Source organism: Bradyrhizobium sp. UFLA06-24, from assembly GCF_054967145.1.
The window spans coordinates 1-47,700 of sequence record NZ_JADFUE010000050.1; the positions used below are offsets into that span (position 1 = coordinate 1).

Here is a 47,700-nt window from a genome sequence, read left to right on the forward strand (position 1 = left end):
GACAGCGGGCGGTAGATGTCGCCCATCACCTTGCGGCCGCGCTCGTCGGAGGTGCCGACCACGACGCGGTCGGGGAATTTGAAATCGCGGATCGCGGCGCCCTCGCGCAGGAACTCGGGATTCGAGGCGACGACGACGTCCGCCTTGGGGTTGGTCTCGCGGATGATGCGCTCGACCTCGTCGCCGGTGCCGACAGGCACGGTCGACTTCGTCACCACGACGGTGAAGCCGGTCAGCGACTGCGCGATCTCCTTCGCGGCGGCGTAGACATAGGAAAGATCGGCATGGCCGTCGCCGCGACGCGAGGGCGTGCCGACCGCGATGAACACCGCGTCGGCGTCAGCAACCGGCTTGGAGAGATCGGTGGTGAAGTCGAGCCGCTTCGCCTTGACGTTGGTGGCGACCAGCTCGTCGAGGCCCGGCTCGTAGATCGGAATCTCGCCGCGATGGAGCGCAGCGATCTTCTTCTCGTCCTTGTCGACGCAGGTGACGTCGTGACCGAAATCCGCAAAGCAGGCTCCGGACACCAGTCCGACATAGCCCGTTCCGATCATCGCGATTCGCATGAAAATCCCTGTTTGGCTTGGTTAACGAAGCCCCAACTCGGGGCGGTTTAGCATTTTCCCGTCGGGAAGGAAGAGCCCGCGATCGGAAACCGGCATGCGATTTGAACCGGTAAAGAAGTCGGAAACCACTGGGCGCCACACTGCGCCACGCCCGCACAGGATCGGGCGGAACCCGCCTCGAAAAGGGACACATGGCACGATCAGGCACATCAGCTGCGGGCAGCGCGCTTCCCAAAGCCTCCGCTGCCGCGCGTGTCGACTGGGTCGATTATGCCAAGGGCATCTGCATCATCATGGTCGTGATGATGCATTCGGTGCTGGGGGTCGAGCTCGCGGCCGGAAAAACCGGTTTCATGCATGTCGTGGTGGCCTTCGCAAAACCGTTCCGGATGCCTGACTTCTTCCTGATTTCGGGCCTGTTCCTGCCTTTGGTGATCGATCGCGACTGGCGAACCTATCTCGACCGCAAGGTGGTGCATTTCGCCTATTTCTATGTCGTCTGGGTGACAATCCAGTTCGGTTTCAAAGCCCCCGCCTTTGCCGCTGAAACCGGCTGGCGTGACGTGGGCCTGCTGTATCTCGAATCCTTCATCGAGCCGTTCGGCACGCTCTGGTTCATCTACCTGCTGCCGATCTTCTTTGTCGTCACAAAACTGACACGCAGATTCCCGCCACTCGCGATCTGGTTCGTTGCCGCTGCGCTGGAGACCGCGCGCATCGCGACCGGCTGGACCGTGATCGACGAGTTCTGCGCACGCTTCGTCTATTTCTACTCGGGCTATTTGTTCGCGCCGTACGTGTTCGCACTGTCTGATCGCGCGCGAAACCATCCCGCGCTTGCACTCGCCGCGCTCGCGACCTGGGCGCTGGTCGATGCGGGCCTCGTTGCATCAGGCGCAAGCGAGTGGAAGATCGTGTCGCTGCTGCTCGGCTTCGCCGGCGCCTGCGCGATCATCACGACCGGCACGTTGCTCGCGCGCGCCCATTGGCTCAATGGCCTGCGCTTCTGCGGCGAGAATTCGATCGTGATCTATCTGACCTTTTTCCTGCCGATGGCGACGACCCGGACAGTGCTGCTGCGGACGGGCATCATTCCCGACATCGGCATGGTGTCCCTGATCGTCACCATCGCTGGCGTCCTCGGATCGCTCGCCATCTGGCACGCCGCGCTACGGCTCAATGCGCACTTCCTGTTCGAGCGGCCAGATGCATTCTGGATCGCGCCGAGGAAGACCGGGCCGGTCTTGCAGGCGGCGGAGTAGCTGAGCTCTCGGTGTCGTCGCCCGGCTAGACCGGGCGACCCAGTACGCCGAGGCGCTAGCGATTGAACCGAGAAGCCGCGGCATACTGGATTCCTCCGCTTTCAGGGGAATGACAGCGGGGGATAGCCGCGCTACCAGCCCAAAAATCCGCCTCCCAAGGCTGTCAAAGGTCGCAAAAGTTCATACATTGCAGCCATGCCCAAAACATCCCCGAAGACCACCGCCAAAGCTGACACCAAGGCTGCTGCGCCAAAGCCCGCCGAGACCAAGGCCACTGCTGCCAAAGCTGCTGCCAGACCGGTTGCCGCCAAAGCGGCCGGCAAGGGCGACCACGTCTTCCTGGTCGACGGTTCCTCCTACATTTTCCGCGCCTATCACGCGCTGCCGCCGCTGAACCGCAAGTCCGACGGCTTGCAGGTCAATGCCGTGCTCGGCTTCTGCAACATGTTGTGGAAGCTGCTGCGCGATATGCCCGAGGACAACCGGCCGACGCATCTGGCCATCATCTTCGACAAGTCGGAAATCACCTTCCGCAACAAGATCTATCCAGACTACAAGGCGCACCGGCCGCCGGCGCCTGACGATCTGATCCCGCAATTCGCTTTGATCCGTGAGGCAGTGCGCGCCTTCGATCTGCCCTGCCTGGAGCAAGTCGGCTTCGAGGCCGACGATCTCATCGCGACCTATGTGCGGCAGGCCTGCGAGCGCGGCGCCAGCGCGACCATCGTGTCCTCCGACAAGGACCTGATGCAGCTCGTCACCGATTGCGTCACCATGTACGACACCATGAAGGATCGTCGCATCGGCATCCCTGAGGTGATCGAGAAGTTCGGCGTGCCGCCGGAGAAGGTGGTCGAGGTGCAGGCACTCGCCGGCGATTCCACCGACAACGTGCCGGGCGTCCCCGGCATCGGCATCAAGACCGCCGCCCAACTGATCGTCGAATATGGTGATCTCGAGCAGCTCCTCTTCCGCGCGACCGAGATCAAGCAGCCCAAGCGCCGCGAGGCGCTGATCGAGAACGCCGAGAAGGCGCGGATCTCGCGGCAGCTGGTACTGCTCGACGACAAGGTCGATCTGGAGGTGCCGCTGGACGATCTGGCCGTCCACGAGCCAGATCCGCGCAAGCTGATTGCCTTCCTGAAGGCGATGGAGTTCACGACGCTGACACGGCGGGTCGCCGAATATTCGCAGATCGATCCGGCCAATGTGGATGCCGATCCCGGCTACGCGAAAGGCGCGAGCGTGTTCACGCCGCTGCCGCCTTCGGACGTCGTGCCCGCACCGGGATCCGGTAGCCCGACGCAAGCCCGGCCGGGCGAGCCCAACAAATCGGCGGGCAAGGAGGACAAGGCCGCGAGCCCGAAGGGTGCGCCGGTCTCACTTGCCGCGGCGCGCGAGGAGGCGCTGCGCAAGCTGCCGGTCGACCGAGGCAAGTATCAAGCCATCAAGACGCTGAAAGAGCTCAACGCCTTCATCGCACGGATCCATGACACCGGCCATGTCGCGATCGAACTGCGCGGAAACTCGATCGATCCGATGCAGGCGGATCTCTGCGGCATCGCGCTGGCGCTGGCCCCGAACGAGGCCTGCTATGTCCCGCTGGCGCACAAGCAATCCGGCGGCGACGGCGGCTTGTTCGACGCGGGTCTCGCGCCCGACCAGGTCAAGCATGCGGAGGCGATCGAGGCGCTGCGGCCGGTGCTGGAATCATCGGGCATCCTCAAGATCGGCTTCGACCTCAAGTTCACCGCCGTGATGCTGGCGCAGCACGGCATCACCTTGCGCAACACCGACGACGCGCAGCTGATCTCTTACGTGCTCGATGCCGGCCGCGGCTCGCATGCGCTGGAGTCATTGTCCGAGCGCTGGTTCGGCCATGCCATGCTGAAGGAGAGCGAGCTGCTCGGCAGCGGCAAGGGCAAGATCACCTTCGACCAGGTGCCGATCGACAAGGCCGCGCCGCTGTCCGCCGAAGGCGCCGACATCGCCCTGCGGGTCTGGCGCGTGCTGAAGCCGCGCCTCGTCGCCGAGCACATGAACACCGTCTACGAGACGCTGGAGCGGCCGCTGGTCGCGGTGCTCGCGCGCATGGAGCGTCGTGGCATCTCGATCGACCGCCAAGTGCTGTCGCGGCTATCAGGCGACTTCGCCCAGACGGCGGCGCGCGTCGAGGCCGAGATCCAGGAGATCGCCGGCGAGCCGGTCAACGTCGGCAGCCCGAAGCAGATCGGCGACATCCTCTTCGGCAAGATGGGGTTGCCTGGCGGCACCAAGACCAAGACAGGCGCGTGGTCAACCACCGCACAGGTGCTCGACGAGCTCGCCGAGCAGGGCCACGATTTTCCGCGGAAAATCCTGGAATGGCGCCAGGTCTCGAAGCTGAAATCGACCTACACGGACGCGCTGCCGACCTATGTCAATCCGCAGACCCACCGCGTGCACACCACTTACGCGCTGGCCGCAACCACGACGGGCCGCCTGTCCTCGAACGAGCCGAACCTGCAGAACATTCCTGTCCGTACCGAGGACGGCCGAAAAATCCGACGCGCCTTCATCGCAACGCCGGGGCACAAGCTCGTCTCGGCCGACTATTCGCAGATCGAGCTGCGGCTGCTGGCCGAGATCGCCGACATTCCGGTGCTGAAGCAGGCGTTCCGCGACGGTCTCGATATTCACGCGATGACGGCATCGGAAATGTTCGGCGTGGCGATCAAGGGCATGCCGAGCGAGATCCGCCGCCGCGCCAAGGCGATCAATTTCGGCATCATCTACGGCATCTCAGCGTTCGGCCTCGCCAACCAGCTCGGCATCGCCCGTGAAGAGGCGTCGGCCTACATCAAGAAGTATTTCGAGCGCTTCCCCGGCATCCGCGCCTATATGGACGAGACGCGCGATTTCTGCCGACAGCACGGCTACGTCACCACGCTGTTCGGCCGCAAGTGCCACTATCCCGATATCAAGGCCTCCAACGCCTCGGTGCGCGCCTTCAACGAGCGCGCGGCGATCAACGCGCGACTTCAAGGTACCGCAGCCGACATTATCCGCCGCGCCATGACGCGGGTCGAGGACGCGCTGGCCGAGAAGAAGCTTTCGGCACAGATGCTGCTCCAGGTGCATGACGAATTGATCTTCGAGGTCCCGGACGCGGAGGTCGAAAAGACGCTTCCCGTCGTGCAGCACGTCATGCAGGACGCGCCGTTCCCGGCCGTACTGCTGTCGGTGCCGCTGCACGTCGACGCCCGCGCGGCCACGAACTGGGACGAGGCGCATTGAGGCTGCTCTTGCCTCCGCCTGCACTCGATCAGGCGGCGGCGAACGCCGGGACGACACTGAGGTGAGATAACGCCTACTCAATTGTCCTCCGTGCAATTGCGTGATGGCCCCTCAGCGCCGCGCATATTAGAATCGACGCGTCTCCCGCACCGGTTCATCCATGCCCCACACCTCCGCCCTACTCGGCTTCGCCCTCGTCTCTCTCGGCCTCGTGCTCACGCCCGGGCCCAACATGATCTATCTGATCTCGCGCTCGATCACGCAGGGGCCGGCGGCGGGGATCGTCTCGCTCGGCGGCGTCGCGCTCGGCTTCGTGTTCTACATGCTATGCGCGGCATTCGGCATCACCGCGCTGCTGCTCGCCATTCCCTTTGCATATGACGCGCTGCGCTTTGCCGGCGCCGGCTACATGCTGTGGCTGGCCTGGCGGGCGATGAAGCCGGGTGGGCGCTCGCCGTTCCAGGTGAAGCAGCTCGCGATCGACAGCCCGCGGAAATTGTTCACGATGGGGTTCGTCACCAACCTGCTCAATCCGAAGATTGCGATGCTGTATCTGGCGCTGCTGCCCCAGTTCATCGACCCCACAGCCGGCAGCGTGCTGACCCAATCGGTGGCATTGGGCGCGATTCAGATCGCGATCAGCGTCAGCGTCAATGCGATGATCGCGCTCGCCGCGGGATCGATTGCGCTGTTCCTGGCAAGCCGGCCGAGTTGGATGCTGGTGCAACGCTGGCTGATGGGCACCGTGCTGGCCGGGCTTGCCGTGCGGATGGCGGTAGAAGCGCGGAAAGTGTGAAGGGGGCACACTGTCATGCTCCGCGAAAGCGGGGCATCCAGTACTCCGAGACAGCGCGGCTTGAATCGAGCCGCCGCGGCGTACTGGGTCGCCGGTCAAGCCGAGCGACGACACCGTCACCTCAATCCAGCTTCGCCTCCATGCCCCTTCTCACCGCCGGGCGGGCCATCAGGGCGTCGTACCAGCGCTTGACGTTGGGAAAGTCGGCCAGATCAACCTTGTGGCGGGGATGGCGCCAGGCCCAGCCCAGAATGGCGAAATCGGCGACCGAGAGATCGCCGGCGACGAAGTCGCGGCCCTCGAGGCGGCGGTCCAGCACGCCATAGAGCCGGCGGGTCTCGGCCATGAAGCGCTTCAGGCCGTAGGCGCGGTCCTGCTCGTTTTCGAGCGCAATGAAATGATGCACCTGGCCGGGCATCGGGCCGAAACCGCCCATCTGCCACATCAGCCATTCGTAGACGGGGATGCGCGCGCCAAACGATTTCGGCAGGAATTTGCCTGTCTTTTCGCCGAGATAAAGCAGGATGGCCCCGGATTCGAAGATGCTGACGGGCTTGCCGTCCGGGCCCTCGGGATCGAGGATCGCGGGAATCTTGTTGTTGGGGGAGAGCTCGAGGAACCGAGGGTCCATCTGCTCGCCCTTGGTGATGTTCACCGGGACCACCTTGTAGGGCAGGCCCATTTCCTCCAACGCGACCGAGATTTTGCGGCCGTTCGGTGTGTTCCAGGTGTACAGCTCGATGGTCATTTCCTGTTTCCTTCCCCGAGGTAGCGGGCATCCACCTACTCCGGAAAGTTGCGGCCCCACAACCGCCCGACCGGGATGGCCGATCCCTGTTGACGGGGGACGCCCCCTCTGGAATGTCGCGGCCGTCGCGGATAAATTCCGCCACCTCCCAAGAACGCCCCTGAGGGACCACCGTGTCGAAATCTGCCTCCCGCGCCCGCCTGTTCGAAATCATCCGCCGCCGCTCTTTCGGCCGGGGCGAGGTGACGCTGGCGTCGGGCCGCAAGAGCGATTTCTACTTCAACCTGAAGCCGACCATGCTGGACCCCGAGGGCGCGACGCTGCTCGCCGAGCTGACCTATGAGGCGCTGAAGGACGATAATCTCGATTTCATCGGCGGGCTCGAGATGGGCGCGGTGCCGCTGGCCGGCGCGCTGGCGCAGATCTCCTGGATCAAGGGGCATCCGATCGCGGCCTTCTTCGTACGCAAGAAGCCGAAAGAGCATGGCGCCAGGCTCGCGATCGAGGGTCTGCCGAAGGGCGAGACGCTGGCCGGCAAGCGCGTCGTGATCGTCGAGGACGTCACCACGACAGGCGGCTCGGCGATGAAGGCGGTGGAATCCGTGCGCGAGACCGGCGCTGAAGTCGTGCTGGTGCTGACCATGGTCGACCGCGAGGAAGGCGCCACCGACACCTTCGGCGCGGCGGGTCTGCCGTTCCGCTCGCTGTACAAGGCGTCGGAATTTTTGAAGGATTAAAGCCTTTCGCTGCGGGTGCGCTGCGCAGCATTCGAGCCATCCTCAACGCCTCATTTACCATCCGGCTTTATGGTGAATCATGTGCTGAGACCCGTGAGGGCCCCAGCCGGTTCGGTAGCGTTGGGTGGAGTAAGCGTTGCGCACGATCATGTCCCATGCGCGCCGGCGGCGTCGCGCGATGCTTGTGGCCGCCACTTTCGCAAGCACGCTGCTCGCAGCTCCGGCCCCCGTTTCGGCCGAAGGCCTGTTCGACTTCTTTTTCGGCGGAATGCAGCAGCGGCCGCAGCGTGACGTGCCGCAGCAGGCGAATTCCTACGCCGATCCCTTCACCGGTCAGCAGAACCCGGCCGTTCAACCGCAATATGTGCCGCCGACCCGCTCGGCAGCGGCCGGCGGCTCCGGACCCGCCTTCTGCGTGCGCAGCTGCGACGGCAAATATTTTCCCTTGATGCGCGGCCTCGCCTCGCCGGCACAGATGTGTCAGGCCTTCTGTCCTGCAAGCGCCACCAAGGTGTTTTTCGGCTCTTCGATCGACGGCGCCTATAGCCAGACCGGCGAGCGCTACGCCGACAGCGAGAACGCGTTCGCCTACCGCAAGGCGCTGCGCGCCGACTGCACCTGCAACGGCCGCGAGCCGGCCGGGCTCGCTCCTGTCGACCTGGCGCTCGACTCCTCGCTGAAGGCCGGCGACGTCATCGCCACCACCGATGGCCTCGTCGCCTATACCGGCGTCCGCCTCGGCCAGGAGCAGACCGCTGAATTCACTCCTGTGGCCTCCTATCCCGGCCTCACCGCTCAGGTCCGCACCCGGCTCGGCGAAATGAAGGTCGCGCCGGTGCGGGCGGAAACGGTCGCGGCCGATGCGCCGCCCGCCGAGATCGTGCGCGAGAGGCTGCCCGATGTGACGCCGCCGAAGCCACAGGCGAAACCGGCGAAGCGGGCGGAACTGGATTAAGGCCCTGGCCCTGGGCCAAGCTGTCATTGCGAGGAGCCCTTACGACGAAGCAATCCAGGATCCCTTCACGGAAAGATTCTGGATTGCTTCGCTACGCTCGCAATGCCGGAAAAGAGAGCCTCACGGCCCGATAATCACCCCAATCACGTTCGGCGCCGCCAGATATTTCTCCTCGATGGCCGCGCGCGCGGCGGCGCGGTTCTCCGGCGTCAGCAGACCGCGCTTCCCGGCGAGGATCATCCAGCAGAACCCCCACCAGTCGGTCAGCATGCCCTGATCGCCAACGAGGTCATAACCCTGCTCGGCCGCGAAGATTCGCGCATGCGCCTCGTCCAGCGTGTCAAGAAAGTGATGATCCTCGGGCGCGAACAGATCGTCGCTGATGTCGTCGATGGTGTAGCCCCAGATCGACTGGCACACCGCGTTGAACTCGCGGTCGAATTGGTCGTCATCGACAGCATGGCGTCGCGCCGCCTGATGCAGCCGCGACAGCGACCGCGCGAAATCGGCGATCCGGGTGAGGGCAAATTGATCGAAGGCAATGGTGGACATGTAGTCCTCGCGACTGACGTCAGACCCTAGATGTTGTGTCGGCAATGCGCCGAATCACAATGATATATCAAAGACTTGCTAAAGTGTTCTTAATTTGTTCTGGAGAGTCCACAATGTCGTCCCGCCACGGCCGGGATGACATTAGTCATGGTGCGCCAACTCCCTCAGTTCACTGCCGACATCAGCTTGTCCCCGCACGCGCTCGCATAGAACTTGCCGCCGCATTGTCGCTTGATGGCGGCGCAGCGCTGCGCGGGTGTTGCATTTTGCGGGAGAGAGACGGCGCAGCTGAGGCCGTCGGCACTGCGCCCCATCTTGCCGGCGGCAAAGGCGGCGCTGGAGGCGGTGATACAGACGACCAGCAGCGCAGCCGTGGTGATTTCGATCAGCAGTCGCAGCAGCGGTTTCATGGGGCGTTTCCTCCACAGTGATGGCTGAATCTGTGCTCATTCTAGCACCAAATCGGCGTTCCTCCGTGCTGCTCCGGGTTTCCAAAGCGGCCCGTTCCTTGCATAATTTTGCGCCAGCGCAGTGTGCATGGCCGCGCCAGCGATGGTTCCGGTGCAGGGGCAAGACGCGTAGGTTCAGTGGTGTTTCTGTCGACCAGGAAGTGACGGCCTTGCAAGATCAATCGTTCCAGCCAAATTCGCCCGCGGCCGGCCAGCCCATCGACGAACTCGCGCTGGCTGAGATCAAGGGCACGATCCTGGCGAAGCTGCGCCTTGCTATCGGCAAGGATGCGGGCATGGCGACCAAGCACGATTGGTACCAGGCCGCAGCGCTCGCGCTGCGCGACCGGATCGTGCACCGCTGGCTCACGGTCGAGAAGCACAGCTACGACGCCGGCCGCAAGCGCGTCTATTATCTCTCGCTCGAATTCCTGATCGGCCGCCTCTTCACCGACGCGCTGAACAATATGGGGCTGCTCAAGATCTTCGAGGTCGCGCTCGGCGATCTCGGCGTGTCGCTGCCCGAGCTGCGCAAATGCGAGCCGGATGCCGCGCTCGGCAATGGCGGCCTCGGCCGTCTCGCCGCCTGCTTCATGGAGAGCATGGCGACGCTGTCGATCCCCGCGATCGGCTACGGCATCCGCTACGATTACGGCCTGTTCCGGCAGATCATCAATCAGGGCTGGCAGCAGGAATATCCGGACGAATGGCTCGGCTTCGGCAATCCCTGGGAATTGCAGCGGCCGGAAGTCATCTACGACGTCAATTTCGGCGGCGGCGTCGAGCATATCGACGACAAGGGCCGCGACCGCGCGATCTGGCACCCAGCCGAGACCGTGCAGGCGATCGCCTATGACACGCCGATCGTCGGCTGGCGTGGCCAGCACGTCAACGCGCTGCGGCTATGGTCGGCGCGCTCGCCCGATCCCTTGAAGCTCGACGCCTTCAACATGGGCGACTATGTCAGCGCCAGCGCCGAGCAGTCGCGCGCCGAAGCCATCTGCAAATTCCTCTATCCGAACGACGAGAGCCCGGCGGGGCGCGAGCTGCGCTTGCGCCAGGAATATTTCTTCGTCTCGGCCTCGCTCCAGGATCTGGTCAAGCGGCACCTCGCCTCCGACGGCCAGCTGCGCAGCCTGTCGTCCAAGGTCGCGGTGCAGCTCAACGACACCCATCCGAGCCTCGCCGTCACCGAGCTGATGCGCATCCTCGTCGATCTCCACAATTTCCGCTGGGATGAGGCCTGGAAGATCACGGTCGCCACCCTCTCTTATACCAACCACACGCTGCTTCCCGAGGCGCTGGAAACCTGGCCAGTCGAGCTGTTCGAGCGGCTGTTGCCGCGTCATCTCGAGATCATCTACCGCATCAACGTCCAGCACCTTGCGCTCGCCGAAGCGCGCGCGCCCGGCGACATCGATTTCCGCGCCTCGGTTTCGCTGATTGACGAGAAGAGCGGACGCCGCGTCCGCATGGGCCAGCTCGCCTTCGTCGGCTCGCACCGCATCAACGGCGTCTCGGCGATGCATTCGGACCTGATGCGCGAGACCGTGTTCCACGATCTCAATCATCTCTATCCCGGGCGTATCACCAACAAGACCAACGGCATCACCTTCCGCCGCTGGCTGATGCTGGCGAATCCGAGGCTCACAGACCTGTTACGCGAGGTCTGCGGCGATGCCGTGCTCGACGATCCGACGCAGCTCTCGCAGATCGAGTCCCGCGCCAGCGACGTCGAGTTCCAGAAGAAATTCCGTAGCGTCAAGCTTCACAACAAGACGGCGCTGGCGCGCCTGATCGGCGAACGGCTCGGGATCAAGGTCGATCCGACCGCTTTGTTCGACGTGCAGATCAAGCGCATCCACGAATACAAGCGCCAGCTCCTCAACATCATCGAGACGGTCGCACTGTATCAGTCGATCAAGGACGATCCCAACGGCAACTGGGTGCCGCGGGTGAAGATCTTCGCCGGCAAGGCGGCGGCGAGCTACAAGTACGCAAAACTGATCATCAAGCTGATCAACGACGTCGCCGAAATCGTCAACAACGATCCCTCGATCGGCGGCAAGCTCAAGGTCGTGTTCCTTCCCGACTACAATGTCAGTCTCGCGGAAGTGATCATTCCGGCGGCCGACCTGTCCGAACAGATCTCGACCGCCGGCATGGAAGCCTCCGGCACCGGCAACATGAAGCTGGCGCTCAACGGCGCCATCACCATCGGCACGCTCGACGGCGCCAATATCGAGATCCGCGACCAGGTCGGCGTCGAGAACATCGCGATCTTCGGCATGGAGGCCGGCGACGTGATGATCCGGCGCAAGCAGGGGCTGGATGCCTCCGACGTGATCCGCAATTCGCCGAAGCTGCAGCGCGCCATCAACGCGATCGGTGCCGGCGAGTTCTCGCCAGGCGATCCCGGCCGCTTCGAATCCATCGCGCATGCGCTGCGCTATCTCGACCATTACATGGTCAGCGCCGATTTCGATTCCTATTACGAGGCGCAGCGTGCGGTTGACGCGCGTTGGCAGGTGGCCCCGGCCTGGACACGCGCCTCCATTCTCAACGTCGCGCGCATGGCGTGGTTCTCGTCCGACCGCACCATCCGCGAATACGCCGAGGAGATCTGGAACGTACCGGTGAATCCGAGCACGCCGCTGCTGCCGAATTTGCGCGACGCCGCGGGCTGATTTTCCGCGGAGTGGAAGCGGCGTTACCTGCGACGTTATTGCGTCAGGCGCCAGGAATGATGATATGATCTTCATCATCCCCAAAGCGGCGTCGGTGACGCCGAGGACGACAATGCACGCCAAGCTCCCGCACCCCTTCGACGACGCCACGCGCATCACCGCGGGTGACAGCAGTTGGCAGGGGCACACCAGCGACGATTACTGGGCCTTTGTCGGCCCGTTCGGCGGCGCCACCGCCGCGACCATTTTGCGCGCGCTGATCGACCATCCGGAACGCGCCGGCGATCCGCTGGCGCTGACCGTCAATTACTGCGCGCCGATTGCGAAGGGTCCGTTCGATCTCGACGTCCGGCTGGTGAAGGGCAACCGCTCCAGCCAGCACTGGAGCGTCGAACTGTCGCAGGGCGGCGGCGAAGTCGCGACGCTCGCCGCCGCTGTATTCGCCGAGCGGCGGCCGTCCTGGGAACACAGGGTCGCGCAATATCCTGGCGCAAAGCCGTTCGAAGCGACGCTGCCGTTCCCGAAGATCGCGGCCTCCTGGGCCAACCAGTATGAATTCCGCTTCGTCGAGGGCGAGATGCGGATCGGCCCGCCGCATGCCGAACCCGCCAGCACCTATTCGAAGATCTGGATCAGCGATCGTGAGCCGCGCAAGCTGGACATGCTGTCGCTGATGTCGATGTCGGACGCTTTCTTCGGCCGCATCTTTCACGCACGGCGCGAACTGGTGCCGTTCGGCACGGTGTCACTGACGACGTATTTCCACACCGACAGTGAAGAGCTCGCCAGCGAAAACATCACGCGCGTACTGGCGACGGCGGACTCGAAGATCATGCACAAGAGCTACGCCGACCAGAACGCCGAGCTGTGGTCGCCGAACGGCAGGCTGCTCGCGACGAGCACGCAGATCGCGTATTACAAGGCGTAGCTTTCTTCCAGTCTCCCCTTGCGGAAGAGGGTGGCTCGTCGCGAAGCGACGAGACGGATGAGGGGTTCTCCGCGCGATAAACTTCGTCGAGTTCGCAGAGAGAACCCCTCATCCGACGCTTCGCGCCACCTTCTCCCACAAGGGGAGAAGGAGGCAGCCACAAACAGGAAAGGGCGGCCTCGCGGCCGCCCTTTTGCATTCGAACCGATCCGCGCCCTCACTCCGCCGCCAGCTTCACGTCGGGCGCGGCGGCGCGAACTTCGGCATCGACCTGAGCCTCGAACTTGGCAAAGTTCTTCTGGAACATGCCGACCAGCGCGCGGGCGGTCTTGTCGAACTCGTCCTTGTCCTTCCAGGTGTTGACCGGGTTGAGGATTTCGCTCGGCACGCCCGGCAGCGCGGTCGGAACTGCGAACCCGAAATACTTGTCGGTGCGGAATTCGACGTTGCGAAGCGAGCCGTCGAGCGCGGCGGTGAGCAGCGCGCGGGTCACCTTGATCGGCATGCGGCTGCCGACGCCGTACTTGCCGCCGGTCCAACCGGTATTGACCAGCCAGCAATCGACATTGTGCTGGGCGATGAGGTCGCGCAGCATGTTGCCGTAGACGGATGGGTCGAGCGGCAGGAAGGGCGAGCCGAAGCAGGTCGAGAACTCCGGCTGCGGCTCGTTGCCGAGGCCGCGCTCGGTGCCGGCGACCTTCGCGGTGTAGCCGGAGAGGAAATGATACATCGCCTGCGCCGGCGACAGCTTGGCGATCGGCGGCAGCACGCCGAAGGCATCGGCAGCGAGCATCACCACGTTCTTCGGCTGCGGCGCCCGGCCGGTGCGCGAGGCGTTCGGGATGAAGTCGAGCGGATAGGCCGACCGGGTGTTCTCGGTCTTTGAGCCGTCGTCGAAATCGACCACGCGGGTGTCTTCGTCGAGCACGCAGTTCTCGAGCACCGCACCGAACCGCGTCGACGCCGCATAGATCTGCGGCTCGGCTTCCTGCGAGAGCTTGATGCACTTGGCGTAGCAGCCGCCTTCGAAATTGAACACGCCGTTCGGGCCCCAGCCGTGCTCGTCATCACCGATCAGGGTGCGGTTCGGATCGGCCGACAGCGTGGTCTTGCCGGTGCCGGAGAGCCCGAAGAAGATCGCGGTGTCGCCCTTGGCGCCGACATTGGCCGAGCAGTGCATCGGCATCACGCCGCGCTCGGGCAGATAGTAGTTCAACGTGGTGAAGACCGACTTCTTCATCTCGCCGGCATAATAAGACCCGCCGATCAGGACGATCTTGCGGGCGAAATCGATCGCAACGACGTTCTCCGAACGGCAGCCGTGACGTTTGGGATCGGCACGGAAGCTCGGCATGTCGATGATCGTGAGCTCCGGCACGAAGGTCGACAGCTCGATCGCCTCGGGACGAATGAGCAGCGTGCGAATGAACAGCGAGTGCCAGGCGAGCTCGGTGAAGACACGCGTCTTGATCCGGTAGGCCGGATCGGCGCCGCCGTAGAGATCCTGCGCGAACAGGCTCTTGCCCTCGGCGTGCTTGAGGAAGTCCTGATAGAGCGTCTCGAACTGCTCTGCGGTGATCGATTGGTTGCCGGCCCACCACATCTTCTTGTCGGTGGTGGCATCGCGAACCGTGAACTTGTCCTTCGGGCTGCGGCCCGTGAATTCGCCGGTGTCGGCGCAGAGTGCGCCATCGGCGGATAGCACCGCCTCGCCCGCAGCGAGCGAATATTGGTAGAGCTGCGGCGCGCCGAGATTCCAGTGAACCCGTTTGAGATTCTTTAAGCCGAATTTGTCGGCGCCGAAGGCACCGTTGCGCACGCCCGTCTCTTGCACGAAATATCCTCCTAGAACCCGCGACATCAAGCGCAACCAGCTCTGGCGCCTTCGCGGTCACCGTGAATTATAGGCCGTCCGGCCTCGGCTGGACGACCTAATAATGGTGAACGCTGGCGTTGCCAAGCTGATCCCGCAGGAATTGGTTTATTCAAGGACCGCGCCAAACGTCGCGCATATCAGCGTCGATAAGGCCTATGCAAAAATCACCCATGATCGCGCAACCAAACGGCGGTTTCGGCGTTATCACACGTTTTGCGACGCACAATGCTGCGCCGCTTCATCGTATCGCACCTTCGCCAACGAGCGCGAACGCTCCCCACATCGCGGGGTAGGCATTGCGGGGCGACGATGCGTCATCAACATACGTTAACATCGCGCGCCGCAGGGCTTCGGCTCTGCCGATTTCTGGTTCGCTTTTGAGCAGATCGAAAGTCGACGTGGTCAAGCGCGTAGCAGCTTCCGAATCAACGGCCCAATGCGAGACCAGGAGCGCACGCGCGCCGGCATAGAAGAAGGCGCGGGCAAGTCCCGACAAGGCCTCGGCGCCGGGCTTGTCGCCGGCGATCGTGTTGCAAGCCGACAGCACGACCCAATCTGCATTGAGCTTGAGCTGCGCAACTTCGCTCGCGGTGAGCAAACCATCATCCAGTTCGGAAGGCTGTTCGGGAATGGAGAGCGCGAGCGACGGCTCGCCCACCCCCTTGATATCGCCGGCGACGAGGCCGTGCGTTGCAAAGTAGATGATGCTGTATTGAGCAAGGGCTGCACGCTTGAGCGTCGCTTCGCTGGCATCGCGGCCGAGATGGATGTCGGCATCTCCAGCACCGACGTCCTTCGCCACGGCATTCAGCTCGTCCGCGGTATCCGGGAGTTGCGGCAGCGCCTGCGCAAGCCGTGCGCGATCGACGCCCGCGCCGCGCCAGAAATCCGTATAGGCCGATGTCGCAATGTTTCGCGCGGCGACCTTGCCGCTCATAGCGCGACGATCAGCCGGGCCCTCCTGAGCGGGGTTGAACACGGGATCGCCAAAGCCGGTCATCGGCTTGACGCCCTCGTCCTTCCGCGCAAAGGCGCGCAGCGATTTCAGGCTGACCACCGACGGCAGCACGGAGACGGCCTGCCGCCGCGGCAGCCAGGCGGCGCTGCGATAGCCCTCGAGCGTATCGGGGATCGCAGCTTGCGGAGGCTCCGTGACGAGCAGATGAAACGGCAACGCCGTCAGCGCGCCCGACGGCACCGCGAGCAGGCTGCGCTTGTCCTTGACCGGCGCCTCGACCGGGCCGAGCAGCGCAACGTAGAGCTCGTTGGCGAGCGCGAGATCAAACAGACCTGATCTGCCGGAGCCCTCGCGCGCCTTGCCGACATCGAGACCTCGGCGAAACGAACTGACCTTCTGCGCCATCGCGTCCGCGCCAAGCGGGATCTCCTTCCAGTCGGCGCCGTCGCGCGTGATGGCGATGACATAGCTGCGCTTGTCGACGACCGAATAGAGCACCATGGCTTCGTCAGCCGACAGCAGCGACTGCACATCCTTCACCGCCAGCGGCAGCGGGTTGGAGAGCGAGGCGTAGTCGGGGAACTCGACCGCGAGCGTCTTCTGCAAGCTGGTGCGCTCGCTTGCAATCGCTGCGATCCGCGAGCGGCTGCGCTGCTCGGAGATGGCATCGCGTTGCGCTGGCGGTTTCGACACAGCCGTGATGATCGCATTGTCGAGCGCCTCGGATTCAGCCGCAATGTCCTGGTCCTTGCGCACCAACTCGGCGAGCCGGTCGCTGCCGGCCGCAAGCCGCACTGCGAGCTTGTTCACGGCCGTTGCGGCGGAGGATTGCGTGCCGCGCTGGATCGCCGCGAGCGCCTCGTCCAGAGCCTTGTCCCCAGGCAACAGGGATTGCTGGCGGGCGGCGAACAGGACCGGCAGCACGACACGCAATTGCGCGCGATCATTCGCCAGCGTCTTTTCCGCGAGCGGCAACGCGTCCGCGGTTCGCCCGGACACGTGGAGGAAATGAGCAAGATTACTGGTCGATGTCGTGACATCGGGATGATCCGGACCCAGCGCACGCTCGCGGATGGCAAGCGCGCGGCGATACAGCGGCTCGGCATCGGCATAGCGCTGCTGGTGCTCGTAGAGACCGGCGAGATTGTTGAGGGATCGCGCGACGTCGGGATGGTCCGGTCCTAACACCTTCTCGCGAATCGCGAGCGAGCGCTTGATCGGCGCTTCGGCATCAGCATCGCGGCCGAGATCGCGATCAAGCTGACCGAGATTGTTCAGGAGTGTCGCGACCGCGGGATGTTCGGGACCGCCGACCTTCTGAAAGATCGCTAGCGCGCGCTGAAACAGCGGCTCGGCCTCCGAAAAGTGCTCCTGCTTCACATAGAGTGTGGCCAGATTATTCAGGGACTGACCGACATCGGGATGCTCGCGCGGCAGCGCCTTTTCGCGAATCGCAAGCGCGCGCTTGAACAGCGGCTCGGCATCGCTGAAGCGGCCCTGCCGCTGATCGAGCGCAGCGAGATTGTTCAGTACCGGCGCGATCTCGACGCTGTCGAGGCCGATGCCCTTCTCCATCAGTGCGATCGCGCGCTTGTAAATCGGCTCGGCCTGATCGTCGTGTCCCTGGTCGGCTTGGATCTGGGCGAGGTTGTTGAGCGCCGCGGCAAGATCACGGTTGTTGCTGGTCTTCTCGAGCGAGGCCACCATGGCCTGCGCCAATGGGAGCGCTTCGGCATATTTCCCGGCCGTTCTAAGCGCATTGATCCGCGCGCTCTGCCCGGAGAGATCGCCCTTCTGGGCGAGACTTGGCGTGGCAGGCGACGCGGCGATCGCGAGCGCCAGGCTTGCAGCCAATGCCAAACGATGTGTCATGAACCCTCGCTGCTACCTCGGACCGATCACGATCTTGGGTCGCAGCGATGGAAGGCGACGTTCAATTTGTCGCAGTCAGTCAGGGCGTCGGGTCGATCGTGGCGCGCGCTTCGCCGGCCAGGCGGACCAGCATCTTGCGCAACGCCGCGCCATCAGTCACCCGCTCCGGAAAATCCAGCCGCAGTGCGGTCTGGCCATCCTGCATGTCGAGACCTTCCGGGTCGCAGCCGGTGCAGCGCCAGTCGCCCGCGGCCGCGCCGAGCAGTCCGGTTGCGTAAAGGCCCATGGCATCGCGATGATCGGCATTCATGTGCTCGACCGCGCCCTCCTCCGCCGCCAGCAGGTCCCCGGCCCCGGTGAGGTCAGTGAGGAACTGCTCCGGTTTGAGGTCGACGATTCGGCCGAAACCGGCGACCAGATGGGTTCCCGTGGGGCGGATCCGAAAAAACGAGAAATCCCCAAATGAGACAAAGGCTTCGGCCGAGGGATGGGCATTAAGATACCGCCGCTGCAGCAGCTCCTTCTCTTTATCGTCCTGCTCGGCCCGGCCCGACAGCATGATCCGGGCGCCCTCCAGCGGATCGCCGGCGGCGCGCTCGTCCAGCATCAGGGAAACCCTGTTATCGCTGAGGATGTTCCTGGTATGGACGGCCAACCGCGAGATCAGCAGGATCGGCGAGCCGTCAGGGTGGCTCGCCAGATTGACCAGGGAACAATAGGGGTCACCGCTGCCGGGCATGAGGGTTGCGAGTGCCCCCTGCCGTGACCGCCTCAGCAGCGACTTGGCGAGCTTTGCGGGGGTGAAATCGGGGGTCGGTTGCATCGGCTTTCTCGGCTCAGGTGGTTGCAAAGCGGGCCTTTTTTCGGGTAAACCCGAGCCCGGTTATGGGTCGATATGCGGCGAATCCGCCGTGTTTCGTGGAACTTGGTCACACTTCAGCCCAGCTTGCATTGCTCGGTGACAAGGTTCGAACGCCAAATTCGGCACCCATGTATGCGGCGCATCACTGGATTGCTCGCCGTTTAAGCCACGACCCAAACGGAAAGCAGAAAGCAGAGGCTCATGCCCACAATCGCTTTGGTCGACGACGACCGCAACATTCTCACATCCGTCTCGATCGCGCTGGAAGCCGAAGGCTACCGCATCATGACCTACACCGACGGCGCCTCCGCGCTTGACGGTTTTCGTACTACCCAGCCCGATCTTGCCATCCTCGACATCAAGATGCCGCGCATGGACGGCATGGAGACGCTGCGCCGGCTGCGCCAAAAGTCCGACCTGCCGGTCATCTTCCTGACCTCCAAGGACGAAGAGATCGACGAGCTGTTCGGTCTCAAGATGGGCGCGGATGATTTCATCCGCAAACCGTTCTCGCAGCGCCTCCTCGTCGAACGCGTCAAGGCGGTGCTGCGCCGCTCGGCGCCGAAGGATCCGACTGTCGCTCCGAAGGAGAACGACGCCAAGGCGCTCGACCGCGGCCTGCTGCGCATGGATCCGGAACGGCATACCTGCACCTGGAAGAACGAGCCGGTGACGCTGACGGTCACCGAATTCCTGATCCTTCAGGCGTTGGCGACCCGGCCCGGCGTGGTCAAGAGCCGCAACGCGCTGATGGACGCCGCCTATGACGACCAGGTCTATGTCGACGACCGCACCATCGACAGCCACATCAAGCGGCTGCGCAAGAAGTTCAAGGTGGTCGACAACGAGTTCGAAATGATCGAGACGCTCTACGGTGTCGGCTACCGCTTCAAGGAAGCCTGAGGCGCAACGCGCCTTCACAGCAGATGAGGGTTTGCGCCGGTTCTGATTCCATCAGAACCGGACATGCTCTGAAGCGCAGGCGTGCTTCAGTTTATTGTTGAGCATGATCTTTCGGAAAACCGCTGCACACTTTTCCGGATCATGCTCTAGGATACAGTGACCGTCGCACGAGCCGTCCTAACGCGGGCGTAAGCATTGCTTGACCGAACGCAGCCTGATCCGAGTTCGAACGCCGAGGAGACCGCATCCCACGGCGCCCTGGATCATGGGGAGAAGCCTGTTGCGAAGGGCTGGGGACCGCTGAACTGGCTCAAGCGCGCCGGGCAGTTCTTCTTCGCGCTGTCCTTCTCCAGCCTAACCCGCCGCATCGTCTCGCTCAACCTCGCCGGCCTTGTCGCCCTCGTTGCGAGCATCCTGTATCTGTCGCAGTTCCGCGCCGGCCTGATCGACGCGCGCGCGCAGAGCCTTTTGGTGCAGGCCGAGATCATCGCCGGCGCGATCGGCGCCTCGGCGACGGTCCAGACCAATGCGATCACCGTCGACCCCGAGAAGCTGCTCGACCTGAAGCTGGGCGAGAGCTACGGCGGAATGGATGATTCGCTGGATTTCCCGATCAATCCCGAGCGCGTTGCGCCGGTGTTGAGCACGCTGATCTCGCCGACCAAGACCCGCGCGCGGATTTTCGATCCCAACGGCAGCGTGCTGCTCGACAGCCGTGATCTCGACAGTGTTCGGGGCTTTCCGCTGCCGCCGCTGTCGGAAAAGCCGGGGCTGGCCGAACGCATCATGGTCCCGGTGCGGACCTGGCTCAATCGCGGCGATCTGCCGCTCTATCGCGAACTCGGCCGCGAGAACGGCAAGGGCTATGTCGAAGTAGCCGATGCGCTCCAGGGCCAGAAGCGCTCGATGGTGCGCGTCAATTCGCGCGGCGAGGTGATCGTCTCCGTCGCGGTTCCGGTGCAGCGGGCGCGCGCCATCCACGGTGCGCTGATGCTGTCGACCCAAGGCGACGAGATCGATCAGATGGTCACGGCCGAGCGCCTCGCGATTCTGAAAGTCGGCGGCGTCGCTGCCGCCGTCATGATCATGCTGTCGCTGCTGCTTGCGAGCACGATCGCAGGGCCCGTGCGCCGGCTTGCAGACAGCGCCGAACGTGTTCGCCGGCGCATCAAGAGCCGTGTCGAAATTCCGGACTTCACGCGTCGCCGCGACGAGATCGGCCATCTCTCGGGCGCGCTGCGTGACATGACCAGCGCGCTCTACAAGCGAATCGAAGCGATCGAGATGTTCGCCGCCGACGTCGCCCACGAACTGAAGAACCCGTTGACCTCGCTGCGCTCCGCGGTCGAGACGATGCCGCTGGCGCGCAACGAGAACAGCCGCGCGCGCCTGCTCGAAGTGATCGAGCATGACGTCAAGCGGCTCGACCGGCTGATCTCGGACATTTCGGATGCGAGCCGGCTCGACGCCGAATTGCAGCGGCAGGATGCGATCCCGGTCGATCTCAGGCGGCTCCTCGGCACGCTGGTTGCGGTCGCCAACGAAACGAAGCTCGGCCACGACGTCGCCGTCGAGGCGCGCTTCGAGGGCCGGAGCCCGACCGACACGTTCGCCGTCAGCGGCCATGATTCGCGGCTTGGGCAGGTGGTCTCCAACCTGCTCTCCAACGCGCAGTCGTTTTCGGAAGCCGGCAGCAAGGTGCGCCTCACCTGCCGCCGAGTCCGCGGCGAGATCGAGATCGTGGTCGACGATGACGGCCCCGGCATTCGCGACGACGCGCTGGAGCGCATCTTCGAGCGCTTCTACACCGACCGGCCGCATCAGGGCTTTGGCCAGAATTCCGGCCTCGGGCTCTCGATTTCGAAGCAGATCGTCGACGCTCATGGCGGACGCATCTGGGCCGAGAATCGCGCTGGCCCCGCAGACGAAGACGGCGCGCCGACGGTCGCTGGCGCGCGTTTCGTGGTGAGGCTGCCGGCGCTATGAGCGACGGCAGTTCGAAGGATGGCGGCCCGAGCGTGCACGCCTCCGCAGTCAAGGTCGGGCCCCTGGCGGTGCTGATCCGCGGGCCTTCGGGCTCCGGCAAGTCGCGCCTTGCCTTCGATTTGATCATGGCGGGCCGATCCGGCGTGATCGGAAGCGCCATCCTGGTCGGCGACGACCGTGTCCATCTGGCGACAGTCGGCGATGAAATTGTGGTTCGTCCCGTCCCGCGCCTGGCCGGGCTGATCGAGATTCGGGGGCTCGGAATCCGCCGCTGCGACTTTGTGGAGCATGCGACGGTCGGCCTGGTGGTTGATCTGGTTGCCGGCGACGCCGAACGCCTGCCGCCGCCGGAATCGCTGAAAACAGCCATTTTTGGTGTCGAAATACCGCGAATCCCTGTCAGCCGCGACTATTTACCGCTCCCGTTGGTTGTCGCCGCCTTGACCACTACCAAGAGTTAACCTCCCACTAACCCTTCCGCCGATTGTTTGAAGGGAAATGGTAACCATATGAACCCCACACTCGCGACCGAGTAGACCGGCGCAGCTCCCCTCATCCATCCGTCTAGATTCAGGGAGATACGCAACATCCCCTCTTGCGCGGGGGCTCTGGATGGTCAAAGTGGCGCGTTCGTGCGGTGCACCAAAAGCGCCCGCGGGAGTTTTCCGATGATTGGTCTAGTACTTGTGACCCACGGGCGCCTTGCCGACGAATTCAAGGCAGCGCTTGAACATGTCATGGGCCCACAAAAGCAAATCGAAGCGATAACGATCGGTGCCGAAGACGATTCCGATCTCTGCCGAAGCGACATCATCGAGGCGGTTAACCGCGTCGATTCCGGCGACGGCGTTGCGATCCTCACCGACATGTTCGGCGGCACGCCGTCCAACCTCGCAATTTCCTGCATGAGCCGACCCAAGGTCGAGGTGCTCGCGGGGATCAACCTGCCCATGCTGGTGAAGCTCGCCAAGGTGCGCGAGGAGCGTCCGCTGCCCGACGCGATCGCGATGGCGCAGGAGGCCGGCCGCAAATACGTCACCATCGCCAGCCGCGTGCTCGCCGGCAAATGAGCGACGACGCGCCACAAGCGGGGACTGGCGTGCCCGCGGGCGCGATCTCCAAGGAGCTCCTGATCATCAACAAGCGCGGCCTGCATGCGCGCGCCTCGGCGAAATTCGTCCAGGCGGTCGAGCGCTTCGAGGCGCAGGTGTGGGTGACGCGCGGCGGCGAAACCGTCGGCGGCACCTCGATCATGGGCCTGATGATGTTGGCTGCAGGACCCGGCACGACGATCACCGTCGCCGCCGCCGGCGCAGATGCGGAAGCCGCGCTCGCGGCGATCACCGAGCTCGTTGAAAGCAAATTCAACGAGGAAGGCGTTTAGGTCCCTCGGTCACTTCGCCGGCGGGGCGATGTAGATGTTCCACGTCATTGACGGGCCGGCCTTGCCGTGGGTGAAGCGGCGCGTCGTCATCACCATGCGCTCGGCGTTCGGCGCGATCTCCGACACCCATTTTTCGAACGCCGGCAATCGGCCGTCGGTCGGATCGAACACGCCGATGAAGCCGTACGTCTTGACGTCATCGAGTGACGTCAGCCCGGAGGACCAAGCTTCGTTCGGCGTGAACGCGGCCGGATGGTCGGGGCTGTAGAACACCATCGGCTGGATCGATTCCATGGTGCCGGCGACGATCGCCCAGCGCGAGGCGAAGCGCGTGTGCCAGGCCTGGGTCAGCTCGCGCGCCAGCTCCGAGCGCGCGCCATAGGTCGCGGTATTGCCGGTGTTCGCTGCCATCTCGCGCGCGGCGATCCAGGGTGAAGCCGCAAGCGTCGCGACGCTGAGCACGAACCAGATCGCGGTGATGTTGAACAACACCGCGCTCTGCACCCGCAACGCCGGGATCGCGACCAGCGCGAGCGGCACCAGGAAGAACAGCGAGATGCCCCAATCGGTTTTCATGTAGATGCTGAAGGCGAGCGCGCCGAGCGGCGGTCCGACTGCAACGATGAGCTGGACGATCCAGATGTTGCGCGCCTGCGAAACATCGATGCCCGGATTGACCCCACGTGCCCAGGCTCGCGTGACGATGCGCGAGGGGGCGCGCATGAGCAGCGTCAGCCACGGCGGCACCCACGCCATCGCGAGCGCGGCGAGCGCCACCGGCAGCGCGAGCAAAGCGGCATTGTGCAGCACATAGCCGAACACCAGCTGCCGCACCTCACTGGCATCCTCGAGGCTGTAGGTATCGCCGGCATAGGTCAGCGGCACGAAATGCGCGTCCGCAAGCCAGACGATGTGCGGAATCATCGCCAGCACCATCGTCGCGATCGCGACCCAGGGCGCCGGCGACAACAGGAATTTCGTCCGCTCAGGATGGATCAGCGCAGCAAGGCCGATGGCGCCGATCATCGTCAGCACCCAATACTTCGTCATCAGCGCCAGCGCGCCGGCAAGCCCGAGCCAGATGCCCGACTGCCAGCTCCGCTTCTCGAAGGCGTTGAGATAAGCGAGTACGACGAGCGGCAGCGTGACCAGCTGAAGCAGATCGGGGTTGTACTTGAAGCCCTTGAAATTGAAGATCGGGTAGAGCGCGACCATCACCACGACCAGGAACGCGCGCCGCGCATCCACCACGCGCATCGCCACCAGCCAGCAGATCACCATGCCGGTGCTGACCGTCGCCATCGCGAGCGCATAGGTCGCCCAGTCCGCCGCCGGGAAGACCCTGAACCACAGCCCCGCGATCCAGCCCGACAGTGGCGGATGCTTGCCGTAGCCCCACAGGAATTTCTGGCCCCAGCCGTAGGCTTCTGCGACGTCCATGTGAACGTCCTGCGCGGCCTTCAGATTGATCAGGATGAAGGTCCAGATCACCGCATGCAGGATGGCGAGCTGGATCACCAGCCAGAGCCGTGCCGAGGGGGCGGTCGCGTAGGCGACCAGCCAGGCCCGGAAGCGGTCGAAGCTCACCCGGGGTTTTACCCGCGTTCGGGCGGAAGAGATCGAGGTCGTTGACATCGGCGTTGCGTAGCGCGTTTTAGGGCCCGGTGGAATCAGCTTGGCGTGAAGAAAGGCCCTGAAATTACAGCAATATGGTTGCCGCACGGGGATGTGAGTGGTATCCCGCGCCCATGACGACCGTCCCCATTTCCAACATCCGCAATTTCTCCATCGTCGCCCATATCGACCATGGCAAATCGACGCTGGCCGACCGCCTGATCCAGATGACCGGCGGCCTCTCCGACCGCGAAATGGCGGGCAAGGAGCAGGTGCTCGATTCCATGGACATCGAGCGCGAGCGCGGCATCACCATCAAGGCGCAGACGGTGCGCCTGCAGTACCGCGCCAAGGACGGCAAGGATTACGTGTTCAACCTGATGGACACGCCGGGCCATGTCGACTTCGCCTACGAGGTCTCGCGGTCGCTGGCGGCGTGCGAAGGTTCCCTGCTCGTGGTCGACGCCAGCCAGGGCGTCGAGGCGCAGACGCTCGCCAACGTCTACCAGGCGCTCGACAACAACCACGAGATCGTCCCCGTCCTGAACAAGGTCGACCTGCCGGCCGCCGAGCCGGAGAAGGTCAAGCAACAGATCGAGGACGTCATCGGCATCGACGCCTCCGACGCGGTGATGATCTCGGCCAAGACCGGCCTCGGCATTCCCGACGTGCTGGAAGCCATCGTCACCCGCCTGCCGCCGCCGAAGGGCGATCGCGACGCGACCTTGAAGGCGCTGCTGGTCGACAGCTGGTACGACGTCTATCTCGGCGTCGTCGTGCTGGTGCGCATCGTCGACGGTACCATGAAGAAGGGCCAGCGCGTGCGCATGATGGGCACGGGCGCAGCCTATGACGTCGAGCGCGTCGGCTTCTTCACACCAAAGATGCAGCAGGTCGACGAGCTCGGCCCCGGCGAGATCGGCTTCATCACCGCCGCGATCAAGGAAGTCGCCGACACCCGCGTCGGTGACACCATCACCGACGACAGGAAGCCGGTGACGGAAATGCTGCCCGGCTTCAAGCCGGCGATCCCCGTGGTGTTCTGCGGCCTATTCCCTGTCGATGCCGACGATTTCGAAACGCTGCGCGCCGCGATGGGCAAGCTGCGGCTGAACGACGCCAGCTTCTCCTTCGAGATGGAAACCTCCGCCGCGCTCGGCTTCGGCTTCCGCTGCGGCTTCCTCGGCCTGCTCCACCTCGAGATCATCCAGGAGCGGCTGTCGCGCGAATTCGATCTCAACCTGATCGCGACGGCGCCGAGCGTCATCTACAAGATGAAGCTCACCGACGGCACCGAGCTCGAGATCCACAACCCGGTCGACATGCCCGACGTGGTGAAGATCGAGGAGATCCAGGAGCCCTGGATCGAGGCGACGATCCTCACGCCCGACGAATATCTCGGCAGCGTGCTGAAGCTGTGCCAGGACCGCCGCGGCTCGCAGAAGGAGCTGACCTACGTCGGCGCCCGCGCCATGGTGAAATACGACCTGCCGCTCAACGAAGTCGTGTTCGACTTCTACGATCGCCTCAAGTCGGTCTCCAAGGGCTACGCCTCGTTCGACTATCATCTCACCGACTACAAGCCGGCCGATCTCGTCAAGATGCAGATCCTGGTCAACGCCGAGCCGGTCGATGCGCTCTCGATGCTGGTCCACCGCACCCGCGCCGAAGGGCGCGGCCGCGCCATGGTCGAGAAGATGAAGGAGCTGATCCCGCCGCACATGTTCCAGATCCCGATCCAGGCGGCGATCGGCGGCAAGGTGATCGCGCGCGAGACCGTGCGCGCGCTGCGCAAGGACGTCACCGCGAAATGCTACGGCGGCGACATCACGCGCAAGCGCAAGCTTCTGGAGAAGCAGAAGGAAGGCAAGAAGAAGATGCGGCAGTTCGGCAAGGTCGACATCCCGCAGGAAGCCTTCATCGCCGCGCTGAAGGTGGATAGCTGAGGCCGGTCGAGGACCCGACTCGCCGCCCGACGACAAATGTCGAAAACAACCCCATGCACAGTAGCGACCCCTGGTCGGCAGCTGGTGTTTTTCTGTTTTTAAGAAATAGACTTGCTCCGTCGGGCAAAACAGGCGCATAATAGGAGAATCGGAGCCGCTGATGGTCAACCGTCAGCCGGTTCCGGAACAGGGGCTGGCGCGCCATGCCCGGCAAAAGGCTTCGGCGAAGCAGCACCGCACGCTCCTACCATGATTTCCGGAGTCGATGCTTCATCGCTGAACTCTGGATGAATCCTGAACCACGCGACATACAGCGCCGGCAGGAACAGCAGCGTCAGCAGCGTGCCGACGATGATGCCGCCCATCATGGCATAGGCCATCGGGCCCCAGAAAATCTCGCGCGCGATCGGAATGAGCGCGAGACTTGCCGCGGCGGCAGTGAGCAGGATCGGCCGCATGCGATGCTCGGTTGCTTCCACCACCGCATCCCAGGCGGGCCTGCCCTCTTTCTTCAGATCCTCGATCTGCACGATCAGGATCACGGAGTTTCGGACCAGGATGCCGATGAGGGCGAGCACGCCGAGGATGGCGACGAAGCCAAGCGGCGCGCCGCTCGGCAGCATGGCCATGACGACGCCGATCAATGCAAGCGGCGCGACCGCGAACACCAGGAACAGGCGTGAGAAGCTTTGCAGCTGCACCATCAGCACCGTGGCCATGACGAACAGCATCAGGGGCACGACCGCGATGATCGGCCCCTGGCTCTTGACGCTTTCCTCGACTGAGCCGCCAATCTTGATCGCGTAGCCCGCGGGCAGCTGCTTGGCAAATTCCGCCACCTTCGGCGCGAGCTGGTCGACGACCGTCTTCGGCTGAACGTTGCTGACCACGGCGGCCTTCAGCGTGATCGTCGGGATTCGCGCGCGACGCCAGATGGTGGGCTGCTCCAGCTCGTAGCGCAGATTGGCGACGGCCCCGAGCGGCACGGATTGGCCGCCGAGCCCGGTCATCTGCAGGTCGCGCAACGTGTCGATCGAGGCGCGCTCCGGCGCGGTCGCGCGTCCCGTGACGTTGACGAGATAGATGCTGTCGCGCACCTGCGTGACCGGCGAGCCTTGGAGCACGGAGTTCAGCGTGGTGGCGATGTCTTCCGAGGTGACGCCGAGCTGGCGCGCCTTGTCCTGGAGCACATCGACCTTGACGACGCGCGCCGGCTCCATCCAGTCGAACACCACATTGCCGAGGTCAGGACTGCTGCTGATGACGCCGGCGAGCTTCTGCGAGAGATTGCGGACCTCGGCGATGTCGGGGCCGCTCAGGCGGTATTGCACCGGACGTCCCACGGGCGGGCCGACCTCGAGCAGCTTGACGTAGGTGTCGGTGCCCGGGAAGGTCTTCCTCAAGTAATCCTCGAACTGCGCCTTAAGACGGTCGCGTGCAGCGATTCCGCCCTTGGTCACGATCACCTGCTGGCCGAACCAGGCGTTGGCGGTCTGCAGATCGAACGACAGCACGAATCGCGGCGCACCGGTGCCGACATAGGTCGACCAATGCTCGACCGAATCGTTGTCCTGCAGCTGCTCGCGTTCGAAGCGCGCCATCTGCGTGTTGGTCTCACTAATCGAAGCGTTCTGCGGCAGGTTCCAATCAATCACGAGCTCGGCGCGGTCCGAGGACGGGAAGAACTGCTGCTGCACGAACTGCAAGCCGAACAAGGCGAGCCCGAAGGCGCCGGCCGTCATCGCGATGGTGCTCCAGCGATGATGCATGCAGAACAGCAGCAGGCGCGCGAATAGCTGCCCCACGCGGCCCTTCTGCTCGTGATGTCCCTTCAGCTTCGCAGGAAGGATGGTGACGCCGAGCAGCGGGGTGAACAACACGGCCACGAGCCACGAGACGATCAGCGAGACCGCGATCACCACGAACAGGGTGAAGGTGAACTCGCCGGCGTTGCTGCTGTTGAGCCCGATCGGGATGAATCCGGCGACGGTGACCAGCGTCCCCGTCAGCATCGGGAACGCGGTGGACGTATAGACGTGGGTTGCCGCCTTTTCGAGGGGATCCCCGATCTCGAGCCGCGCCACCATCATTTCGACCGCGATCATCGCGTCGTCGACCAGGAGGCCGAGCGCGATGATCAGGGCTCCCAGCGAAATGCGTTGCAGCGAGATGCCGCAATAGGCCATCACGACGAAAGTGATCGCGAGCACGAGCGGGATGGCAATCGCCACGACGAGGCCGGCCCGCAAGCCGAGGCTCAGGAAGCTTATGCCGAGCACGATGATCACGGCCTCGAACAGTGCTTCGGTGAAGCCAGAAACCGCATGCTCGACCACGACGGGCTGATCGGCCACGAGGTGGACGCCGACGCCGATCGGCAGGTCGGCGATGATCTTCGTCATCTCCTGCTTCAGCGCTTCGCCGAACTGGAGCAGGTTGGCTCCGGACTTCATGCCGATCGCGAGCGCGATGGCGGGCTCACCGTTGTATCGAAACAGCGTAGACGGCGGATCTGCGTAGCCGCGCGTGACGGTCGCAACATCGGTCAGCGGGAAGAAGCGGTCGTTGATGCGCAAATTGACCGCCTTCAGGCTCGCCTCCGACGTGAACTGGCCATTCACACGGACGCTGATCCGCTCCGGCCCTTCCTGGAACACGCCGGAGGGCGCCACCGCGTTCTGGCCCTGCAGCGAATTCATGATGGCGTGGACGTCGAGGCCGAGGGCGGCGATCTTGCGGGTGGAGAATTCGAGGTAGATGACCTCATCCTGCGCACCGAGAATATCGACCTTGCCGACATCGGGCACGGTCAGCACCTTGGCCCTGATATCCTCGACCTGGTCGCGAAGCTGCCGCTGACTGAGGCCGTCGCTGGTGAAAGCATAGACATTGCCGAAGACGTCGCCGAAGCGGTCGTTGAAGCCGGGTCCGATCACGCCTTGCGGGAAATCGCCCTTGATGTCCGCGATCATGTTGCGGACGCGGACCCAAGTCGGCTTCACGTCCGCCGCCTTGGTCGAATCGCGCAAGTAGACGAAGACGGTGGTCTGGCCCGCGACCGTCACGCTCTTGGTGTAGTCGAGCGATTCGAGCTCCTCCAGCTTCTTCTCGATCCGGTCGGTGACCTGGCGGGTCATCTCCTCCGGCGAGGCGCCCGGCCATTGCGCCTGGATCACCATGGTCTTGATGGTGAAGTCAGGATCTTCCTGCCGTCCCAGCTGGAGATAGGCAAACAGGCCGGCCGCCATGAAGGCGATCATGAAATACCAGACGAGCGAGCGATGGCCGAGCGCCCAGTCGGAGAGGTTGAACGACTTCATGGCTCCTGGTCCTGTTGGATGCGGACGTGCTGTCCGGGCTTGACGCTGTGAACTCCGGCGGTGACGACGCGGGTGCCCGCGGCAAGCCCGCCGGTGACGCGGATGCCCGCCGGTTCGGCGACACCGTCGATCTTCTGCAGCGACACGGTGCCGGCGGGCGGATCGACCACCCAGACGAAATCGCCGCCGTCCCTGGTGAGCACGGCCGATGCGGGCAGGCGCAAGACCTTGCTCTGGTCCTTGCCGGGCTTTGCCGTGACAGTCGCGCCAAGACGGAAGCTTTCGGGCGGATCATCGAGCGCGATCCGGACCCGTCGCAGCCGCGTCACGGCATCGGCTTGCGGCGCAATCTCGCGGATCCTGCCCTCGACCTGAACAGCAGGAAGAAGCTGCAGGCTGACGGTGAACGGAAGACCAACCTCGAGCGGCGCGGTGAGGTCTTCCCCGATATCGACGACCGCCTCCCTGACGTCCGGGCGCGCAACCGTCACCACGGTTTGACCGGGCGAGACCACCTGACCGACTTCCGCACCAACGGCGGTGACGACGCCGCCGAAGTCGGCCTTGATCCGGGCATAGCCGAGCTGCTCGATCGCCTTGGTCAGGCTCGCCTGTTCCTGCGCGACGTTGGCTTCCGCGCCCGCGCGCGCCTGCTCGGCATTGTCGAGCGTCTGCTTGGTGGTCGCATCGCTGGTGATCAGCGTGCGTTGCCGCTCCTCGGTGGCCTTGGCCGTCGCAAGCTGCGCCTCGGCCTTCGCCAGCTGTGCCCTCGCCGCACGAACGGCGAGATCGAGCGCGGTAGGATCGATCGACCCGATGATTTGTCCTTCGCTGACGATGTCGCCAACGTAGACAGGACGCGACGTCAACCGTCCGAGCACACGAAAACCAAGGTTGGTCTTGTAGCGCGGCTCGATCACGCCGACGGCAACCGAACTGGGAGCATTGTTCGGCTCCGCCACCATCGAGAGCACGGGGCGCACGGGCTCCGGCGCGTTCGTGTCCTGCTGACAGCCGGTGAGCAACGTGGCCGCCGCGAGGGTGCCGGCGATCGCGATGAGCTGGCGCTTCATGACCGGCCTCCCTCTTCAGTGACGGACTGGCCGAGGCTCAAAAGCTTGCCGCCGTCGACGACGACGCGCTCGCCGGGGTCGAGGCCGGCCTTGATCAGCACCTGGCCGGCTTCATAAGCGCCGACCGTGACGGGCTTCAGCGACGCGGTCTGCGTTTTCGGATCGACGGTCCAGACCGCAGGCTTCCTGCCTGCCGCCATCAGCGCGCTCCATGGCAAGGCAATCTCGTTCTGCGCTTTCGCCTTGACCGTCCCCGCGACGGCGCTGCCCAGCGTCATCTGAGCCGGCGGGTTCTCGATCGACACTTTGACGCGGATCGTGGAGCTCTTCGGGTCGATGACGGGTGAAATCTCTCTCACCTCGCCCGTCGCTGCCACGTCGGGATCCGAGAGCAGCGCCAGCGTGACGCGCCGGCCGTCGGCCTGGCCGAGGAAGACAGACTCGTAGACCTCGAAGACGGCATCCCGCTCCCCATCCTGTGCAAGCGAAAACACGGGTTGGGCGGCAGGAACGACCTGACCGACCTCGAGACTTCGCGCTGTGATGACGCCATCGGCCTCGGCGCGCAGGACGGTATAGCCCAACGCATCGCGCGCGGTGCCGAGCTGCGCCTTGGCCGCTTCCAGCACGCCCTCCGTCGTTCGTAGTCCCTCCTCGGCCTGGTCGTAAACGGTCCGGGTGGTGAAGCCGCTTGCGATCAGCCCTTTCTGCCGCTCGAACGTAGCTCTCGCCACGCGCAGCTGGGCTTGGGCTGAAGCCACCGCCGCGGTCGCAGCATCGACATCGGCCTGTTGCTCGGCTGGATCGAGCCGGGCCAGGACGTCGCCCCTGTTGACGTGAGCACCAACGTCCACGGCGCGGGCAATCACGCGTCCGCTGACGCGGAACGAAAGATCGGCGCGGAAGCGCGCCTGAACCTCGCCCGTCAAGGTGATGGCGGCTTGCCGGTCGCGCGGCTGCACGATCATGGTCCGGACCAGCGCGGCGCGCATGGCGGTCGGCGCCGCGTGATCGTTGCAGCCGTTGAGGGCAAGGCCGACGAGTGCGGTAGCCAGGACCAGCGCCTTCGCACATCGCCTTTGACGGATCGGATTGGACCACTGATTTGTCATGACGCGTCCATTGGATGAGAAAGCGACAACAGGGCGCCAAGCGCATCTGGGGAGCGCAGGGAACGGAGGGCCGCGGCATTTGAACCGGCGGCTCTCGTGCGGCGCGGAGCCCTCATCTGGCGCGTTGCGATTGACCAGTTCGCCCCCCGTTCGCGTTCCGTCAGCGGGAACGAGAGGACAATCGAGGTGAATTCGGCGCCGAAACCCTGCTCGATCCGGCCGCCGAGCGCCCGCGCGATATCCCTCACGATTCGCAATTCGCGGTCGGAAGTCTCCCGCGCGGAACGCCAGCCGTTGTCCAGGATCACGCAGTTCACCAGCGCGCCGTTGCGCGTCAGCTTGATCCTGATCTGCCCGGCGGGGGCGTCGAAGCAGGCGTGTCTTGCCGCGTGCATCACGAGCTCATGAACGATCAACCCCAGGTGCCAGCAGCGCTCCGGCTGAAGCGCGAGGGATTGGGTCGCGAGGGCCAGAGGAATGTTCATTCGGTCCAGAACCGCGCGGCGCATGCCACAGCCCAGTTTGCGAATGTAGCTCGCGGCTTGGATCAGCGTTTCACCCGCCGGCATGGCCAACGCACGATGCACATCGGCATAGCCATGCAGCAGCTCGACGACATCGCGGAGCGCACACTTGGCTTCCGTCCCCTCGACCCGGATGGCCGCGGCGGAGACAAGATCGATGGCGAAGGCAACACCGTTGGTAACCCTGCGGTTCAGCTCTCGGAGCAGCACGCCTTCCTGCAAGGCGGTCGGGGTTGGACTTAAGGCAGTCATTGACATTCTCCTCATTCCGATCGGGATCGACCCAAAACGTGTGCGCTCCCGACCGGAGCGCCCGCGAAGCTCGCGAAAGCAAAATCCGCGAATTAATAAACTATACCGTATATTTTCTTTTTCTTGCCTTTCTTCTCTGAGCATGTCAAGTGGGAAAGCGAAGCGCACAGACTCGTGATTTCGGAGATCAAAAATGAAGAAGACGAAGCGAGGCAGACCGCCCAAGGATCTCGCTGGCGACGCACAGGCGCGCATTCTCGATGCGGCCCAACAGCTGTTTCTGGAGAAGGGCTACCGCAGCGCCAGCATCGACGACATTTCCGAGCTCGCCCCTGCGAGCAAGCCGACGATCTACGCGCATTTCCCCGGCAAGGAAGCGCTGTTCGCGGCGGTGGTTGCCCGCACCATCGACGGATTGACGGACTTCGAGGGCTTCTCGCCCGAGGGCCGCACCATCGAGGATAAGTTGATGAGCCTCGGCACCGCCATCGTCGAGAGAGTGGTCGAGGAATCCTTGGGCATGGTGCGCGCCACCATCGCCGAGTCGCAGCGATTCCCCCAACTTAGCCGCAACGTTCACGACGCCGCGCGCGATCGCTCCCTGGCCGCGGTGTCCCAGCTTTTGGACGATGCCACGCAGAAGCTCACTCGCACCCCGAGGGGGCCCTTCAGCGCGAAGCGAAGCCGGGCGACAGCTCAGATCTTCCTGGACCTCATCCTGCTGCCGATGCTGTTTCGCTCGCTCGTCGGTGAAACCCCGAAAGACCTGAAGAAGGAGCTTCCGGGCTTCGTACGCGAGCGCGTCGGCTTTTTCCTGGCAGCCTGCGAGACCGACTGGCCGCACTAGCGCTACGGCTGAGAGTCGTTGGCTGACGTTTCACTGCGCCGGAATGTTCATCAGCTCGCGGCGGCAGGCCTCGCCGAAATCGCGCAACGGATCCATCTCCTCGATGAATTTGGGGAGATCTACGAAGGTGCGATTTGGCGACAGATATGTTTCGATGATCAGGTGCCCGGCTCGCTCGGCGGCCTGGACAACCTCGGTGCTCGACAAGATCCGCATGCGTCCGACCAGCGTATAGAGGCTGACCAGTTGCGGGATTTCGGCCTGATCGTTGACCAGGGCCTCGGCATAGAGCCGTGATGCCTCCTCGATGAAGCTATGGTACAATTGTTCGCGCCTTGAGAACGAGCGGGCATGATGAAGCTCGCGACGCCTTCGGCGTCCACTGAACCATCCACTGACGATGGTCGAGAGCGCGCCGAATGCAGAGCCGCCGAACGCAGCCAGGGCCGGTATATACACCGTGGTCATAAGATCGCTCCTGTCTCCTGTCGCAGTGCGATTGTGGCTCAAGGCAGCGCCTCGTCACATCACGCCGCAACATCGCTCCTTATCTGCCCCTGGCCGAGCCGGTGGCGGCATGATCGAACACCGCTTTGCACGCCTCGCTCAGATTCGATTTCCTCTGCCGCAAACAGACCTCCACTCCCGCGGGGTCGGGAATGTAGGCACTGCAAAGACGAAAAGCGTCGGGCGTACAGGCCGCCCGCTGCTCCGCTGTGCCCCGGTTCTCCTGGGCTGATGCTGCCGCGCTCCCGAGCGCGACCACGACCGCTGCGAACAGCACCTGCGTCCACTTCCTCATGTCATATCCTTTCTCTTTCGGTTGGCCGAGGCGGAGCCTCGCCGTCTTGATCCCGCACACGCGCTTGTGACGCACTGGTCTTGACTCCGGCCAGGGCGCGTGATTTATATGAACTATACGGTGTATTTTATTAAGGAGACGCGGAATGTCAACACTGCTGTTTGCATTGATGCGCGAAAATCCGTTGCCCGGCCTCGCCGCTGCATCGCTGAACGTGATTGTCGCGTTGTGCCTCGTGGCACTGAGCCTGCTGCTTGGCATCACGATCGCGATGATCGCGTGGGCACATTCCCTCGCCACGCGCGAGCCCGCCCCGGTTCGACTGCAGCGGAGGACGGTCGCATGACGCCGGTTCTGCTGATTGCCCGCGGCTGCATCATCTACTGGGTCAACGTCTGGATCGCGCCGGTCGAATGCGTGTTCGACGCGATCGAGACCGAGCTCGCCCGCAGAGGCGTTGCGCCTGCGGATTTCGACCGCCTGTCGCAGGCGGCGTGAGATGGCGAGCATCCTGACATGCTGAACTTCGTCGAAGTCTTTGACGTAATGGAGGTGAATCCATCCAGCGGAGAGACCGTGTGGACCGGCGTCACCGGAACAAGGGCGGCGCTGGAGCGCGACGGCTTCATGATCCATCCGAAAGCCGGCGCCTATTGTCCGGCGGAGTGGCTCGACAAGGGCGGCTATCTCGACGCCAAGCTCGCGCGCCGGCACCCGCGCCCCTGGAGTATCTGACGATGAGGCGGAGTCCCATCGTTGCCGGGAGCGAGGCGCTATGAGTCGGCGATCCGCGATGTTCATGCGGGCGAGGCAGCCGCTCGATAGCGCCCTCCCCTTGCGCGGCTACTTCCTTTGGGTGGGTGGCGTGCTGGTCTGTTTGCTTTGGGTGGCGAACTGGGTCCTGCCGGCGCAACTGCCGGGTCAGTCCTCCGAGCCAGATCCCGCGCGGCCTCAGATCCGCATCCACTCCGACGTGAGGGTGCCGGAGCGCGTCGTGATCGATACCCATCAGTCGCCGCCTGCGCTCTCCGACAAGGAGATCGTCGTCGCTCACGCGCCCATCGCAAGCGATTGACCAACCAGACCGAGAGATCCGATGTCGAAGCACCATCTGTTTGCCCTGATCATGTGGTCCGCGACGCTCGCCGCGACCGCAGCCGTTGCCGATGTCCAAGCTCCCGCGGATGTGGGCACCCGAACCGCCACTACGCAAAGTGAAGCAGAAGAGGCCGCTATCCGCCGCGTTCTCGCGGAATTCCGCACCACACGCATCCCGCTCAGCCGGGCCATGGCGATCGCCGAACGCCTGCACGACGGCTCGAAGACCGCCGACATCAGCTTCGAGATCGACGGCCCGCCCATTTACCGCGTTCGCACGATCCGGAATGAGCGCGTGTGGGAGAACACCATCGACGCAAATACCGGAAGCATCACGGGCAAGGAGATAACCTCGTCGCTGAAGGAGCTCGATCGGGAGGACCTCGCCAACATCCTTGCCCTGAAATGGATCAAGCAGGAATTGGCGGATGCCGTGCAGGTCGCCGAGAGGGCGGCGGCGGGCAGCGCGCTGGCCGGCGGTTTGATGCGACAGGACGGCAAGCTCAATTTCGTCATCGTCGTCGCCGCCGGGGATCATCTGAAGGAAGTGATGCTCGAACCGCCGAAAGTCGGCAAGCAAAACTCGGCTCGTCCCTAGCACGAGGATCAAGACCAGTGCGCGAACTCACCGTGAACTTTCAGCCTCGATCAGTGCTCTCAACCGCATGGCGGGTGCCGAAATGTCGAGGCAAACGAGCGGTGATGATAGGGCAAGGACCTTTCCCTATCTGCCGGCCTGAAGGTTGCGACATCGGACGACAAGGAAAGGTTGAGCCAAGTCAACGCGAGCGAGGCGGCGCTCGGGGATCATCTCAATTCGAACAGTCAAAGGAGACCGTCATGGCGGAGCAAAGCAGCGTGCATTTCTACCTGAATTGGGCCAAGGAACGCATCGACGAGATGGATGCCGCACTCGCCTCGTTTGAAGTCAAGGCCGGAGAAGCCAAGGCCGAATCCAAAGTCAAGGCCGAGCAGATCATCGCCGACTTGAAGAAGCGCCGAGACGAATTCCAGGTTCAGCTCAAGGCGCAAGCCGAAGCTGGCGAAGCGGCTTGGGCGCGCAACAGGACGGAGTTCGAGAAGCAGTGGAATGGCTTCGAAGCACAGATGAAGACGTATTTCGAAAGCACCGGCAAGCAGATCGAGCAGCAGCAAGCGACCTTCAAGGACATTGCCGCCGCGCAGGGAAAGGCCTGGCGCGAGGCCGCCGACAAGTTCCGCGAGGCGGCCGGCAGGGTCGCCGCAGCGCATGCGGGCGACCTGGAAGCCGCCCTCAAGCAGATGAAATCCGATGCGTCCCAGGCCGAAGCGCAACTGCAGAAGCTCAAGCAGGCCGGCAGCGAGTCCTGGTCCGTGCTGAGCGCAGCGCTCGCGGAATCCCGCAAGGCGTTCGATCAAGCCAATCAGGCAGCCTGGAATGCACTGAAGGGCTCCGGTTCGAAGAGCTGAGCGCCGTCTGGTTTGCGGTCGGGGTCCGGAGAGAACCAATCCAACTCTCCTGACCCCTCAGGTCCTCTTGCTCCACGCCGCCGCGCTCGCCGGACGTGCCTTTTATGCATTAACGCCGCGCGGCTATCAGTCAAAACAAAAACCGACCCGCATCAGCAGGACCTTGAAATGGTGGCCCCAGGGGCCCGAACCTGGGGCCGGTCTATTGAGAGGCAATCGCCTTGCTGGCTTCAGGCAAGCCCGGGAACTTTCGGGGGCAAGTGATCCATCGCCCCCTGCCATACGTTCCAGACGCGAGAAGCTGCTTGTCGAGCCACCATGGTCGCTGCTATCCGAGCTTTAACTGTGCCAATCCGCGCCAGGGCCGGCGTGCCTCGCGGAATTGTCGCGCGGCTGTCGACCAGTGCGAGCAAAGGGCCGAAGGCGAAGGTGGACTGGGCTGATTTGATCGGACGCGTCGCCTCTTCGGGCGACAAGGAGGCATTCAAAGGCCTATTCGAGCATTTCGCGCCTCGCATCAAGGCATTGATGCTGAAGGCCGGATGCAACGCCGACGAGGCCGAGGAGATCGCCCAGAGCACGTTGATCGCCGTGTGGCGGAAGGCGAGCCAATTCGATCCGTCGACGTCAGGGGCCGCGGCCTGGATCTTCACGATCGCGCGGAACTTGCGGATCGACATGTTCCGCAGCAAGGCGCGGGCAGACCGCGTGCGGGGCGTTGCCGAGCTGCCGGATACGCCCGATCCCGCAGAACCGGTCGATGCGGTCCTTTCGCGCGTTCAGGATGCTGCCCGGATCACGTCGGCCATCGAGCTATTGTCGGCGGAGCAGTCCAGGGTGGTGAGGCTGTCCTTCATCGAGGAAAGGCCGCATCCGGAAATCGCTGCCCTGCTCGGAATTCCGTTGGGAACGGTGAAGTCGCGCATCAGGCTGGCAATGAACCGCCTGAGAGAGCTATTGGACGAAGAAGCATGACCATCAGCCATCATCCGCCGGAAGATCTTCTGGCCGACTTTGCCGCCGGCAGGCTGGAAGAGGCCCACCATCTGGTCGTGGGGGTGCATGTCGCAGAATGCGCAGGGTGCGCCCGGTTCGTGCGCGCGATGGAGCAGCTTGCGGGCTTGGCACTCGAGGAGGTCGCTCCGGTGCCGGTGGCATCGGATGCATTCGAGCGCGTGCTGGCCCGGATCGACGACGCGCCCAAACCGAGAGCTGCGCCGCCCTCGACCGAGACGTTCGGAATGGTGCGAGACGTTCCACCGGCGCTTCGAAACTACAGGGTCGGTAAGCCAAGGCGCGTTGCGCCAGGTCTGAGCATGCGGCCGATCGAGCTGTCCGGCGCGGGCAAGGCGCGGGCCTTCCTGCTGAGGTCCGCGCCGGGCACGCGCATGCTCGAACACACGCACACCGGCACCGAGTTGACGCTCGTGCTGGAAGGCAGCTTCAGCCACGAGGGCGGCCGTTTTGGTCCTGGCGATTTCGACTATGGCGACGACGAGGTCGATCATCGCCCGATCGTCGGCGACGAAGGCCCGTGCCTCTGCCTGGTTGCGATGACAGGTGATCTGCGCATCAACGGTCTGCTTGGCCGGCTGATCGGGCCGTTCGTGAGGCTTTAGATCCCTCTTCAGTCCTTCTTTCCCGGGGTGATCCAACCGCGATCCCCCAGCGTTTCAAAGCCGAACGCAAGGGAGACGGGACATGGCCTGCTCACGTCGGGCAACACAGCCACAGAGCGACGGATTGCCCGAACTGCTCGCGCGTGTGTCACGCGGGGACGCACGCGCTTTCTCGGCGCTGCACATGATAACGCGCGGCAGACTGCGCAGGACCGCGCTCGCCGTCGGCGTACCGCCGCACGATATCGAAGACGTCCTGCAAGAGAGCTATCTGAAGATCTGGCGCAACGCCTCCCGGTTCAATGCCGAGCGCGCTCCGGCGATGGCATGGATTTCCGCGATCGTGCGCAATACCGCGATCGATCATCTGCGCGTCAGAAGATTGCCGACTGACGCGTTCGATGAGGCGCTGTCGATTGCGGCCGCCGAGAATCCATCAGCGAGCGACGAGCTCGACTACGCCCGCGCCGAACCCATCGCCTTTGGCGCACTGGCTCGTTTGCCGGAAGATCGCCGCGCGCTGGTGGCGCTCGCCTATCTCGAAGGCGAGAGCCGAGCCAATCTGTCACGGCGCTTCGGCGTGCCGGTGGGGACGATAAAGACCTGGCTGCACCGGGCTCTCCTGACAGTCCGCAAGGACTGCCTCGCCGCATCCGGCACCGCCTGATGGTGAGGGAAACCCCGGCCTTGACCGCCGAGATCATCGAATTTCCACTGCGCAGGCACGACGACAGCCTTGTGTCCGCGGTCATCAGGCTCGAGGAGATCGTGCGAGAGATCGAACGCATTGCGGTCGAGCAGCCTGCGGATGGCTTGCATCACCTGCTCACCGTGATGGAGCATTTGGGCGACAGGCTGGTCGAAACGTCATCGCTATTGCTGGACCACGACGCCAACGGCCGAATGCAGACAGCCTTCACGTTGCTATGCGAGAAGATCGCGGAAACCAGGGAGGCATTGGGTGAGCTTGGGAAACCTCTGCATCCATGACGATGCCGGCGGCAGCCCACCGACGGCAGTGTGAAAGCGGGCGTGTCCCGAAAAAAGGCCCCGCTGCACGGGGCCTTTGTCTTGTCGAGACCGACGGAGAGCTAGCGCCGCGCTCCGGCGCCGTAAAGCTCGCGCTCACGCCCGATATCCTCGGGAGACAACGGCGGGCTCGCGGCATCGAAATCGGTCCAGCCGGACTTCTGCCAAGCCGAACTGCGCTGCTGGAGGTCAACGGACCGCTCATGGAGAAGGGCATCGAGACGGGTGCGATCGGTGTCGGGCACCTTCGCGGTGACGAGCGTGCCACCGCGGCGAACGCCTTCCGCGTAGCGCGAAGCGTCTTCCTTCGAGACGCCGGCTTGGGTGAGTGCGCCGACGATACCGCCTGTGGCAGCGCCAGCGGCCGCACCGGCAGCCGTGGAGGCGAGCCATCCCGCAGCCACGACCGGACCGAGACCCGGAATGGCCAGGAGACCCAAGCCAGCGAGAAGGCCCGCCGCGCCGCCGATGCCGGCGCCGATGCCGGCACCCGCACCGGCACCTTCAGCACGATCGTCGACGCCGTCGCGGTCACGGTCGACTTTACCGCTCCGTGATCCGTACCAATTGTCGGAATTGTTGGCGACGATGCTGATGTCGGAGTGCGGCACGCCGGCGCTCTCGAGCCGGGTGACGGCCCGCTCGGCGTCGGAATAGTTGTCGTAGAGACGAGAGATGGTGGTCGTCATGATATCCGCTCCTTATTTCGTGGAATTGACGTTGCCCTGGAAGTCAACGCTGACGTCGGTCTTGGTGCCGGCCTTGTCGGCCTTGCCGCGCCAGACGCCTTGGTTGTCCTTCTGCAGGCCGGAGACGTTGGAATATCCCGCCTCCTCGATCCGCGATTTCGCCTGGCCCTCGGTGAAGCTGTTGCGGCCCGCGACGGGAGCGTTCGCATTGTTCTTATCGGAGCTGTTGATGGCATTGTTGCCAGGCCCGCTTTGCGCCGGCTGCGACTGGGCGCCCGCGGGCGCCGACGCGAGCAGCAACAGGGTTGCGGCCAGCAAAGTTATACGTGACATTTCTTTGTCTCCTGCAAGTGATTGTGCCGGCGACAACAAGCAGGATTCGAATTGGTTGCTAGTGCGCAGAGACGCGGAATGCCGCATCACCCTGTGATCGGCGATTATTTGCCGAATATTCTGATTGCCTTCCGAACCCAAAGGCCGCACTCGACGGCGTGCGCGGTCGATTGACGAAGGCCGCTCAAGCCGGATCCGGTCCTCTTCACCGGCCTTCACCCGAGGCAATGCTTTCGCTGTGAGTCAGGGCTGCAGGAGGGAGAGCAGTCTTTGGCGGTCTTGATCGCGCAGGCGCTGGCGTTCACGCAGCCTTTCCAGTTCCCTTTCAGGGCCGGAAGTATTCTGACCTTCCCGTTTCAAGTCGAGAACCAGCCGCTCCTGTTCTGCCAGTTGGCGCTCTCCTGCAACCACCTCTCGCTCAACTCGGCTCAGTTCGTCATAGATCGAAGCTCTGTCCATCGAACGATCCTCGGTGATGGATCAACCCGATCCGCGTTTCGTCGTTCCTCTGGTTTTTGCCAGTTCTTCCCAATAGCTGTCATTCGCTCGTAGCCTAAAGCCAATAACACACAGCCGGTCTTGCATCTCGACGCCTAACAATTTCCGCGCACAAGCTGCAACGCACATCCCAACCAAAAATCACCCAATGAAGCTGCCAGCCTCCAGACGCGGTGGCGACCCCGAAACGAGGAGAATTCGGCAATGCAGGATTTCGTGGTTATTGATCCGACGGGAGTATTGTGGCGCATCGGGCAAACTATCGCAGACGCGCATCAAAAAACCTCTGGATGACTGCGGCTTACCTTGCAGGCCAGAAGCAGACATCAAATGAGGAAAGGTGCAGGGCCTCGGTCGGAGTCCCTGGAGGTGTCTCGCCGCCCCTCTTAGGTACGAGCAACGAGACGCGCCTTCGCCTCGTACGTGAAGGCACGCGGTCGTTTTGGAAACCTCGTGCCGGGAGGCCGCGACGGGTCCGCTGTGGATTTAGTCTTTCTGCTTCTCGCCTGCGCTTTTTCCATCCGAGCTTTTGGAGCGCTCCTCGAAACGATCAGCGCCCTTAGCCAGATCGTGCCCCATCTTGCTCTCGTTTTTTGCTTCTTCCTTGGAAGCTGCTTGGCGCAAGCCTTCTGCGGCCCGCTCTCCCGCTTTTGATGATTTTCGCTCGTCGTTCATTGTGTCCTCCCTGATCAATGCGCTTTCCAGGAACTGCCGGTCCTCAGCTTGAGGTGGACCAACGTGCCAATCAGATGGCCCAAATATCGTTCCAAGTTCCACGGTGCTCTCAACCGGAACGCGTCGATCTCAGCCACCGTTTGGCGAAGGAGTCCTTGAGTCATCGGCACGAGCTCTCAGTTGAGAAACCCCCGGCGCACGCCTTCAGCATCCCCAACTGTTCACTTTGGAACACTCGCGAAGGCCCAGCTGTCCGAGCTACGCGGTCGCCATACGTCACGGCCGGGTCGGGTCACCACGCAAGTCGTTCCTTAACCGCTACTTCCTATTGTCTTTCGATTGAGCATTGGGGGAAGGCATGGCTGCAAGGTGCTTGGGATGTGCAAATGGAACCGAATTACGGTTCGCCTTCAAAATGGCTTTCCAGCCGATCGTCGAGGTCGCGCAGGATCGAATTTGGGGTTACGAAGCACTCGTGCGCGGTCCGAATGGGGAGAGTGCGCACAGCGTTCTGAGTCAGCTGACCGATGATCAACTTTATCGGTTCGATCAGGCTGCTCGCGTGATGGCGATCGAGACGGCGGGAAAGCTGTTTCACGACCCGGCGGCACGGCTTTCCATCAACTTCATGCCGAACGCCGTCTATGAGCCGCGGGCGTGCATCCAGAAATCGCTTGAGGCAGCCAAAAGAGCCAACTTCCCTCCTCACAACTTGATGTTCGAATTCACCGAGAACGAGCGGATGAAGGATCCCGCACACGTGGAAAACATCGTTGCCAGTTACAAGAAGCTCGGATTTTTGACGGCGCTGGACGACTTTGGGGCAGGCTACGCGGGGCTGAACCTTCTTGCGCGCTTACAACCCGATCTGATCAAGATTGACATGGAGCTTCTCAGAGACATCCACCTCAGTTCGTCCAAGCAGGTGATCGTGTCTGGTATCGCGTCGATCGCTCGGCAGCTTGGGATCACAATACTTGCGGAGGGCGTTGAAAGCGAGGCTGAACTGACCGTGTTAAGGGCTGCGGGGATCACGCTCTTCCAGGGCTACTACTTCGCGAGGCCAGCGTTCATGTCTCTGCCTGCCATCGCGAACCTGGGTGGACGGCTCGCCTCCGGTTGAAGCCACGAGAGAGAGAGGCACCTCCAACGCCAGCTTTCTCGCAAATGGCGCGATTCATCTAGTTGAGCAGAAGAAGCGAGAGATTCAGCAGCATCGCGAACGCGACCCAGCCGGCATAGGGCAGGAAAAGCAACGCCGCCAGCCGGTCTGCGCTCCACTGCCGCCGGACGAATGCGACGATGGCGACGAACATCGCAATGATCACGCCGAGTGCGATGTCCATGCGATGAAGCGAAAAGAAGATCGGCGACCAGGCGAAGTTCAGGATCATCTGAACGATCCATATCTTCATGGCGGCGCCGCGCGGCCCTGCCTCGAAAGTGCGATATCCCGCGACGGCAATGAGCAGGAACAGGATGGTCCAAACCGGGGCGAAGACGGCATCCGGCGGATTGAAGGGCGGTTTGGTCAGTGCGGCATACCAGGCCCCGGGCCGATTGAGCACACCGATCAGAAGCCCCGCGGCGGGAACGAGACAGAGAAACGCGGCGCGGTGATACCAATTCCCGCTCTTGCGGCCTTGCTCCATCGGCGGCTTGGTTGTGGCGCTCATGATCAGGACGTCATCCTTTGAACGACGAGAAAGCCGGTCCAGGCGCTGACGCCGGCGAGAACCGATCCCCAGCAGATGTCCGCCACCGACAAGCCGGTCGACCAGCTTCGCAGCGTTGCTTGATTGGTCAGATCGTAGGTCGCGTAGGTGAAGCAGCCCAGCAGCGCACCGGAAGCGAACGCGCGCAGCGCGCCACCGTCCTGCTGCGCGGGCAGCACGGCGAACCAGATCAGCCCGAGCGGATAAGCCAGATAGAACACCGCGGCAGCGGCCAGATTGGGTTCGGACCGCAGCATGTCGCCGAGCACCGGCCGATAGAGCCTTTCGACCATGGTCCTGAGCCAGATCATGTCGAGACCGAGGAAGGTAATCGCGACCGTGAGATACGTGAAGACCAGATTCATACGGCGTTCCCTTCCGCGCTCTCAGTCGCCAGCCTGACGAGGGTTTAACGGCCCGCAGGTCGAAACGGATCACCCCACCCGGCGCATTCGCTCTTGCCGCTCGCCAGCATATCGCCTGGCCTCGCGGCGCGGAATCAATGCAGCCGCTGTCCGGGCGGCCACGGGAAGAACGCGCTGGTTCTGGCCTGGTACGCGCGATAGCGCTCGCCTCGCGAACGCAGCATCTGTTCCTCGAGCGGCGGGATGCCGGTCACCTTCACGAGGATCCAGTACATGATGGCTGGCGCGGCGATGCTGGCCCACCCCCAGGGGTATTGAGGCGACAGCGCAATGACAGGGTAGGCCAGCCATCCCAGCCACTCGAAGAAATAGTTCGGATGGCGTGACCAGCGCCAGACCCCGGTATCGCAAATCAGACCGCCTTCGGGATGCGAGCGCTTGAAGCGACGCAATTGCTCGTCAGCGATGGCCTCGCCGACCACTGCTGCCAGCATGATGATCGCTCCGGCATAGTCCTGCAGTCCCAGGCCCGGGCCCGGAGCGTGCGCGGCGAGAAAAATGGAAAACGGCAGCGGGACCGAAGCCAGCGCCTGGGATTGCAGGAAAAAGAACATCCGGCGTGGCGCTGCGGAGCCCCATTCGCGCGCATAGTTCGCATAACGCGGATCATCGAGACCTGCGGCGGAACGACGCGCAATGTGCGTCCCCAGTCTTGCCGACCAGCACAGTACCAGCCCTGCCACGAGAACCCGGCGAGCCGACGACCCATCGTCGAGAGGCCATAGGGCGACAACGGCGCCGACCAAACCGACCGAATAGGACCAGATGGCGTCCACCCAGCCGGAATTGCCCGTGCGCTGTTGGACGATCCAGGCCAGCGCCATCAACGCGGAAAGAGCCAGAGCAATGCCGGCCACGGTCTGAAAGTACGGGACAAGCATCCTTCACCGGCGCTGTTTTCCGTTGATACGTCTAACCTATGCACCGGTTTCATCGTCGGCTCCAAGCCAGCCCGAGGGGCACGGTGATCCAAGCTGCGTCCGCCAGCGTTCCATTCACGGCCTGCAGACGGAATGCCGATCGATGACGCCCGGCCGCGCCAGACGGCTTTGACGCCGGGACGTTTCATTACGGCTTTGGGCCGACAATATTGCAATGGGGGCAGTTGAAAGATGCGCTTGGCAGTGATCGGGACGGGGATTGCGGGCAATGCGGCTGCCTGGCTCCTGTCGAAGCGCTACGCTGTGACGGTGTACGAACGCGAGCTGCGACCGGGCGGGCATAGTCATACCGTTCGGATCGACTATGATGGCGAAGCCATCGACGTCGACGTCGGCTTCATCGTGTTCAACGAGCTGAATTACCCCGAGCTGACATCCCTGTTCACGCATCTGGGGGTGAAGACCGTCGAGACGTGCATGAGCTTTGCGATGTCCGCCGATCGCGGCCGCTTCGAATGGCGCGGGGGCGGCGCAGGCATCTTGCAAACGGCACGCGGTCTGTTCGCCCAACCGAGCAACCTCGCCTCGCCGTCACACTTTCGCATGCTGGCCGAAGTCGTGCGATTCAACAGGCAGAGCGTCGCCGACTTGCGCGCCGGCCGGCTCGAGAAGATGACGCTCGGCGAATATCTGCAAAAGGAATCGTTTGGCGCGCACCTGTTCTCCAGATATCTCGGACCGATGGGGGCCGCCATCTGGTCGTCCACGCCGGCGGATATTCTGTCGTTTCCCGCGGAGAACTTCGTCAGCTTCTTCGACAATCACAGGCTCCTGCACCTGGGCCGCCCGCGCTGGCTCACCGTCGAGGGTGGCAGCCGGCGCTATGTCGACAAGCTTACCGCTATGTTCAAGGACGTGATCCGGCTAGGCTGTGCCGTCACTTCAGTCGCCCGAACGGAGCATGGCGTGACGATCCGCGACAGTCATGGCGGCGTGGAAAGCTACGATGCGGTCGTGATGGCCTGCCACAGCGACCAGGCCCTGGCGGCGCTCACCGACGCGAACGCGGCGGAGAAGTCCATTCTCGGCGCAATCCGCTACAGCCCCAACGCCGTCTATCTGCATCGCGATCCAAGTCTGATGCCAAAGCGCCGCCAGGCATGGGCTTCCTGGAACTTCCTGCAATGGCCGCGGCAAACACCCGTCGAGAACGACGTCGCCGTGACCTATTGGATGAACCGGCTGCAGGGCATCGACGATCGCAAGCCGCTGTTCGTCAGCCTCAACCCGCCGCGAGAGCCGGCCGCCGACCTGACTTTTGCAAAATTCAGCTTCGCTCACCCGCTCTACGATATGGCTGCATTCGCAGCCCAACGACGGCTGCCTGCAATTCAAGGCCGTCGCCGAACATGGTTCTGTGGAGCGTGGACGGGGTACGGCTTCCACGAAGACGGTCTGCGGTCCGGGATCCGGATAGCAGAGGCCATGGGCTGCGAGCCGCCCTGGCGCCAGTCCATGTCAGTGCTGGCGCAAGCAGCCGAGTAGCGTCGATGTTCGGGTCGAGACCGCCCAGAGACAGAGATCCACCCGCTCCGGTCGTGCTCTACAGGGGAAAGGTGATGCACGCGCGCTGGCGGCCGGTGCAGCATAGGTTCAGCTACGAGGTGATGAACCTTCTCATCGATTTGGACCGACTGGACGAGGCGGATCGGCAGTCGCGCTTGTTCGCCGTCAATCGCGCCGCGATCTTCAGCTTCCACGAGCGCGATCACGGCGACCGCAAAGGCGCGAAGCTGAGCCACTACGTGCGGCAGCTGGCAGCCGAGCGCGGCATCGACCTGTCCGGAGGCCGGGTTCTGCTTCTGTGCTATCCGCGGGTGCTGGGCTACGTGTTCAACCCGCTCTCGATCTACTTTTGCTATCGCGCGTCCGGCGAGCTCACGTTGTTGATCTACGAGGTGCGCAACACCTTCGGAGAGATGCATTCCTACGTCCTGCCGGTGCAAGAGGCGCCCGGTGAACGGGCGATACGTCAGACCCAGGCCAAGCAGTTCTACGTCTCGCCTTTCATGGAGATGGAGATGCATTACCGCTTCAGCATCTCCCCGCCGGCGCGCCATGTGCGGGTCAGGATCCTGCAGAGCAACGAACAGGGTGTCATGTTTGCGGCCGCCTTTTTCGGACGGCGGCGTCGGCTGACCGGCCCCCGTCTCCTGGCGGCATTCTTCGGTCTGCCCTTTCTTACCATCAAGGTGATCGCCGCGATCCATTGGGAGGCGCTGCGGCTTTGGATCAAAGGCGTTCCCTACGTGAGCCGGTCGAAACAGCCTGCAATTTGAAACCATGGATCTCGTTCGAGAGCTGAATTCAAGGCGAGCAAGCTCCCCCCTCACTCCTCCCAGATGACCTTGGCGCAGTTGCCGCATTGGTGGACGCGCACGGCCCGCGCGGATCGCGGATCGACGATCTCGGCTCTGAAGATCGCCGGCATCCTGCAATCGTCGCAGGAGGGAGGCGGCCTGACTCTTGTGCTCGGCGGGGTCGACATCAGCATGGACAGGAGCATGCCGGTGATTCGGCTCCGCCGCTATGTCATGGGTTAGTGTCGATGCCGCTCAGGCTACGTCGACGATCAGTGCCGCCGCCGTCAAGATCATGATCACCGCCGTGAGACCGTGCATGCCCAACGCGCTCTTGATCGAGCCTTTCGCGGCAAGAATGACCAGCATGTCGCCGAGGGGGATGACCGCTTCGACCAAGAGCACGATGCCGACCGCCGAGGGCGTACCCCACATCATCAGCGCCAGCACGGTCAAGCCGGAGGCGATGTCGCGCACCCCCTTGAGACGCAGCCACCCCGCGATGTTGTCCGCTTCCCCGGGAAGGGGCAAGCCGAAGCTCTGCGTCGCCGTCAACGGGCGCGCAACATAGAGAGTACCGATCGCGATGATCGCGAGGGCCAAGACCGATCCAATTCCGAGCGCGAACACATGCATGATGAT

48 protein-coding genes and 1 pseudogene are annotated in these 47,700 nt (G+C 63.6%); 28 read left to right on the forward strand and 21 right to left on the reverse strand.

Annotated features, from left to right (window positions below; genetic code table 11):
• Window positions 1–566: nucleotide sugar dehydrogenase (locus IF809_RS29015; protein ID WP_462839259.1), on the reverse strand; the 566-nt coding region annotated here is incomplete at its 3' end.
• Window positions 567–757: 191 nt separating this feature from the next.
• On the opposite strand from IF809_RS29015, the gene IF809_RS29020 reads away from it, so the two are divergent.
• From IF809_RS29020 to IF809_RS29030, 3 genes are all read left to right on the forward strand, one after another.
• Window positions 758–1,828: an acyltransferase family protein gene (locus tag IF809_RS29020; RefSeq protein WP_462839260.1), complete on the forward strand. Its 1,071-nt coding sequence runs from the start codon at window positions 758–760 to the stop codon at window positions 1,826–1,828.
• A 195-nt stretch (window positions 1,829–2,023) separates the two neighbouring features.
• Window positions 2,024–5,104, forward strand: a complete 3,081-nt coding sequence (gene polA / locus IF809_RS29025) for a DNA polymerase I (RefSeq protein ID WP_462839261.1) — start codon at window positions 2,024–2,026, stop codon at window positions 5,102–5,104.
• Window positions 5,105–5,264: 160 nt separating this feature from the next.
• Complete coding sequence (locus tag IF809_RS29030) at window positions 5,265–5,900, forward strand: LysE family translocator (protein ID WP_462839262.1); 636 nt, start codon at window positions 5,265–5,267, stop codon at window positions 5,898–5,900.
• Between the two features lie 121 nt (window positions 5,901–6,021).
• Here IF809_RS29030 and IF809_RS29035 read toward each other — a convergent pair whose 3' ends face one another.
• Window positions 6,022–6,648 carry a glutathione S-transferase family protein gene (locus IF809_RS29035; protein ID WP_462839263.1) on the reverse strand — a complete coding sequence of 209 codons (627 nt, stop codon included), beginning with the start codon at window positions 6,646–6,648 and terminating at the stop codon, window positions 6,022–6,024.
• A gap of 173 nt (window positions 6,649–6,821) precedes the next feature.
• On the opposite strand from IF809_RS29035, the gene pyrE reads away from it, so the two are divergent.
• Together pyrE and IF809_RS29045 are read left to right on the forward strand one after the other, a co-directional pair.
• Window positions 6,822–7,385, forward strand: coding sequence for an orotate phosphoribosyltransferase (gene pyrE, locus IF809_RS29040; RefSeq protein ID WP_128963781.1), 564 nt, complete (start codon window positions 6,822–6,824; stop codon window positions 7,383–7,385).
• Between the two features lie 178 nt (window positions 7,386–7,563).
• Window positions 7,564–8,340: a DUF2865 domain-containing protein gene (locus IF809_RS29045; RefSeq protein WP_462839264.1), complete on the forward strand. Its 777-nt coding sequence runs from the start codon at window positions 7,564–7,566 to the stop codon at window positions 8,338–8,340.
• Between the two features lie 120 nt (window positions 8,341–8,460).
• Here the strand turns inward: IF809_RS29045 and IF809_RS29050 are convergent, their stop codons facing one another.
• Window positions 8,461–8,892 (reverse strand): hypothetical protein, encoded by a 432-nt coding sequence (locus IF809_RS29050; protein ID WP_462839265.1) that lies wholly within the window; start codon window positions 8,890–8,892, stop codon window positions 8,461–8,463.
• Between the two features lie 164 nt (window positions 8,893–9,056).
• Entirely contained in the window at window positions 9,057–9,302 is a 246-nt protein-coding gene (locus IF809_RS29055) for a hypothetical protein (RefSeq protein ID WP_128963779.1), read from the reverse strand.
• A gap of 209 nt (window positions 9,303–9,511) precedes the next feature.
• Here IF809_RS29055 and IF809_RS29060 point away from each other — a divergent pair, with 209 nt between their 5' ends.
• Both IF809_RS29060 and IF809_RS29065 read left to right on the forward strand, forming a co-directional pair.
• On the forward strand, window positions 9,512–12,028 hold the full coding sequence (locus IF809_RS29060; protein WP_164938419.1) for a glycogen/starch/alpha-glucan phosphorylase: 2,517 nt from the start codon (window positions 9,512–9,514) through the stop codon (window positions 12,026–12,028).
• Window positions 12,029–12,140: 112 nt separating this feature from the next.
• The gene (locus IF809_RS29065; protein WP_453983782.1) at window positions 12,141–12,956 is read left to right on the forward strand and encodes an acyl-CoA thioesterase; all 816 of its coding nucleotides are present in this window, start codon (window positions 12,141–12,143) and stop codon (window positions 12,954–12,956) included.
• 217 nt (window positions 12,957–13,173) lie between these two features.
• On the opposite strand, the gene IF809_RS29070 is transcribed toward IF809_RS29065, so the two are convergent.
• From IF809_RS29070 to IF809_RS29080, 3 genes are all read right to left on the reverse strand, one after another.
• Window positions 13,174–14,790 carry a phosphoenolpyruvate carboxykinase gene (locus IF809_RS29070; protein ID WP_128963777.1) on the reverse strand — a complete coding sequence of 539 codons (1,617 nt, stop codon included), beginning with the start codon at window positions 14,788–14,790 and terminating at the stop codon, window positions 13,174–13,176.
• 280 nt (window positions 14,791–15,070) lie between these two features.
• Window positions 15,071–17,662, reverse strand: coding sequence for a CHAT domain-containing tetratricopeptide repeat protein (locus IF809_RS29075; RefSeq protein ID WP_462839266.1), 2,592 nt, complete (start codon window positions 17,660–17,662; stop codon window positions 15,071–15,073).
• A 79-nt stretch (window positions 17,663–17,741) separates the two neighbouring features.
• A complete protein-coding gene (locus tag IF809_RS29080; protein ID WP_462839267.1) occupies window positions 17,742–18,485 on the reverse strand; it encodes a HugZ family pyridoxamine 5'-phosphate oxidase in 744 nt (247 codons plus the stop codon).
• Window positions 18,486–18,725: 240 nt separating this feature from the next.
• Here IF809_RS29080 and IF809_RS29085 point away from each other — a divergent pair, with 240 nt between their 5' ends.
• The 5 genes and pseudogenes from IF809_RS29085 to IF809_RS29105 all read left to right on the forward strand — a co-directional run bounded on the left by IF809_RS29085 (window position 18,726) and on the right by IF809_RS29105 (window position 22,797).
• Window positions 18,726–19,427 (forward strand): response regulator transcription factor, encoded by a 702-nt coding sequence (locus IF809_RS29085; RefSeq protein ID WP_008542552.1) that lies wholly within the window; start codon window positions 18,726–18,728, stop codon window positions 19,425–19,427.
• A 195-nt stretch (window positions 19,428–19,622) separates the two neighbouring features.
• Window positions 19,623–21,413: a sensor histidine kinase gene (locus tag IF809_RS29090; RefSeq protein ID WP_164938418.1), complete on the forward strand. Its 1,791-nt coding sequence runs from the start codon at window positions 19,623–19,625 to the stop codon at window positions 21,411–21,413.
• A pseudogene (locus IF809_RS29095) lies at window positions 21,410–21,871 on the forward strand (HPr kinase/phosphorylase); the annotation flags it as partial. The gene IF809_RS29090 and the pseudogene IF809_RS29095, both read left to right, overlap by 4 nt.
• A gap of 210 nt (window positions 21,872–22,081) precedes the next feature.
• Entirely contained in the window at window positions 22,082–22,483 is a 402-nt protein-coding gene (locus IF809_RS29100; RefSeq protein WP_007597752.1) for a PTS sugar transporter subunit IIA, read from the forward strand.
• Window positions 22,480–22,797 (forward strand): HPr family phosphocarrier protein, encoded by a 318-nt coding sequence (locus tag IF809_RS29105; RefSeq protein ID WP_128963773.1) that lies wholly within the window; start codon window positions 22,480–22,482, stop codon window positions 22,795–22,797. Before IF809_RS29100 ends, IF809_RS29105 begins: the two co-directional genes overlap by 4 nt.
• 9 nt (window positions 22,798–22,806) lie before the next feature.
• On the opposite strand, the gene IF809_RS29110 is transcribed toward IF809_RS29105, so the two are convergent.
• The gene (locus IF809_RS29110) at window positions 22,807–24,432 is read right to left on the reverse strand and encodes a glycosyltransferase family 39 protein (protein ID WP_462839268.1); all 1,626 of its coding nucleotides are present in this window, start codon (window positions 24,430–24,432) and stop codon (window positions 22,807–22,809) included.
• Window positions 24,433–24,545: 113 nt separating this feature from the next.
• Here IF809_RS29110 and lepA point away from each other — a divergent pair, with 113 nt between their 5' ends.
• Window positions 24,546–26,357: a translation elongation factor 4 gene (gene lepA, locus IF809_RS29115; protein WP_453981621.1), complete on the forward strand. Its 1,812-nt coding sequence runs from the start codon at window positions 24,546–24,548 to the stop codon at window positions 26,355–26,357.
• Window positions 26,358–26,521: 164 nt separating this feature from the next.
• Here lepA and IF809_RS29120 read toward each other — a convergent pair whose 3' ends face one another.
• Genes IF809_RS29120 through IF809_RS29135 form a run of 4 tightly spaced genes read right to left on the reverse strand, consistent with a single transcriptional unit; the run spans window position 26,522 to window position 32,638 of the window.
• Window positions 26,522–29,677, reverse strand: coding sequence for an efflux RND transporter permease subunit (locus IF809_RS29120; protein WP_462839269.1), 3,156 nt, complete (start codon window positions 29,675–29,677; stop codon window positions 26,522–26,524).
• Window positions 29,674–30,750: an efflux RND transporter periplasmic adaptor subunit gene (locus tag IF809_RS29125; RefSeq protein ID WP_462839270.1), complete on the reverse strand. Its 1,077-nt coding sequence runs from the start codon at window positions 30,748–30,750 to the stop codon at window positions 29,674–29,676. Before IF809_RS29125 ends, IF809_RS29120 begins: the two co-directional genes overlap by 4 nt.
• A complete protein-coding gene (locus IF809_RS29130; protein WP_462839271.1) occupies window positions 30,747–31,862 on the reverse strand; it encodes an efflux RND transporter periplasmic adaptor subunit in 1,116 nt (371 codons plus the stop codon). The genes IF809_RS29125 and IF809_RS29130 overlap by 4 nt, the downstream gene beginning before the upstream one ends.
• Window positions 31,859–32,638 (reverse strand): sensor histidine kinase family protein, encoded by a 780-nt coding sequence (locus IF809_RS29135; RefSeq protein WP_462839272.1) that lies wholly within the window; start codon window positions 32,636–32,638, stop codon window positions 31,859–31,861. Before IF809_RS29135 ends, IF809_RS29130 begins: the two co-directional genes overlap by 4 nt.
• 193 nt (window positions 32,639–32,831) lie before the next feature.
• Here IF809_RS29135 and IF809_RS29140 point away from each other — a divergent pair, with 193 nt between their 5' ends.
• Complete coding sequence (locus tag IF809_RS29140; RefSeq protein WP_128963768.1) at window positions 32,832–33,485, forward strand: TetR/AcrR family transcriptional regulator; 654 nt, start codon at window positions 32,832–32,834, stop codon at window positions 33,483–33,485.
• A gap of 30 nt (window positions 33,486–33,515) precedes the next feature.
• On the opposite strand, the gene IF809_RS29145 is transcribed toward IF809_RS29140, so the two are convergent.
• Complete coding sequence (locus IF809_RS29145; protein WP_128963767.1) at window positions 33,516–33,995, reverse strand: hypothetical protein; 480 nt, start codon at window positions 33,993–33,995, stop codon at window positions 33,516–33,518.
• 437 nt (window positions 33,996–34,432) lie between these two features.
• Here IF809_RS29145 and IF809_RS29150 point away from each other — a divergent pair, with 437 nt between their 5' ends.
• The 10 genes from IF809_RS29150 to IF809_RS29195 all read left to right on the forward strand — a co-directional run bounded on the left by IF809_RS29150 (window position 34,433) and on the right by IF809_RS29195 (window position 39,443).
• Window positions 34,433–34,633, forward strand: a complete 201-nt coding sequence (locus IF809_RS29150; RefSeq protein WP_128963765.1) for a hypothetical protein — start codon at window positions 34,433–34,435, stop codon at window positions 34,631–34,633.
• Window positions 34,630–34,785 carry a hypothetical protein gene (locus tag IF809_RS29155; RefSeq protein ID WP_462839273.1) on the forward strand — a complete coding sequence of 52 codons (156 nt, stop codon included), beginning with the start codon at window positions 34,630–34,632 and terminating at the stop codon, window positions 34,783–34,785. Before IF809_RS29150 ends, IF809_RS29155 begins: the two co-directional genes overlap by 4 nt.
• Before the next feature lie 18 nt (window positions 34,786–34,803).
• Complete coding sequence (locus IF809_RS29160) at window positions 34,804–35,022, forward strand: hypothetical protein (protein ID WP_244659443.1); 219 nt, start codon at window positions 34,804–34,806, stop codon at window positions 35,020–35,022.
• Window positions 35,023–35,062: 40 nt separating this feature from the next.
• The gene (locus tag IF809_RS29165) at window positions 35,063–35,362 is read left to right on the forward strand and encodes a hypothetical protein (RefSeq protein ID WP_453981612.1); all 300 of its coding nucleotides are present in this window, start codon (window positions 35,063–35,065) and stop codon (window positions 35,360–35,362) included.
• A 51-nt stretch (window positions 35,363–35,413) separates the two neighbouring features.
• The gene (locus IF809_RS29170) at window positions 35,414–35,983 is read left to right on the forward strand and encodes a PepSY domain-containing protein (protein ID WP_244659442.1); all 570 of its coding nucleotides are present in this window, start codon (window positions 35,414–35,416) and stop codon (window positions 35,981–35,983) included.
• A gap of 17 nt (window positions 35,984–36,000) precedes the next feature.
• Window positions 36,001–36,834 carry a sll1863 family stress response protein gene (locus IF809_RS29175; RefSeq protein WP_462839274.1) on the forward strand — a complete coding sequence of 278 codons (834 nt, stop codon included), beginning with the start codon at window positions 36,001–36,003 and terminating at the stop codon, window positions 36,832–36,834.
• A gap of 429 nt (window positions 36,835–37,263) precedes the next feature.
• Window positions 37,264–37,809 carry a sigma-70 family RNA polymerase sigma factor gene (locus IF809_RS29180; RefSeq protein WP_462839285.1) on the forward strand — a complete coding sequence of 182 codons (546 nt, stop codon included), beginning with the start codon at window positions 37,264–37,266 and terminating at the stop codon, window positions 37,807–37,809.
• On the forward strand, window positions 37,806–38,453 hold the full coding sequence (locus tag IF809_RS29185; protein ID WP_462839275.1) for a ChrR family anti-sigma-E factor: 648 nt from the start codon (window positions 37,806–37,808) through the stop codon (window positions 38,451–38,453). The genes IF809_RS29180 and IF809_RS29185 overlap by 4 nt, the downstream gene beginning before the upstream one ends.
• Window positions 38,454–38,535: 82 nt before the next feature.
• Entirely contained in the window at window positions 38,536–39,120 is a 585-nt protein-coding gene (locus IF809_RS29190) for an RNA polymerase sigma factor (RefSeq protein WP_128963760.1), read from the forward strand.
• A 20-nt stretch (window positions 39,121–39,140) separates the two neighbouring features.
• Window positions 39,141–39,443 (forward strand): hypothetical protein, encoded by a 303-nt coding sequence (locus IF809_RS29195; RefSeq protein ID WP_462839276.1) that lies wholly within the window; start codon window positions 39,141–39,143, stop codon window positions 39,441–39,443.
• 101 nt (window positions 39,444–39,544) lie between these two features.
• Here IF809_RS29195 and IF809_RS29200 read toward each other — a convergent pair whose 3' ends face one another.
• The 4 genes from IF809_RS29200 to IF809_RS29215 form a co-directional block, all read right to left on the reverse strand.
• On the reverse strand, window positions 39,545–40,171 hold the full coding sequence (locus IF809_RS29200; protein ID WP_462839277.1) for a hypothetical protein: 627 nt from the start codon (window positions 40,169–40,171) through the stop codon (window positions 39,545–39,547).
• A 12-nt stretch (window positions 40,172–40,183) separates the two neighbouring features.
• The gene (locus IF809_RS29205; protein WP_462839278.1) at window positions 40,184–40,504 is read right to left on the reverse strand and encodes a hypothetical protein; all 321 of its coding nucleotides are present in this window, start codon (window positions 40,502–40,504) and stop codon (window positions 40,184–40,186) included.
• A 243-nt stretch (window positions 40,505–40,747) separates the two neighbouring features.
• Window positions 40,748–40,963, reverse strand: coding sequence for a hypothetical protein (locus tag IF809_RS29210; RefSeq protein ID WP_128963756.1), 216 nt, complete (start codon window positions 40,961–40,963; stop codon window positions 40,748–40,750).
• Window positions 40,964–41,488: 525 nt separating this feature from the next.
• A complete protein-coding gene (locus tag IF809_RS29215) occupies window positions 41,489–41,677 on the reverse strand; it encodes a hypothetical protein (RefSeq protein WP_128963755.1) in 189 nt (62 codons plus the stop codon).
• Between the two features lie 358 nt (window positions 41,678–42,035).
• On the opposite strand from IF809_RS29215, the gene IF809_RS29220 reads away from it, so the two are divergent.
• Entirely contained in the window at window positions 42,036–42,800 is a 765-nt protein-coding gene (locus tag IF809_RS29220; protein WP_128963754.1) for an EAL domain-containing protein, read from the forward strand.
• 58 nt (window positions 42,801–42,858) lie between these two features.
• Here the strand turns inward: IF809_RS29220 and IF809_RS29225 are convergent, their stop codons facing one another.
• The 3 genes from IF809_RS29225 to IF809_RS29235 form a co-directional block, all read right to left on the reverse strand.
• A complete protein-coding gene (locus IF809_RS29225) occupies window positions 42,859–43,353 on the reverse strand; it encodes a TspO/MBR family protein (RefSeq protein WP_462839279.1) in 495 nt (164 codons plus the stop codon).
• Window positions 43,354–43,355: 2 nt separating this feature from the next.
• Window positions 43,356–43,757, reverse strand: coding sequence for a DUF2177 family protein (locus IF809_RS29230; protein WP_462839280.1), 402 nt, complete (start codon window positions 43,755–43,757; stop codon window positions 43,356–43,358).
• 134 nt (window positions 43,758–43,891) lie between these two features.
• Window positions 43,892–44,698: a DUF1295 domain-containing protein gene (locus IF809_RS29235; protein ID WP_462839281.1), complete on the reverse strand. Its 807-nt coding sequence runs from the start codon at window positions 44,696–44,698 to the stop codon at window positions 43,892–43,894.
• Between the two features lie 231 nt (window positions 44,699–44,929).
• Here IF809_RS29235 and IF809_RS29240 point away from each other — a divergent pair, with 231 nt between their 5' ends.
• The 3 genes from IF809_RS29240 to IF809_RS29250 all read left to right on the forward strand — a co-directional run bounded on the left by IF809_RS29240 (window position 44,930) and on the right by IF809_RS29250 (window position 47,301).
• Window positions 44,930–46,243: an NAD(P)/FAD-dependent oxidoreductase gene (locus tag IF809_RS29240; protein ID WP_462839282.1), complete on the forward strand. Its 1,314-nt coding sequence runs from the start codon at window positions 44,930–44,932 to the stop codon at window positions 46,241–46,243.
• A 5-nt stretch (window positions 46,244–46,248) separates the two neighbouring features.
• Window positions 46,249–47,037: a DUF1365 domain-containing protein gene (locus IF809_RS29245; RefSeq protein WP_462839283.1), complete on the forward strand. Its 789-nt coding sequence runs from the start codon at window positions 46,249–46,251 to the stop codon at window positions 47,035–47,037.
• Between the two features lie 69 nt (window positions 47,038–47,106).
• On the forward strand, window positions 47,107–47,301 hold the full coding sequence (locus IF809_RS29250) for a hypothetical protein (RefSeq protein WP_462839284.1): 195 nt from the start codon (window positions 47,107–47,109) through the stop codon (window positions 47,299–47,301).
• A 12-nt stretch (window positions 47,302–47,313) separates the two neighbouring features.
• On the opposite strand, the gene IF809_RS29255 is transcribed toward IF809_RS29250, so the two are convergent.
• Window positions 47,314–47,694, reverse strand: a complete 381-nt coding sequence (locus IF809_RS29255) for a DUF4267 domain-containing protein (RefSeq protein WP_453994587.1) — start codon at window positions 47,692–47,694, stop codon at window positions 47,314–47,316.
• Window positions 47,695–47,700: the final 6 nt, after the last annotated feature.

Excerpts from the sequence above, each read along its gene's own strand:
- IF809_RS29020 (WP_462839260.1), top strand. The coding sequence starts at position 758 with ATGGCACGATCAGGCACATCAGCTGCGGGCAGCGCGCTTCCCAAAGCC.
- polA (WP_462839261.1), top strand. The coding sequence starts at position 2,024 with ATGCCCAAAACATCCCCGAAGACCACCGCCAAAGCTGACACCAAGGCT.
- IF809_RS29030 (WP_462839262.1), top strand. The coding sequence starts at position 5,265 with ATGCCCCACACCTCCGCCCTACTCGGCTTCGCCCTCGTCTCTCTCGGC.
- IF809_RS29035 (WP_462839263.1), bottom strand. The coding sequence starts at position 6,648 with ATGACCATCGAGCTGTACACCTGGAACACACCGAACGGCCGCAAAATC.
- IF809_RS29045 (WP_462839264.1), top strand. The coding sequence starts at position 7,564 with ATGCTTGTGGCCGCCACTTTCGCAAGCACGCTGCTCGCAGCTCCGGCC.
- IF809_RS29050 (WP_462839265.1), bottom strand. The coding sequence starts at position 8,892 with ATGTCCACCATTGCCTTCGATCAATTTGCCCTCACCCGGATCGCCGAT.
- IF809_RS29055 (WP_128963779.1), bottom strand. The coding sequence starts at position 9,302 with ATGAAACCGCTGCTGCGACTGCTGATCGAAATCACCACGGCTGCGCTG.
- IF809_RS29065 (WP_453983782.1), top strand. The coding sequence starts at position 12,141 with ATGCACGCCAAGCTCCCGCACCCCTTCGACGACGCCACGCGCATCACC.
- IF809_RS29075 (WP_462839266.1), bottom strand. The coding sequence starts at position 17,662 with ATGACACATCGTTTGGCATTGGCTGCAAGCCTGGCGCTCGCGATCGCC.
- IF809_RS29080 (WP_462839267.1), bottom strand. The coding sequence starts at position 18,485 with ATGCAACCGACCCCCGATTTCACCCCCGCAAAGCTCGCCAAGTCGCTG.
- IF809_RS29085 (WP_008542552.1), top strand. The coding sequence starts at position 18,726 with ATGCCCACAATCGCTTTGGTCGACGACGACCGCAACATTCTCACATCC.
- IF809_RS29100 (WP_007597752.1), top strand. The coding sequence starts at position 22,082 with ATGATTGGTCTAGTACTTGTGACCCACGGGCGCCTTGCCGACGAATTC.
- IF809_RS29105 (WP_128963773.1), top strand. The coding sequence starts at position 22,480 with ATGAGCGACGACGCGCCACAAGCGGGGACTGGCGTGCCCGCGGGCGCG.
- IF809_RS29110 (WP_462839268.1), bottom strand. The coding sequence starts at position 24,432 with ATGTCAACGACCTCGATCTCTTCCGCCCGAACGCGGGTAAAACCCCGG.
- lepA (WP_453981621.1), top strand. The coding sequence starts at position 24,546 with ATGACGACCGTCCCCATTTCCAACATCCGCAATTTCTCCATCGTCGCC.
- IF809_RS29120 (WP_462839269.1), bottom strand. The coding sequence starts at position 29,677 with ATGAAGTCGTTCAACCTCTCCGACTGGGCGCTCGGCCATCGCTCGCTC.
- IF809_RS29125 (WP_462839270.1), bottom strand. The coding sequence starts at position 30,750 with ATGAAGCGCCAGCTCATCGCGATCGCCGGCACCCTCGCGGCGGCCACG.
- IF809_RS29130 (WP_462839271.1), bottom strand. The coding sequence starts at position 31,862 with ATGACAAATCAGTGGTCCAATCCGATCCGTCAAAGGCGATGTGCGAAG.
- IF809_RS29135 (WP_462839272.1), bottom strand. The coding sequence starts at position 32,638 with ATGACTGCCTTAAGTCCAACCCCGACCGCCTTGCAGGAAGGCGTGCTG.
- IF809_RS29140 (WP_128963768.1), top strand. The coding sequence starts at position 32,832 with ATGAAGAAGACGAAGCGAGGCAGACCGCCCAAGGATCTCGCTGGCGAC.
- IF809_RS29150 (WP_128963765.1), top strand. The coding sequence starts at position 34,433 with ATGTCAACACTGCTGTTTGCATTGATGCGCGAAAATCCGTTGCCCGGC.
- IF809_RS29155 (WP_462839273.1), top strand. The coding sequence starts at position 34,630 with ATGACGCCGGTTCTGCTGATTGCCCGCGGCTGCATCATCTACTGGGTC.
- IF809_RS29160 (WP_244659443.1), top strand. The coding sequence starts at position 34,804 with ATGCTGAACTTCGTCGAAGTCTTTGACGTAATGGAGGTGAATCCATCC.
- IF809_RS29165 (WP_453981612.1), top strand. The coding sequence starts at position 35,063 with ATGAGTCGGCGATCCGCGATGTTCATGCGGGCGAGGCAGCCGCTCGAT.
- IF809_RS29170 (WP_244659442.1), top strand. The coding sequence starts at position 35,414 with ATGTGGTCCGCGACGCTCGCCGCGACCGCAGCCGTTGCCGATGTCCAA.
- IF809_RS29185 (WP_462839275.1), top strand. The coding sequence starts at position 37,806 with ATGACCATCAGCCATCATCCGCCGGAAGATCTTCTGGCCGACTTTGCC.
- IF809_RS29190 (WP_128963760.1), top strand. The coding sequence starts at position 38,536 with ATGGCCTGCTCACGTCGGGCAACACAGCCACAGAGCGACGGATTGCCC.
- IF809_RS29200 (WP_462839277.1), bottom strand. The coding sequence starts at position 40,171 with ATGACGACCACCATCTCTCGTCTCTACGACAACTATTCCGACGCCGAG.
- IF809_RS29205 (WP_462839278.1), bottom strand. The coding sequence starts at position 40,504 with ATGTCACGTATAACTTTGCTGGCCGCAACCCTGTTGCTGCTCGCGTCG.
- IF809_RS29210 (WP_128963756.1), bottom strand. The coding sequence starts at position 40,963 with ATGGACAGAGCTTCGATCTATGACGAACTGAGCCGAGTTGAGCGAGAG.
- IF809_RS29215 (WP_128963755.1), bottom strand. The coding sequence starts at position 41,677 with ATGAACGACGAGCGAAAATCATCAAAAGCGGGAGAGCGGGCCGCAGAA.
- IF809_RS29220 (WP_128963754.1), top strand. The coding sequence starts at position 42,036 with ATGGCTGCAAGGTGCTTGGGATGTGCAAATGGAACCGAATTACGGTTC.
- IF809_RS29225 (WP_462839279.1), bottom strand. The coding sequence starts at position 43,353 with ATGAGCGCCACAACCAAGCCGCCGATGGAGCAAGGCCGCAAGAGCGGG.
- IF809_RS29230 (WP_462839280.1), bottom strand. The coding sequence starts at position 43,757 with ATGAATCTGGTCTTCACGTATCTCACGGTCGCGATTACCTTCCTCGGT.
- IF809_RS29235 (WP_462839281.1), bottom strand. The coding sequence starts at position 44,698 with ATGCTTGTCCCGTACTTTCAGACCGTGGCCGGCATTGCTCTGGCTCTT.
- IF809_RS29240 (WP_462839282.1), top strand. The coding sequence starts at position 44,930 with ATGCGCTTGGCAGTGATCGGGACGGGGATTGCGGGCAATGCGGCTGCC.
- IF809_RS29245 (WP_462839283.1), top strand. The coding sequence starts at position 46,249 with ATGTTCGGGTCGAGACCGCCCAGAGACAGAGATCCACCCGCTCCGGTC.
- IF809_RS29255 (WP_453994587.1), bottom strand. The coding sequence starts at position 47,694 with ATGCATGTGTTCGCGCTCGGAATTGGATCGGTCTTGGCCCTCGCGATC.